The organism is Microbacterium luticocti DSM 19459, from assembly GCF_000422405.1.
GTDB lineage: Bacteria > Actinomycetota > Actinomycetes > Actinomycetales > Microbacteriaceae > Microbacterium > Microbacterium luticocti.
This window is the reverse complement of record NZ_AULS01000004.1, coordinates 57,672-114,034: the sequence shown is the minus strand read 5'-3', so window position 1 is coordinate 114,034 and position 56,363 is coordinate 57,672. Positions and strand designations below refer to the sequence as shown.

54 protein-coding genes and 1 tRNA gene (2 of these 55 cut by a window edge) are annotated in these 56,363 nt (G+C 70.0%); 21 read left to right on the top strand and 34 right to left on the bottom strand.

Annotated elements, in window-relative coordinates:
* The 5 genes from H577_RS0106690 to H577_RS0106670 form a co-directional block, all read right to left on the bottom strand.
* Window positions 1-909: the 5' portion of a hypothetical protein gene (locus tag H577_RS0106690; protein ID WP_029145305.1), read on the bottom strand. It extends 42 nt beyond the left edge of the window; 909 of the gene's 951 nt are visible here — the first part of the coding sequence; it begins with the start codon at window positions 907-909; the stop codon falls past the left edge of the window.
* 181 nt (window positions 910-1,090) lie between these two features.
* Window positions 1,091-2,725: a fucose isomerase gene (locus tag H577_RS0106685; protein WP_029145304.1), complete on the bottom strand. Its 1,635-nt coding sequence runs from the start codon at window positions 2,723-2,725 to the stop codon at window positions 1,091-1,093.
* A complete protein-coding gene (locus H577_RS15435) occupies window positions 2,722-5,295 on the bottom strand; it encodes a GH116 family glycosyl-hydrolase (protein ID WP_051191824.1) in 2,574 nt (857 codons plus the stop codon). Before H577_RS15435 ends, H577_RS0106685 begins: the two co-directional genes overlap by 4 nt.
* Window positions 5,292-6,791 (bottom strand): FGGY-family carbohydrate kinase, encoded by a 1,500-nt coding sequence (locus H577_RS0106675; RefSeq protein ID WP_029145303.1) that lies wholly within the window; start codon window positions 6,789-6,791, stop codon window positions 5,292-5,294. Before H577_RS0106675 ends, H577_RS15435 begins: the two co-directional genes overlap by 4 nt.
* 221 nt (window positions 6,792-7,012) lie before the next feature.
* Window positions 7,013-8,002, bottom strand: coding sequence for a LacI family DNA-binding transcriptional regulator (locus H577_RS0106670; RefSeq protein WP_029145302.1), 990 nt, complete (start codon window positions 8,000-8,002; stop codon window positions 7,013-7,015).
* A 123-nt stretch (window positions 8,003-8,125) separates the two neighbouring features.
* Between H577_RS0106670 and H577_RS0106665 the strand changes: the two genes are divergently transcribed.
* Both H577_RS0106665 and H577_RS15430 read left to right on the top strand, forming a co-directional pair.
* On the top strand, window positions 8,126-9,241 hold the full coding sequence (locus H577_RS0106665) for a glycoside hydrolase family 172 protein (RefSeq protein ID WP_029145301.1): 1,116 nt from the start codon (window positions 8,126-8,128) through the stop codon (window positions 9,239-9,241).
* Between the two features lie 265 nt (window positions 9,242-9,506).
* Window positions 9,507-11,111, top strand: a complete 1,605-nt coding sequence (locus H577_RS15430; protein WP_051191823.1) for a glycoside hydrolase family 183 protein — start codon at window positions 9,507-9,509, stop codon at window positions 11,109-11,111.
* Between the two features lie 174 nt (window positions 11,112-11,285).
* Here H577_RS15430 and H577_RS0106655 read toward each other — a convergent pair whose 3' ends face one another.
* The gene (locus tag H577_RS0106655) at window positions 11,286-11,873 is read right to left on the bottom strand and encodes a TetR/AcrR family transcriptional regulator C-terminal domain-containing protein (RefSeq protein ID WP_051191822.1); all 588 of its coding nucleotides are present in this window, start codon (window positions 11,871-11,873) and stop codon (window positions 11,286-11,288) included.
* 54 nt (window positions 11,874-11,927) lie between these two features.
* Here H577_RS0106655 and H577_RS0106650 point away from each other — a divergent pair, with 54 nt between their 5' ends.
* The 3 genes from H577_RS0106650 to H577_RS0106640 are packed head-to-tail and all read left to right on the top strand — an operon-like array spanning window position 11,928 to window position 13,827.
* Window positions 11,928-12,509, top strand: a complete 582-nt coding sequence (locus H577_RS0106650) for a biotin transporter BioY (protein ID WP_029145299.1) — start codon at window positions 11,928-11,930, stop codon at window positions 12,507-12,509.
* Window positions 12,503-13,231: an energy-coupling factor ABC transporter ATP-binding protein gene (locus H577_RS0106645; RefSeq protein ID WP_029145298.1), complete on the top strand. Its 729-nt coding sequence runs from the start codon at window positions 12,503-12,505 to the stop codon at window positions 13,229-13,231. The genes H577_RS0106650 and H577_RS0106645 overlap by 7 nt, the downstream gene beginning before the upstream one ends.
* Entirely contained in the window at window positions 13,225-13,827 is a 603-nt protein-coding gene (locus H577_RS0106640) for a CbiQ family ECF transporter T component (protein ID WP_029145297.1), read from the top strand. Before H577_RS0106645 ends, H577_RS0106640 begins: the two co-directional genes overlap by 7 nt.
* A 5-nt stretch (window positions 13,828-13,832) precedes the next feature.
* On the opposite strand, the gene H577_RS0106635 is transcribed toward H577_RS0106640, so the two are convergent.
* The 5 genes from H577_RS0106635 to H577_RS0106615 all read right to left on the bottom strand — a co-directional run bounded on the left by H577_RS0106635 (window position 13,833) and on the right by H577_RS0106615 (window position 17,698).
* Window positions 13,833-14,147, bottom strand: a complete 315-nt coding sequence (locus H577_RS0106635) for a type II toxin-antitoxin system PemK/MazF family toxin (RefSeq protein WP_029145296.1) — start codon at window positions 14,145-14,147, stop codon at window positions 13,833-13,835.
* A gap of 1 nt (window position 14,148) precedes the next feature.
* Window positions 14,149-14,382: a YlcI/YnfO family protein gene (locus H577_RS0106630; RefSeq protein WP_029145295.1), complete on the bottom strand. Its 234-nt coding sequence runs from the start codon at window positions 14,380-14,382 to the stop codon at window positions 14,149-14,151.
* Between the two features lie 60 nt (window positions 14,383-14,442).
* The gene (locus tag H577_RS0106625) at window positions 14,443-15,318 is read right to left on the bottom strand and encodes a carbohydrate ABC transporter permease (RefSeq protein WP_051191821.1); all 876 of its coding nucleotides are present in this window, start codon (window positions 15,316-15,318) and stop codon (window positions 14,443-14,445) included.
* A 1-nt stretch (window position 15,319) separates the two neighbouring features.
* On the bottom strand, window positions 15,320-16,255 hold the full coding sequence (locus tag H577_RS0106620; RefSeq protein WP_051191835.1) for a carbohydrate ABC transporter permease: 936 nt from the start codon (window positions 16,253-16,255) through the stop codon (window positions 15,320-15,322).
* Window positions 16,256-16,351: 96 nt separating this feature from the next.
* Window positions 16,352-17,698: an extracellular solute-binding protein gene (locus tag H577_RS0106615; RefSeq protein WP_029145292.1), complete on the bottom strand. Its 1,347-nt coding sequence runs from the start codon at window positions 17,696-17,698 to the stop codon at window positions 16,352-16,354.
* Window positions 17,699-18,051: 353 nt separating this feature from the next.
* On the opposite strand from H577_RS0106615, the gene H577_RS0106610 reads away from it, so the two are divergent.
* Both H577_RS0106610 and H577_RS0106605 read left to right on the top strand, forming a co-directional pair.
* Complete coding sequence (locus H577_RS0106610) at window positions 18,052-18,789, top strand: SDR family oxidoreductase (RefSeq protein WP_029145291.1); 738 nt, start codon at window positions 18,052-18,054, stop codon at window positions 18,787-18,789.
* 7 nt (window positions 18,790-18,796) lie between these two features.
* Window positions 18,797-19,405 carry a TetR/AcrR family transcriptional regulator gene (locus H577_RS0106605; protein WP_029145290.1) on the top strand — a complete coding sequence of 203 codons (609 nt, stop codon included), beginning with the start codon at window positions 18,797-18,799 and terminating at the stop codon, window positions 19,403-19,405.
* 168 nt (window positions 19,406-19,573) lie between these two features.
* On the opposite strand, the gene H577_RS0106600 is transcribed toward H577_RS0106605, so the two are convergent.
* The gene (locus H577_RS0106600; protein ID WP_029145289.1) at window positions 19,574-20,776 is read right to left on the bottom strand and encodes an acyl-CoA dehydrogenase family protein; all 1,203 of its coding nucleotides are present in this window, start codon (window positions 20,774-20,776) and stop codon (window positions 19,574-19,576) included.
* On the bottom strand, window positions 20,776-21,822 hold the full coding sequence (locus tag H577_RS0106595; protein WP_029145288.1) for a phosphotransferase family protein: 1,047 nt from the start codon (window positions 21,820-21,822) through the stop codon (window positions 20,776-20,778). Before H577_RS0106595 ends, H577_RS0106600 begins: the two co-directional genes overlap by 1 nt.
* Window positions 21,823-21,931: 109 nt before the next feature.
* On the opposite strand from H577_RS0106595, the gene cls reads away from it, so the two are divergent.
* Window positions 21,932-23,401 (top strand): cardiolipin synthase, encoded by a 1,470-nt coding sequence (gene cls, locus H577_RS0106590; protein ID WP_029145287.1) that lies wholly within the window; start codon window positions 21,932-21,934, stop codon window positions 23,399-23,401.
* Window positions 23,402-23,752: 351 nt separating this feature from the next.
* Here the strand turns inward: cls and H577_RS0106585 are convergent, their stop codons facing one another.
* The 6 genes from H577_RS0106585 to H577_RS0106560 all read right to left on the bottom strand — a co-directional run bounded on the left by H577_RS0106585 (window position 23,753) and on the right by H577_RS0106560 (window position 28,964).
* The gene (locus H577_RS0106585) at window positions 23,753-23,950 is read right to left on the bottom strand and encodes a hypothetical protein (RefSeq protein WP_029145286.1); all 198 of its coding nucleotides are present in this window, start codon (window positions 23,948-23,950) and stop codon (window positions 23,753-23,755) included.
* Window positions 23,947-24,390 carry a heat shock protein transcriptional repressor HspR gene (locus H577_RS0106580; protein ID WP_029145285.1) on the bottom strand — a complete coding sequence of 148 codons (444 nt, stop codon included), beginning with the start codon at window positions 24,388-24,390 and terminating at the stop codon, window positions 23,947-23,949. Before H577_RS0106580 ends, H577_RS0106585 begins: the two co-directional genes overlap by 4 nt.
* A 53-nt stretch (window positions 24,391-24,443) precedes the next feature.
* On the bottom strand, window positions 24,444-25,445 hold the full coding sequence (locus tag H577_RS0106575) for a DnaJ C-terminal domain-containing protein (protein ID WP_029145284.1): 1,002 nt from the start codon (window positions 25,443-25,445) through the stop codon (window positions 24,444-24,446).
* Between the two features lie 18 nt (window positions 25,446-25,463).
* Window positions 25,464-26,120, bottom strand: a complete 657-nt coding sequence (locus H577_RS0106570; protein ID WP_029145283.1) for a nucleotide exchange factor GrpE — start codon at window positions 26,118-26,120, stop codon at window positions 25,464-25,466.
* A gap of 3 nt (window positions 26,121-26,123) precedes the next feature.
* Window positions 26,124-27,992, bottom strand: a complete 1,869-nt coding sequence (dnaK, locus tag H577_RS0106565) for a molecular chaperone DnaK (protein WP_029145282.1) — start codon at window positions 27,990-27,992, stop codon at window positions 26,124-26,126.
* Between the two features lie 216 nt (window positions 27,993-28,208).
* Complete coding sequence (locus tag H577_RS0106560; RefSeq protein ID WP_156876573.1) at window positions 28,209-28,964, bottom strand: hypothetical protein; 756 nt, start codon at window positions 28,962-28,964, stop codon at window positions 28,209-28,211.
* 430 nt (window positions 28,965-29,394) lie between these two features.
* On the opposite strand from H577_RS0106560, the gene H577_RS0106550 reads away from it, so the two are divergent.
* The 6 genes from H577_RS0106550 (at window position 29,395) to H577_RS15425 (ending at window position 36,888) form a co-directional block, all read left to right on the top strand.
* A complete protein-coding gene (locus H577_RS0106550; RefSeq protein ID WP_029145280.1) occupies window positions 29,395-30,777 on the top strand; it encodes an MFS transporter in 1,383 nt (460 codons plus the stop codon).
* A gap of 153 nt (window positions 30,778-30,930) precedes the next feature.
* Window positions 30,931-31,908, top strand: coding sequence for a glycosyltransferase family 2 protein (locus H577_RS0106545; protein WP_029145279.1), 978 nt, complete (start codon window positions 30,931-30,933; stop codon window positions 31,906-31,908).
* On the top strand, window positions 31,905-33,251 hold the full coding sequence (locus H577_RS0106540; protein WP_029145278.1) for a polysialyltransferase family glycosyltransferase: 1,347 nt from the start codon (window positions 31,905-31,907) through the stop codon (window positions 33,249-33,251). The genes H577_RS0106545 and H577_RS0106540 overlap by 4 nt, the downstream gene beginning before the upstream one ends.
* Complete coding sequence (locus H577_RS0106535) at window positions 33,248-34,447, top strand: acylneuraminate cytidylyltransferase (protein ID WP_084515907.1); 1,200 nt, start codon at window positions 33,248-33,250, stop codon at window positions 34,445-34,447. Before H577_RS0106540 ends, H577_RS0106535 begins: the two co-directional genes overlap by 4 nt.
* Window positions 34,448-34,537: 90 nt before the next feature.
* Window positions 34,538-35,410 carry an N-acetylneuraminate synthase family protein gene (locus tag H577_RS0106530; RefSeq protein ID WP_029145276.1) on the top strand — a complete coding sequence of 291 codons (873 nt, stop codon included), beginning with the start codon at window positions 34,538-34,540 and terminating at the stop codon, window positions 35,408-35,410.
* Window positions 35,411-35,538: 128 nt separating this feature from the next.
* Window positions 35,539-36,888, top strand: a complete 1,350-nt coding sequence (locus H577_RS15425) for a DUF6716 putative glycosyltransferase (RefSeq protein WP_051191820.1) — start codon at window positions 35,539-35,541, stop codon at window positions 36,886-36,888.
* A 9-nt stretch (window positions 36,889-36,897) separates the two neighbouring features.
* Here H577_RS15425 and H577_RS18070 read toward each other — a convergent pair whose 3' ends face one another.
* Window positions 36,898-37,500: a MarR family winged helix-turn-helix transcriptional regulator gene (locus tag H577_RS18070; RefSeq protein WP_245570348.1), complete on the bottom strand. Its 603-nt coding sequence runs from the start codon at window positions 37,498-37,500 to the stop codon at window positions 36,898-36,900.
* Between the two features lie 131 nt (window positions 37,501-37,631).
* On the opposite strand from H577_RS18070, the gene H577_RS15415 reads away from it, so the two are divergent.
* Both H577_RS15415 and H577_RS0106510 read left to right on the top strand, forming a co-directional pair.
* On the top strand, window positions 37,632-38,084 hold the full coding sequence (locus tag H577_RS15415; RefSeq protein ID WP_029145274.1) for a hypothetical protein: 453 nt from the start codon (window positions 37,632-37,634) through the stop codon (window positions 38,082-38,084).
* 213 nt (window positions 38,085-38,297) lie between these two features.
* Window positions 38,298-39,719, top strand: coding sequence for an APC family permease (locus H577_RS0106510; RefSeq protein ID WP_156876572.1), 1,422 nt, complete (start codon window positions 38,298-38,300; stop codon window positions 39,717-39,719).
* 59 nt (window positions 39,720-39,778) lie between these two features.
* Here the strand turns inward: H577_RS0106510 and dcd are convergent, their stop codons facing one another.
* Complete coding sequence (gene dcd / locus H577_RS0106505) at window positions 39,779-40,384, bottom strand: dCTP deaminase (protein ID WP_029145272.1); 606 nt, start codon at window positions 40,382-40,384, stop codon at window positions 39,779-39,781.
* Between the two features lie 120 nt (window positions 40,385-40,504).
* On the opposite strand from dcd, the gene H577_RS0106500 reads away from it, so the two are divergent.
* Window positions 40,505-40,578 (top strand) — tRNA-Gly (locus H577_RS0106500).
* Between the two features lie 418 nt (window positions 40,579-40,996).
* Here the strand turns inward: H577_RS0106500 and ilvD are convergent.
* Window positions 40,997-42,916: a dihydroxy-acid dehydratase gene (ilvD, locus tag H577_RS15410; RefSeq protein WP_036284078.1), complete on the bottom strand. Its 1,920-nt coding sequence runs from the start codon at window positions 42,914-42,916 to the stop codon at window positions 40,997-40,999.
* 76 nt (window positions 42,917-42,992) lie between these two features.
* On the opposite strand from ilvD, the gene H577_RS0106490 reads away from it, so the two are divergent.
* The gene (locus tag H577_RS0106490; protein ID WP_029145271.1) at window positions 42,993-43,766 is read left to right on the top strand and encodes a helix-turn-helix transcriptional regulator; all 774 of its coding nucleotides are present in this window, start codon (window positions 42,993-42,995) and stop codon (window positions 43,764-43,766) included.
* A gap of 185 nt (window positions 43,767-43,951) precedes the next feature.
* Here the strand turns inward: H577_RS0106490 and H577_RS0106485 are convergent, their stop codons facing one another.
* The 5 genes from H577_RS0106485 to H577_RS0106465 all read right to left on the bottom strand — a co-directional run bounded on the left by H577_RS0106485 (window position 43,952) and on the right by H577_RS0106465 (window position 47,803).
* Window positions 43,952-44,335, bottom strand: a complete 384-nt coding sequence (locus H577_RS0106485; RefSeq protein ID WP_029145270.1) for a fluoride efflux transporter FluC — start codon at window positions 44,333-44,335, stop codon at window positions 43,952-43,954.
* On the bottom strand, window positions 44,332-44,745 hold the full coding sequence (locus H577_RS0106480; protein WP_425411314.1) for a fluoride efflux transporter FluC: 414 nt from the start codon (window positions 44,743-44,745) through the stop codon (window positions 44,332-44,334). Before H577_RS0106480 ends, H577_RS0106485 begins: the two co-directional genes overlap by 4 nt.
* Window positions 44,742-45,254 carry a universal stress protein gene (locus H577_RS0106475; RefSeq protein WP_029145268.1) on the bottom strand — a complete coding sequence of 171 codons (513 nt, stop codon included), beginning with the start codon at window positions 45,252-45,254 and terminating at the stop codon, window positions 44,742-44,744. Before H577_RS0106475 ends, H577_RS0106480 begins: the two co-directional genes overlap by 4 nt.
* 177 nt (window positions 45,255-45,431) lie before the next feature.
* A complete protein-coding gene (locus tag H577_RS15405; RefSeq protein ID WP_342664744.1) occupies window positions 45,432-46,532 on the bottom strand; it encodes an EamA family transporter in 1,101 nt (366 codons plus the stop codon).
* Window positions 46,514-47,803, bottom strand: coding sequence for a serine hydrolase domain-containing protein (locus tag H577_RS0106465; RefSeq protein WP_036284076.1), 1,290 nt, complete (start codon window positions 47,801-47,803; stop codon window positions 46,514-46,516). Before H577_RS0106465 ends, H577_RS15405 begins: the two co-directional genes overlap by 19 nt.
* A gap of 98 nt (window positions 47,804-47,901) precedes the next feature.
* Here H577_RS0106465 and H577_RS0106460 point away from each other — a divergent pair, with 98 nt between their 5' ends.
* Window positions 47,902-48,207 carry a DUF2470 domain-containing protein gene (locus H577_RS0106460; RefSeq protein WP_029145266.1) on the top strand — a complete coding sequence of 102 codons (306 nt, stop codon included), beginning with the start codon at window positions 47,902-47,904 and terminating at the stop codon, window positions 48,205-48,207.
* A gap of 108 nt (window positions 48,208-48,315) precedes the next feature.
* On the top strand, window positions 48,316-48,969 hold the full coding sequence (locus H577_RS0106455) for a biliverdin-producing heme oxygenase (protein WP_029145265.1): 654 nt from the start codon (window positions 48,316-48,318) through the stop codon (window positions 48,967-48,969).
* Window positions 48,970-49,005: 36 nt separating this feature from the next.
* Here the strand turns inward: H577_RS0106455 and H577_RS0106450 are convergent, their stop codons facing one another.
* On the bottom strand, window positions 49,006-50,364 hold the full coding sequence (locus tag H577_RS0106450) for an ATP-dependent DNA helicase (RefSeq protein ID WP_029145264.1): 1,359 nt from the start codon (window positions 50,362-50,364) through the stop codon (window positions 49,006-49,008).
* An 80-nt stretch (window positions 50,365-50,444) separates the two neighbouring features.
* On the opposite strand from H577_RS0106450, the gene H577_RS0106445 reads away from it, so the two are divergent.
* The gene (locus H577_RS0106445; RefSeq protein ID WP_245570346.1) at window positions 50,445-51,656 is read left to right on the top strand and encodes a hypothetical protein; all 1,212 of its coding nucleotides are present in this window, start codon (window positions 50,445-50,447) and stop codon (window positions 51,654-51,656) included.
* A gap of 30 nt (window positions 51,657-51,686) precedes the next feature.
* On the opposite strand, the gene H577_RS0106440 is transcribed toward H577_RS0106445, so the two are convergent.
* The 6 genes from H577_RS0106440 to H577_RS15400 all read right to left on the bottom strand — a co-directional run.
* Complete coding sequence (locus tag H577_RS0106440) at window positions 51,687-53,711, bottom strand: bifunctional copper resistance protein CopD/cytochrome c oxidase assembly protein (protein ID WP_029145262.1); 2,025 nt, start codon at window positions 53,709-53,711, stop codon at window positions 51,687-51,689.
* Between the two features lie 782 nt (window positions 53,712-54,493).
* Window positions 54,494-54,781: an HU family DNA-binding protein gene (locus H577_RS0106435; protein ID WP_029145261.1), complete on the bottom strand. Its 288-nt coding sequence runs from the start codon at window positions 54,779-54,781 to the stop codon at window positions 54,494-54,496.
* A 404-nt stretch (window positions 54,782-55,185) separates the two neighbouring features.
* Window positions 55,186-55,491, bottom strand: coding sequence for a 30S ribosomal protein S14 (rpsN, locus tag H577_RS0106430; RefSeq protein WP_029145260.1), 306 nt, complete (start codon window positions 55,489-55,491; stop codon window positions 55,186-55,188).
* Between the two features lie 4 nt (window positions 55,492-55,495).
* On the bottom strand, window positions 55,496-55,666 hold the full coding sequence (rpmG, locus tag H577_RS0106425; protein WP_029145259.1) for a 50S ribosomal protein L33: 171 nt from the start codon (window positions 55,664-55,666) through the stop codon (window positions 55,496-55,498).
* The gene (gene rpmB, locus H577_RS0106420) at window positions 55,666-55,902 is read right to left on the bottom strand and encodes a 50S ribosomal protein L28 (protein ID WP_029145258.1); all 237 of its coding nucleotides are present in this window, start codon (window positions 55,900-55,902) and stop codon (window positions 55,666-55,668) included. Before rpmB ends, rpmG begins: the two co-directional genes overlap by 1 nt.
* 422 nt (window positions 55,903-56,324) lie before the next feature.
* Window positions 56,325-56,363, bottom strand: partial view of a DNA-3-methyladenine glycosylase gene (locus tag H577_RS15400; protein WP_051191819.1) — the 3' portion only. Its footprint extends 690 nt past the window's final position; only the last 39 of its 729 coding nucleotides appear in the window; its start codon lies off the right edge, out of view; the stop codon is at window positions 56,325-56,327.

The following is a 56,363-nucleotide window of genomic DNA, read 5'->3' as shown; positions in this document are numbered from 1 at the left end:
GAACGGCTCGACCAGCTCGACGTTCTCGAACGCGATGCCGCCGGGCAGCGGATGCTCACTCATCCAGTAGGTGTGGCGGCCGTTGACCTGGCCGCGCAGCGCGGCATCGGGATCGGCCGCACGCCACTCCTGTGTTGCGCGGCGGCCGACGTAGTGCCAGTGCTCCGCCGTGCCATCCGCGTAGACGGCGCCGGCGGGGTCCTCCTCGTCCGGACGGACCCGGAACACGACCTCGTCGCCGTCGCGCGGCAGCTCGTCGGCCCCGAACGAGGCGTGTGGCGCGAAGTCGCTGCCGCGGTAATCGGGCCACAGCTCGGTGGCGCGCACGGTGCGCCCAGCGAGCTCGATCTCGCGCAGTCGCGCCCAGTTGCCCATCGTCGCGGTGAGGATGCAGGACTCCAGCGGCACCGAGGTCTCGCGCGCGAACGCCGCCAACCGCACCTCGTGCGGGCGGTCGCGGGTGAAGGTCACCGTCACCCACACGTCCGCGCCGTTCGCGAACGGCTCGCTCAGGATGCCGACGGTCAGGGTCTCTTCGTCGACCGCACCGCGCGCCAGGTCGTGGACCGCACCGCGCGCCGGGTCGTCGCCGGCACGCGGTGTGGGGTCGGTCGGGTCGTCCGCCGACCAGAACCGCAGCCCGGGCTCATCATCCAGGCGCGAGCGCTCGAGCTCGGAGTAACCGCGCTCTGTCTGACCGTACGGAATCGGCTCGATCGCGAAGAAGTTCACGAGCCGGTCGCGCGGATGGTCGAGGTACGGCGTGAACACGCGGATCAGCCCGCGCGGCCCGCCCAGCGGATGCAGGCCGATCTGCAGTCCCTCGGGGTGCCCCCACCGCGGCTCGCGCGGCCCGGTGCCCGCCGCGGGCCGCAGCCACCCCGTGTCGTCGACGGCTGCTTCGCGCATGTTCTGCTCCTTACTCTCCGTTCAGAACTCAGGTGATTTCGACGCCATCGCGCCGGAATCGGAGCGCAAGTGCCTTGGCGAGCACAGATTTCCTGAGCTCTGAACCGGATGCCGCGGCAGCCAGGTCGTTTCGACTCGCTCGCTCGCGCTCGCCCAACGACCGGGTGGCGCCCGACCCGCCCTACAGGTTCACTTCCCCGCACAGGTGCACGGTGATGCCCATCCCACCGAGCATCGCGGCCTTTGCGACGAGCGCCTTGTCGGCGGTGTCCGCGTCGGGCGCGTAGACGAGCTGGGCGTGGTTGGCCTTGTGCCGCGCCATGAACTGGTCGCGGCTCTGGCCGTGCAGCACGACGCTGGCGATCGGCCATTCCGGGTTCGTCAGATCCTTGCGGCGCTGCGACTCCTCCGCCGGCAGCTCGACCACCGTTCCGCGGAACAGGTCCGCGTGCAGTCCGCCGTCGGCGATGTAGATGCGCGAGAGCACGACCTCGCCCGGCTTGGACACCCCGTTGATGGTCGCCCCGCCCGCGGGGAAGAAGACGTGGCCCTGCCGGTTGCCGACGGCCTTGTCCCATCCGCCCAGGTGCGACGCCGGCACCGAGCCGGAGATCTCGTAGACCCACACGAACTGCCCGTCGTAGTCCTCACCCCAGCGCACATCGTGCAGGGTCGTGTCGGGGTTCAGGCCCATCGCCGTCCAGACCCGGTTGGTCACCAGCGCGTCGACAGCCACGCCCTCGTCGGCCTCGTTGAAGTGCGGGAACGCGCGGCCGGCGTGCAGCTCACGCTGTCCGTCGCGGGAGAACACCGGTGGCCGGTCGGTGGAGTTCAGGATGCCCTCGGCGAGGTCTGACGCCGGGACGAGGTCCTTCAGACCCTGCTGATACTGGATGCCCACGGCATCCAGTCCGAAATCGTCGGCGATGCGCAGTGCGGCGATGTACATCTTCAGCTGCCACTGCACCTGGTCACGGGTCAGCTCGGTCGCGGCATCCTGCCCGTACTCGAACGTCATGCCGCGGTCGATCAGCCAGTCGTAGGCGGCATCGGCCTCGGCGTCGGTGACCGTCAGCATCTCGGCGTACAGCGCCGATTGCGACAGCCGCTCCTTGTAGATGCCGGTGCCGTTGAGCAGCTCGTCGTCGAAGATCGCGTTGTACATGCCCATGCAGCCCTCGTCGAACACGCCGATGATGGCCTTGTCGGCGACCAGCTGCGCGGCCAGCGCCTGGCCGAGCTCGGTCTCGGGAGAAGAAGGCAGCGCCGGCAGATCGCGCACGTGCGAGGCGTCGTGGGTGATGTGCCCGGTCTCGATCCACTCCTTCAGGCCGGCCCGGAACCAGTCGTCGGTGAAGTCGACCGACCAGATGGTCGAGTATTCCTTGCCCATCTTGGTCAGGCCCGCGTTCAGGCCCAGCAGGCCGACCAGCCCCGGCCAGTCGGGGGCGAAGTTCGCGGTGGTCAGGATCGGTCCGCGGTGCGTGCGCAGCCCCGCGAGCACGTGGTGCGAGTACTGCCAGTTCGCGATGGCGACCACCAGCGGGGCGTCGTCGGGGATGTTCTTGAACACCTCCATGCCCATCCGCTGGCTGCGGATGTACCCGTGCCCGCGCTCTTCGTCGACGCCGAACGCCCGCACGACGTTCCAGCCGAGGTCCCGGAAGGCGGCCGTCACGGCGGCCTCGGTGGCTTCCTGTACCGGCCAGCCGGCCACGTTGGCCGACTCGCGCAGGTCGCCCGAGGTGATCAGGTATGCGGTCTTCGGCTGCGTCTCGGGCCGGGCGACGGGCGCGGGGAAGGTGTAGTCGGTCATGGTGCCTCCTTGAGGTCGGGGTCGGTGAGTGTCAGCACGACGTGCTCGCCGGCCGTGAGATGAAGGGGGGTGGACGCTTCGACTCGCTGACGCTCGCTCAGCGCACGTGCCGCGCGCCCGCGCACTCGCAGCAGATCGACGTCGAGCACGCCGCCGTCGACGTCGAGCCGCACGGTGTCGCCGTCGATCGACACGCGCCCCCACGCCGTGCCGGTGGTGAACAGGGCGCGCAGCGGTCCCGGTTCGGCCGGGTCGAACGAGAGGGTGCGGGATGCGGCATCCCACTGCGCTCCGGTGAAGGCGAGCAGCACGCCCCATGAGGAGAGCGATCGGGCGTAGTGGTTGCCGCATTCGATCTCGTTCCACGGGTTGCGCACGACGCCGTCGTACCGGGCGGCCCGCGTCCGTTCGATGTGCAGCGCATCGTCGGTGCGTCCGGCATAGGCGAGGGATGCCGCCACCTGGTGCTCGATGCCCGTCCACACTTCGTCGGAGTAGACGAAGGGGATCGCCGGCCGGCCACCGGTGGGCCAGGAAGCCAGCAGCAGTCCGCCCTCGTCGTTGAGCGCATAGATCCGCTGCGTGCTCTCATGGTCGCGCAGCGTGTCGCGGAAGTTGTGCTGCATGATCGCGCCCAGCGCGCTGCGCACGCGGTCGGCGGGCAGGATGTCACCCAGCCCGTTCAGCCGGGCGTGGAACTGTCCGAGCAGCTGGTCGGAGAGCACGCCTTCGCCGAACTGGTATCGGTGCGCATCGACGTCGTCGATGACCTGCCGGTACCATTGGCCGTTCCACAGCAGCTCGTCCATGCGGGCGGAGGCGCGGTCTGCCTGTTGGGTGAGCTCTGCGGCGCGCGTGTGTGCGCCGAGGTGTCGTGCCATCCGGGCTCCTGCGCGCAAGGCGGCCACGAGCATCCCGTTCGCGAGCGGCTCGACGCCGTGGAACTCGATGTCGTAGGTGTTGTGCAGCTCGCCGTCGACGAGCCCGTCGCCGTCGCGGTCCCATTCGCGCATCGCGTACGCGAGCGCGCGGTCGGCCGCAGGCCACAGCTCGCACAGGAAGTCGTCGTCGCCCGAGAACCGCCACTCGCGATGCAGTCGGATGACGGTGCCGAGCTGTCCGTCGACCGCGGGTCCCATGAACCAGCCAGGGCCGTCGAACACGCGGTTCGAGCGGAACTTCTGCGCGCCCGCCTCGTCGGTCTCGAGCAGGAACTCGTTGCGCCGCGCGCTGCGCTCCAGCTGCGGGAACAGCCAGGCCGCGGTCTGCGCGTACGACCACACATGCGTGCAGGTCCCCTCGCACGAGCCGCCGTGGTCGAACGAGCCCTCCCATGCGGCGAACACCGGCCCCTCACCGAGCACCGGGTTGGGCGTCTCGACGACGAAGCAGGTCGTCGAGCGCACCGCCGCGATGTTCGCGCCCGCAGTCTGTGCGATGACAGGGTCGAGCGACCCGCCGTACAGCGCCTCGACGAACGCGTCGGTCGCGCGTTCGAGGGCGGGCAGATGGGTGTGGAGATGGGATGCCGCGGCCCAGGCATCCGGCCAGAGCGTGGCGTAGTGGTTGCGCACGACCTCGTCGGCATGCGGGTCCTTCATGACGATGTGCCCGAGCCACCCGCGGTGCCGGTTCGGGAACGACCAGCTGAGCGCGAACTCGAAGTCGCGGCTCTCGCCCGGACCGAGCTCATGCACGATCCCCAGCGACCCGGTGCGGATGCGCGGCAGGGTCGCGAACAGCTCTTCCTCGCTCATCGGACGCCCGGTGTCGCCCTCGGCGAACAGTCCGCGCGGGCGGTCTTCGAGGGTCAGGCGGGGTTCGGGGTCGAGGCGGCCGTCGGCGACGAGGTCGTTCCAGAAGAGCCGCGCTCCGTCGGGCCAGAAGCCGGTGACCCACTGCGGCTTCGCCGTGGTCGCGGCATCCCGTGTCGTCAGCGCCAGCGTGCCGTAGCCGAAATCATCCTCGGGCAGGTCGATGCCGAAGTCGAGGCCACGCACTGCGCCGTCGTCACGCCACTGCACGCTCTGGGTGCCGCGCATGCCGAACGGTCCGTCGCCGCGGCCCGCGGTGTGACTGACCGAGCCGACGACGGTCACGTCGACCGGCGTGTCAGTGGGGTTCGTGACCGTGTACCGCAGCACCGCCGCCGGGATGCCCGACGCGTCGGGGTCGAGCGGCACCAGCGGCGTGAAGGCGTGCAACGACACCTTGACGGGCAGGGCTTCATCGGCGAAATCGATGTCGACGACGGGGTACTCGCCGTGCAGGGTCGCCGCATCGAGCCGCGGGAGCCCGGCGAGCGCGTCGAAGGGCGCACCGGCATCCCAGTCGTACGGTCCGTTCAGCCGCGCCTCGAGTACACGGGTGACCGGCTCGCCGCCGGCCGGTCGCGCGTGGATCGCGAAGAACGAGTTCGGGTTGCGCCGCCCCTTGTCCGGGAGATTCTCGAGTTCCCAGTCGCGCAGCTCGCCGCGCGCGCCGAGCGACACGGTGCCCGTGCCGATCCCGCCGAGCGGGAACGCAGCACGGGTGGCGGTGTGCGGGATGCCGCGGGCCCGGCGCGTCATGCGGCCACCTCTCTTCGCTGCGTCCGGGCCAGCTCGTGCACGACGTCCTTCGTGCCCACGTACAGCCGCAGATAGCGGTCGAACAGCTCGTCGTACACGGCGGCTACGGCAGGGTCGGGATCGATCGTCTGCACGATCGGGTTCCACTCCTCGATACGCGGAGCCTCACCCGAGTCGGCGACGGCCGTCGCGGCGAGAAACGCCGCGCCGTAGCTCGCGCCGATCGTCGTCTGCGGTAGGTGCTGGCTCAGTCCCGTGGCATCCGACACGATCTGCAGCCACAGCGCGCCCTGCGTGCCGCCGCCCACGGCGACGATCCGACGGATGTCCGCACCGGCGGCGCGCATGGTCTCGACATTGTGCCGCACGCCCAGCGCGGTGGCCTCGAGCGCGGCGCGGTAGAGGTCGCCGCGCGAGTGGTCGAGCGTGAGCCCGGCGATGACACCGCGTGCGTCGGCATCGAGGATCGGCGTGCGCTCGCCGGCGAAATACGGCAGCATGACGAGGCCGCGCGCCCCCGGGCCCGATACCTCGGCCTCGGCGAGGAGGGTCGGATAGTCGGCATCGGTCAGGTCCTTCAGCCACGCCGTGATCGCACCGCTGGTCGCAAGTCCCCCGGCGAGGTTGCGGCTGCCCTCGAACGCACCGACGGTCGTCCACATCGACGGCGTGCGCAAGGTGCGCTCCCCCGTTGCGATGAGGAACATCGTCGTGCCGTACATGAGCATCAGGTCACCGGGCTCGTGCGCGCCGACGCTCACGGCCTCGCTCCAGGCGTCGATGGTTCCGGTGATGACGGGAGTGCCGATCGGGATGCCGGTAGCCTCCGCCGCCTCGGCCGTCACCGTGCCGGCGATCTCGCCGGCCCACCGCAGCTCGGGGCGCTCGATGCCGGGCGCGAAGCGATCCCACCACGGCTCGTGCCACACATTGCGCTCGACATCGTAGAGCGGGGTGGTCTGGCTCGCCGACTGATGGTCGAGCACGTACGCTCCGGTGAGCTTGCGGGCCAGGAACGACGCCGGCATGAACAGTCGCCGCGCGCGCACGTACGCCTCGGGCTCCTCGTCGGCGACCCACGCGATCTTGGGCCCCGCCGCTTGGCTCGTCAGTCGCGATCCGCCCACACGCACGATCTCGTCGACGCCGAGCTCCGCGGTCATGCGGTCGATCTGTGCCGCGGCCCGGGTGTCGACGCCGTAGAGGATGGTGGGGCGGACCGGGTCGTCATGCTCATCGGTCAGGAGCACGCAGGGCCCCATGCCGCTCACGCCTACACCGATGAGATCGATATCATCGCCCGCACGCGAGAGTAGTTCGCGGGAGAGCTCGACGAACTCGCGCCACCACACCGCGGCATCCATCTCCACCCAGCCCACGTGCGGACGCTGTACGTCATGCGAGATCGCCGCCGTGGCGATGATCTCGCCGGCGCTCGTGACCAGCACACCCTTGGTGCTGGACGTCCCGACGTCGACGCCGAGCGTGCACTGCATCGTGTCCTCCCGAGACGGTTTCTGGCGCCCTTGCGACCGCGGCCCCACGCTACACGAAATCGATTTCATGCACAATGCGTGGCGCCCGCCCCTCGACACCCGCCCCGCCGAAACCACCCTCGTTGCGCCGAGATCACCCTCCGCGCGCGGGAGGCGGGAGGCGGGAAGCGGGAAGCGGGAGGCGGAGGGCGAGGAGGGAGGGGAGGGCGGGATGCCGCAGCTCAGACCGCGCGCAGGGCGGTTGCGGGCTGCACTTCGTGACGCAGCACCACCGTGCGGGCGGGCTGGTCGTCACCACCGATGCGTTCGAGCAGCAGCCTCGCCGCGGTGACGCCCATGTGCCGGGCAGGCAGGCGCACCAGCGTCACGGCACTCGGCGAGAGCGTGGTGAACGGCAGCGATCCGATGACGGCGACCCCGAGCTGAGGCGGGGTGAGTCCGTGCTCGGTGAGCACCTGGATCGCTCCCACGCCGATGAGGTTGTTGCCGGCGACGACGGCATCGGGCGGCTCGGGCAGCGCAAGCAGCTGCTCCATCGACGCACGCCCGCCATCGACCTGGAAGCTCGAGTACCGCAGCAATTCGCCGACCGGCGCGTCAGGGAGACGCTCAGCGATCACGGCACGCCACCCCTCGGCGCGCTCCTCCGCCGTCTCGATGTGCTCCGGCCCTGCGATGAACGCGATACGGCGGTACCCGGCATCCACCAGATTCTCCGTGGCGGCCATGCCGGCCGAGCGGTTCGCCATCACGACTCCGTCGATGTCGTATCCCGTTCCCCGGTCGACCGCCACAACGGGACGACCCGTCGCAAGAATGTCGTCGAGGCTCGTATGATCGGCGGCTGCAGCCAGGATCACCCCCGCCATATGCTCGGCGATCGCGATCTGCAGGTACCGGGCTTCCTTCTCGACCTGCGCGTCGGAGTTGCACAGCACGACCGAATACCCGGCCTTCTGCGCGACATCCTCAACCCCCCGAGCGAGCTCGGTGAAGTAAGGGTTCTCGATGTCCGGGATGACCAGCGCGATGACCTCGGACTCCTGTCGCCGAAGCGAGCGCGCGGTGCGGTTCGGGCTGAAGCGCAGCTGTCGCGCGGCATCCCTCACCGCTTGGGTCTTCGCCTCGGAGACGCCCAGCCCGTTGAAGACGCGCGAGACGGTCGCCGGCGAGACCCCGGCCAGCTTCGCCACCTCATAGATCGTGGCCATATCCCCCACCCGTCGCCGTCACTGCGCGTTGACAGCGCATTGCGACCACAATACAGTGATGAAATCGATTGCAAGAGGTGACGGCGAACGGCGCGCCGCTCCGACACGAGGAAGTGCACACCCATGACATTCCCGACATCCCTGAGCGCTCTCCGCACGGTGCAGACCCGCTCGATCTCTCCCGAGAACTTCGACGGCTCGGTCGGCGGAGGCGCCCAAGCGACCGAGGGCACAGGTGCCGAGTGCGCCCGTGACCTCGGTCCCGGGTGGAAGATCTCGCCGAGCGTCGACGTCACCGCGGGCGAGACGTTCGAGCTGGCGAACATCGCCGGTGCCGGCAAGATCACGCACATCTGGATCACGACACACACCGACAACTGGCGCACGCTCATCCTGCGCGCGTACTGGGATGGCGCGTCCGAGCCCGCCGTCGAGGTGCCCTACGGCGACTTCTTCTGCAACGGATGGGGCGTGTTCGCGCAGGTGAACTCGCAGATGATCGCCGCCAATCCGCACGGCGGTTTCAACTCGTACTGGCCGATGCCGTTCCGCGAAGGGGCGCGTCTGACGATCGAGAACACCTCGACCGTCGACGTGCGCATCTACTACCAGATCACCTACGAGACCGGCGGGGACTACGACGGTGAGGGCTACTTCCACGCCCAGTGGCGTCGTTCGAACCCGCTCGACGAACTCGTGCCCCACACGATCCTCGAGGGCATCGAGGGGCAGGGCCATTACGTCGGCACCTACATCGCCTGGGGCGTGAACTCGAACGGCTGGTGGGGCGAGGGCGAGATCAAGTTCTACATGGACGAAGACACCGACCACCCGACCATCTGCGGCACCGGCACCGAGGACTACTTCGGCGGCGCCTGGAACTTCGACGTGCCCGGGCAGGGATACACCGCTTTCTCGACGCCGTATCTCGGGATGCCGCAGGTCATCCGCCCCGACGGGCTCTACGTCTCGCAGCAGCGCTTCGGCATGTACCGGTGGCACGTCGCCGACCCGATCCATTTCCGCACCGGGCTGCCCAAGGTCGACATCCAGGCCCTCGGCTGGCGCAGCGGGTGGCGCTACCTGCCGTTGCGCGACGACATCGCCTCTACCGCGATGTTCTACCTGGACCGTCCCACCGCGCGGCGCCCAAAAACGCCCACCGCCGACGACATGGAGGTGCACCTAGGCAGCGCCCCGGTGCCTGACATCGGCGCGACCCCGCCGCGCGAGCCGTAGGGCCGGCGGCCGGCGCGGCCGGGCGCGGGGCTGCGCGCGACGGCACGGGCCGGACGCGGGGCACGGGCCGGGCGGCCGAGCGCGCCGCGACCCGCCGAGACAAGGGATTCTCGCCGAAACGCAGGGCGAGGCCCCCCTCGAGGAAAGTCCCCGGTCTCGCCACCCGCGCCCTGTCGCGGACATCCACCAGCTGATGGACCCGAACATCTCCTGACACCACCACGTACCCGCCGACGGGGCGGGGCACAACAGAAGGAGAGAGTCGATGAAGCCTCACAACAGAAAGGCCTTCGGGGTCGCCGCGGGGCTCGCAGTGGCGGCACTGTGCGCAGCGACCGCGATCGCGGCCGGCGGCGGTGACCGCGCCACTGCGGCGGCGGCCACCCCGCCGGCAGCGACACTGAAGACCGGAGCGGTCAGCATGGTGAACGAAGCTCACACCGCGGCATCCACCCCCGCCGTCGTGGTCGAGAAGCTGACCGGCCCCGACGCTCCGAACAACACGTGGGGCCGCTGGGACATCAAGGCAGCCGACCTCGGCATCCTCTGGGACGACGGTCAGGGCCAGGTGCTGGCGGCGTTCGGCGACACGTTCGGCAACGCGTGGGCCGGACCCGGCGGCGGTGCACCCGCCAACGGCAACTGGCGCAGCAACGTGCTCACGCGTTCCAGCGACAGGAACCTTGCCGACGGGATGCTGTTCAACAGCGCCCCGCAATCGCCACAGGGCATTGCGAAGCAACTCATCCCGTCGAAGAAGATCAATGGCGATGAGATCACGACGATCCCGACGGCGGCGATCTCGGTCGGCCGCCGCCAGTACATGGCGTTCATGTCGGTGAAGCAGTGGGGCGACCCAGGCAAGTGGGACACGAACTATGCGGGCATCGCATACTCCGACGACGACGGCGAGAATTGGACGGTCTCGAAGACCCGCTGGGAGAACAACGCCGCCGGTACCGACCCGTTCCAGATGCAGTCGTACGTGCGGCGTGGCGGGTACGTGTACGTGTTCGGCACCCAGAACGGACGCAACGGCCCGGCATCCGTCGCCCGCGTGCCGGCGCAGCGGCTGCTTGACATGAGCGCCTACAGGTACTGGGACGGCCGCGGCTGGAACCGCAGCGAATCGAAGGCGGAGCCGATCATCGAAGCGCCGGTCAGTGAACTCTCGGTGCAGTACGACGCGTACAGCCACCGCTACCTGCTGATGACGCTGTCGGGTCCTGACATCGTGCTGCGCACCGCGAAGAGCCCGCAGGGACCGTGGACCGCCCCGCAGACCATGGCGTACGCGGCTGACTATCCGGGGCTGTACGGGGGCTACTTCCACCCCTGGAATCGCGACGGCGAGCTCTACTTCACGATGTCGTCGTGGAGTCCGTACAACGTGTACCTGATGCGCCTGCAGATCAATCGGGACGGTACGATCGTCAACCCCAACCTCGTCGTGGATCCGAGCTTCGAGCGCGGCGTGGCGATGGGTGACGGCGCGTGGTCGTGCACGAACAACTGCGGCATCGACACCGCGCCGGCGAGCGCGTTCAGCGGCGACCACAATGCATTCGTGCGCTACAACTCCGGCTGGCGGAACATCTACCAGGATGTCGCCGTGCAGCCGCACACGAAATATCGGCTGACGGGGTTCATCCGCACGTCGACCAACAGCGACAACGGATACTTCGGCGCGCGGACCACCGCGGGCCAGGTGATCTCCGAGGCGCACTTCGTGTCGGTCGGCTCCTGGACGCGCTTCACCGTCGATGTCGACAGCGGCGCGAACAGCACCCTGCAGCTGTACGCCGGCGTCTGGACGAACAGCGGCGACATCTGGCTGCAGCTGGACGACGTGTCGCTGGTCAGACGCTGACGAGTGGATGCCGCGGCCCGGTGCCGCGGCATCCACTCACCGGCCCGTCCGGAGCCTGCCGCACCGCGTACAGGTTCGGAAGATCGCACCGACTTCGGAGCTTTGCCGCGAAATCATCCGAGCTTCGCGCAATGCTCCGAACCCTGTGAGCCGCGAGCGGCGACCTTCAACCTCTCAGCCCGCGACGCCGACCCGCGCGCGCAGCCCCTCGACCAGCAGGTCCACACCGAACGCGAAGGCAGAGGCCGAGGCATCCGGTCCGCCCTCCACCGTCACGCCGAGGCTGTCGTACTGCAACCGCTGCTGCTCGTGCGAGACGTGTCCGAGCACGAAGTGCAGCAGGGCGGTCGCCGCCTGCCGGGTCGTCGCGTCATCGAATCCCCCGCCGGCCATTGCCACCGCGAGCCGGCCGAGCGCGGCATCCGCCCCCAACCCCATCGACAGCGTGCTCGAGACGACCTCGGCGCCGTCGCGGTAGGCGAGCAGGCTGTCGCGCAGAGCCGAGGCCGACGCGCGTACGTCAGCGGCCCAATCGCCCGAAGACGACACCGGAGGCCGCCCCGCCACGATGCGGTCGGCGAGATCTGCCAGCAGCGCCTGCTTGTTCGGAAAGTGGTGGTACAGCGCACTCGGCTGCACATCGAGCGCGGCCGCCAGTCGGCGCATGGTCAGGTCGGGCAGCCCGACATCGTCGAGCAGATGCAGCGCGGTGCGGGCGACATCGTCGCGAGTGTGTCGTCGCGCAGTTTCGCTCGGAGCCATATCCTCACTATAGTGAACGGCGTTCAGGTGAACACCGTTCAGGTAAGGAAACCCATGACCGACTCCCCCACCGCCACCCGCGCGCGACTGAGCGCAGCCGACATCGCCCGCGTCGCCGTCTTCGCCGCGGTGATCGCCGTGCTCGGCCTGCCGGGCGGCTTCACGATCTTCGGTGCCGTGCCGATCACAGCGCAGACACTGGGCGTCATGCTGGCCGGTGCGATCCTCGGGCCGTGGCTCGGCGCGCTGTCGATGACGGTGTTCCTCGCGCTCGTCGCGCTCGGCCTGCCGCTGCTGTCGGGCGGACGCGGCGGCATCGCGGTGTTCGTCGGCCCCTCGGCGGGGTACCTCATCGGCTTCGTCGTCGGAGCGTTCGTGATCGGGCTCATCGTGCACGCCGGCAATCGCAAGCCCACGCTCTGGCGCACCTTCGCGGGCGTGGTCGTCGGCGGCATCCTCGTCGTGTACGCGTTCGGCATTCCGCTGCAGGCGCTGATCACGCGGATGCCGCTGGGCGAGACGTTCCTCACGAGCCTGGTGTTTATCCCCGGCGACCTCATCAAGGCGGTGCTGGCCACCGCGATCACGCTGACGCTCGTGCGCGCCTACCCGCGGGCGTTCCATCGCACATGGTGATCTCGCTGCGCGACGTCGTCGTGCGTCTCGGGGACGTCGATGCGCTGCGAGGTGTGACGCTCGACGTCGACGCCCGCACGGTCGCGGTGATCGGTGAGAACGGATCAGGCAAGTCCACCTTCGCCCGGTTGCTCGCGGGGCTCATACCCGCGGCGTCCGGCACCGTCCGCGTGCTGGGACTCGCTCCGGCACGGGATGTCGCCGAGCTGCGCCGCCGCGTCGCGGTGGTCTTCAGCAATCCCGACGCGCAGATCGTCATGCCGACGGTGGCCGAGGATGTCGCCTTCTCACTGCGGCCGCAGCGAGGTCGCGAACGACTGGCGAAGGATGCTTCGTCTCGCTCGCGCGCGCTCAGCACAAGTGCCGCGACCGCCCGCGTTGCGGCATCCCTCTCCCGCTTCGGGCTGACGGAGCTCGCCGAACGACCGGCGCATGACCTCTCCGGCGGGCAGAAGCAGCTGCTTGCCCTGGCCGGCGCGTTCGTGCGCGAACCGGATCTCGTGATCGCCGACGAGCCCACCGCCTACCTCGACGCCCGCAATGCGCGGCTGGTCGGCGACCACCTGCTCGCCGACACCGGACACCGGCTCGTGCTGGCCACCCACGACCTCGCGCTCGCGCGGCGGTGCGAGGTCGCGGTGCTGTTCGCCGACGGACGCGTGCGGTCGACGGGTGACCCCGCCGACGTCGTTGCCGAGTACGAGGCGCTGCTGACATGCTGAGCCTCTATCGCCCCGGCAGCAGCCCGCTGCACCGGATGCCCGCGGGCCCCAAGCTCGTGCTGCTGGTCGCGCTGGTGCTCGCCATCTCACTGCTCCCGACGGCACCGTGGGCGGCCGGGGCCGCCGTCGCCCTGTGCATCATCGCGTACCTGTTCGGGGGCGGGATGCCGTGGCTCGCTGTGCTCGCGCAGCAGTTCTGGGCCCTGAAGTGGGTCATCGCGTTCATGTTGGTCGGTCAGTTGATCTTCCTGGGTCCGGTGCCGGCCGTGCTCAACACCGTGCGCGTGACCGCTGCGGTGCTGCTGGCGGCGCTCCTCGCCCTTACGACGCGCGTGACCGCTCTGCTCGACGCCCTCGAGCGCGGGCTCGCGCCGCTGCGGCTGGTGCGCGTCGATCCTGCGCGCGTGGCGCTCATGCTCACCGTCACGCTGTCGACCCTGCCGGTCATGGGGCACATCGCCCACGACGTCCGCGAGGCGCAGCGCGCCCGTGGTGCCCGACCGGGCGTGCGCACGTTCGCGGTGCCGTATCTGGTCATGGCTCTGAAGCACGCCGACGAGCTGGGCGACGCCCTCGCCGCGCGCGGCGTGCGATGAGCCGCTCAGCCCATCAGCGGAATGTCGAGGTCGAACGCCAGCACCATCGCGCGCGCCAGAGCGACTTCCTGCTCCATCGAGAGGTAGCCGATCGTCCGACCGAGTGCCGCGACCGGGATGGTGACGATGTTGTCGAGAGATGCCACGCAGGGGTGGTCGAGCCCGTTGCGAATATCGAGGGGAACCTCGCTGCTCAGCCCCTTCACTGTCGAGGTGGTCGGGGCGATCGTGACCTTGGTCATCGCCGCGCGGGCGAGATCGCGCGTAAGAACCAGCGCCGGCCGGGTCTTGTCCAGTCGCGCGAGGCAGATCTCGCGCACGTCAGCCCTCGAGATCGATGTGCGTGACAGTCCAGTCCACGAGTGGATCGAGGTCGTCGGCAGTACCCACGCGTGCAAGTACGGCCGCGTCGCCTTCCGCCGCGCGACGTCGCATCTCGCGCTCGAGCGCCGAACTCACCAGCGCCGCGCGACTGGCGACTCGGCCACCGGCGACTTCGCGGTCGAGGAACTCGACGACGGGATCGGGAAGGCGTACGGCGATCTGCGTGGACATATATCCATGATACATCGATGCATCCCGTATTGGGATGCATCGGCGGGCGCGCCCGGATCCCTACTTCAGCCCGGCCATCTTGATGTTGCCGATGATCTGGCGCTGGAAGATGAGGAACAGGATGATCACCGGCGCCGCGGCAAGCACCGAGCCCGCCATCAGCAGCCCGAGTTCGGAGCTGCCCCGGCCGGTGCGGAACGTCGCAAGGAACTGCTGCACGACGAACTTGTCGGGGCTTGTGATGGTCAGGATCGGCCACACGTAGGAGTTCCAGTACGCCAGGAACGCGGTGATGCCCATGACCACGAACGGCGGCTTGGAGAGCGGGAGGAAGAGGAAGAAGAAGATGCGCAGTCGGCCGCAGCCGTCCAACATCGCGGCCTCTTCAAGGCTCGACGGGATGCTGAGATAGAACTGCCGGATGAAGAAGATCATCGCCGCGGTGGTGGCGCCCGGGATGACCAGGACGGCAAGGCTGTCGAGCATGCCGAGATCGGTCACGACGATGAAGCTCGTCAGCAGGATCGTCATGCCCGGGATGAACATGGTCGTGATGACGATGGTCCAGAGCGTCCTCTTGAAGCGGAAGTCGAGGCGCGCGAACGCGTAGGCGGCGAGCGAGTTGACGGTGAGGGCGAGCGCCGTGAACAGCACCGCACCGAGGAATGTCCACCCCATGGTCAGGAGGAAGGTGGGGTCGCCGAGGATCTGCGCGTAGTTCTCCCATTTCCACACCTCAGGGAAGAACTGGAAGGGAGTCGAGATGACCTCGGTCTTCGACTTGAATCCGGCGATCACCAGCCAGAGCAACGGAAAGAGCGAGGCGACAACAAAGATCACTCCGACGATCGTCTTGCTGATCGCGTAGAGCCACCACGAGGTGGTGTGTTGCGGGCGACGGCGGATCGCTGCGACTTCCTGTGCGACGACGGCCATGTCAGTCCACCAGCCTCTCGGAGTTGACGAAACGGAAGATGAGCGCCGACACTGTGCCGAGCACGACGAACAGCAGAAGCGCGGCGGCGATCGAGTACCCCACGTTCACATCGTTCGTGAAGTGGTTGAAGATGAAGAGGTTCGGCAGCGTGGTCGAGTCGAGAGGTCCGCCCTGTGTCATGACCAGCGGCAGGTCGAGCTGCTGGATCGCCGCGACGAACCCCGTGACGAGCAGGTACAGGATGATGTTCTTCATCTGCGGGATCGTGATGAAGAACGTCTTCTGCCACCAGTTCGCCCCTTCCATGGCGGCAGCCTCGTAGTACTCGGTGGGGATGTCGATCATGGCTGCGACCATGATGAGCGAGGTGAGCCCCATCCCGAGCCAGATGGCGGGGATGGCGATGGCCAACAGCGCCCACTTCGGGTCGCCGAGCCAGGCGACGGGGTCGATGCCGAAGAGCCCGAGGAAGGCGTTCAGCAGGCCGCCGGAGTAATCGTAGATGACGACGAAGATGATCGACGTGATCACGGTCGAGATGATCGTCGGAAGGTAGATCGAGACCTTCAGCGTGCTGGCGAAACGCCGTGAGACCGCGACGACCAGGCTCGAGAAGCCGAACGCCAGCAGCAGCATGGGCGGGACCGTCATCGCGACGAAGACGAAGCCGCGACCGATTGCCGCCCAGAACAGCGGGTCGGTCAGGACGTTGGTGTAGTTGCGCCAGCCGACGAACTCGGGGGACTTGTAGAAGCTCCAGTCATGGAATGAGAGGTAGGCCGCGTACAAGGCCGGCCAGATCACGAAGATCCCCAACAGGACCACGGCCGGCAGCAGCAGCCAGTACGCGATCTTGCCGTCGCGGTACAGGTAGCGGCGATGGCGCCGCCTCGTGCCGCGCGCGTCGGGCATTATCAGCGCTTCGGTCTCGGTCATCGTCGGATGCGTCACGGTCATCTCTCACCCCATCGTCACGGAGACGGCCGGTTCGGGGGCCGGTGATGCGCCGGCCCCCGAACCGCCCTCACGGCGTCAGTTCTTCGGCGCCTTGGCGGGCAGGTCGTTCTGCTGGATGACCTTCTGGATCGCCGCCTCGGCGGTCTTGATGGCGTCATCCGGCGACTTCGCGCCCTTCATGACCGACTCCATGGCCGTGCCCACGGCCAGCGAGACGTCCCAGGGGTACGTCGGCTCGGGGATCGCAGTCGGGGCGATCTTGTTGACGAGGATGTCGGACCACGGTGCATCGGCGGCACCCGCGTCCTTCGCCACCGCCTCCTGCACGCTCTGCCGCACCGGAATCTTGGTGAACTGCGTGTTCACGAAGAATGGCACCACATTCGCGGGATCGCCGGCGATCGCCCACTGTAGGAAGTCACCCGCTGCCTCGGCGTGCTTCGACTTCGCGTCGATGACCCACTTGAAGTTGCCGAGTGTCGTCGCGGTGCGACCATCGGCGGTCGGTGCGTTGGGGAATGCGCCGACGCCGGTCTTGGTGAGCAGATCCTTGTAGTCCGACCCGATCTCGGACATCATCCACGAGCCCGAGACCTTGAACGCCACCTTCTTCTGCCCGAAGTCCTTGCCCTCGACATAGGCGGCCAGAGCCTGCTTGGGCATGTAGCCGTTGTCCCAGAGCTGCTTGTACTCGTTCATCAGCGCGCGGTACCCGTCGTCGTCGATGTTCGGCTTCGTCCAGTCATCGGTCAGCGCCGTGTGCCCCGTGAAGTTGTACTGCTGACCGACGGTCGACCAGGCGAAGGTCGCCGCATCCATCGCCGGAGAGATGCAGTACTGCCCTGACTTCAGAGTGGGCTTGATCTTGGCGCAGGCGGCCATGAGCTCATCCCATGTGGTCGGGCCCTGCTCGGGGTCGAGGCCCGCGGCGCTGAGCATGTCCTTGTTCCAGAACAGCACCGTCTGTGCCTCGACCAGCAGCGGATACGCGTAGAACTTGCCGCCGATCTCCGACACCGACTGCGCGATCGGCAGGATCTCCTGCAGCGCCGACTTGTCGACCACCTTGTCGAGGTCGTACAGCTGTCCGGCGTTGACCGCATCCTGGATGGGCCCGGAGTGCGTGTAGATGTCGGGCGCCTTGCCCGCGGCCTGTGCGGCCTTCATCTTCTGGTCCCACGCGTCGGCCGGCACCTCGGTGTCGACCACCTTGATCTTGCTCTGCGACTCGTTGAACTTCTTGACGATGTCCTTGTACCAGGCGTTCTCGGGCGGTGTGAACGTCCGGTGCCAGAACGTGATCGTCTGAACGCCACCGCTGTCGCCGCTGTCGCCGGACCCGCCGGAGCATGCGGAGAGTGCCAGGCCCGCGGCGAGCATCGCGGCTCCCGCAGCGATGAGCTTGCCCTTGCTGTTGCGCATTCGTCCTCCTCAGGAACACGGCTCACCCGTGAGCCGTTGCTGTGGCCGGTGATCACCGGCATGTGGGCGCCGAGACGGTGACCGGGACTGCATCGCGAGTCACCCTTGACCTCGTCATCGGCCAGAGTAGACGAAATCGATTTCATGCGCAATGACCGCAATACAACAGTGATCTTCCGACGAAGTGTTTCGAGGAACGGGATGCTGTGGCCGCATGCCGGGAATCGATTTCACGTGAATGCACCTGGCGTGACGTGCGCCGAACCGCGGCATCCACCACGGCCACCACTGCCACGACTGCCACCCCGCGTGCTACCGTCATACCGACCAGACGGTATCTCCGAGGAGGCGTTATGGACAGGTTCACGGGGCGCACCGCGCTCGTCACGGGCGCGAGCCGCGGCATCGGGTTCGCCATCGCCCAGCGCATCGTGGCCGAAGGCGGCTCGGTCGTCATCACCGCGCGCAAACAGGACGAGCTCGACGCCGCCGTCACCGAACTGGGCCCGAACGCCTCGGCGGTGGCCGGCCGCGCCGACGACCCGGAGCATCGTGCGGCCGTCTTCGCCCACATCACCGAGCGCCACGGGCGCCTTGACCACCTCGTGAACAACGCCGGCATCAACCCTGCCTACGGGCCGCTGCTGACGGTCGACGACGATGCGGCGCGCAAGATCCTCGAGGTCAACGTGCTGGCGACCCTGGCCTGGACGCGCGAGGCCGTCGCCGCCGGCCTGCAGCGCTCGGTGGTCAACCTCGCGTCGATCGCCGGGGTCTCGGCCGCGCCCGGCATCGGGTTGTACGGCGTTTCGAAGGCCGCGGTGATGAATCTCACCATCCAGCTCGCGCACGAGCTCGCCCCGGGGCTGCGCGTGAACGCGGTCGCGCCGGCGGTCGTGAAGACCCGGTTCGCGCGCGCCCTGTACGAAGGGCACGAGGAACAAGCGGCATCCGTCTATCCCCTGGGTCGTCTCGGCGAACCGGCCGACGTCGCCGGCCCGGTTGCCTTCCTGCTCTCCGACGATGCGGCCTGGATCACCGGGCAGACCATCGTCATCGACGGCGGCGCGACGCTGCACGGGATCGGCTGAGCGGGCCATGGTCAAGGGCACCACCATCGCCGACGACATCACGCGAGCCGCCGTCGGGCTGTTCGCCGAAAACGGCTACGCCGGCACCAGCGTGCAGCAGATCGTCGAAGCGGCGGGCGTCACCAAGGGCGCGCTCTACCACTACTTCGGCTCGAAGGACGATCTGCTCTTCGGCATCTACGACCGGCTGCTGGGCACCCAGCAGGGGCACCTCGACGCCATCGTCTCCGCCGGCGGCGACATCGACGACGTGCTCACGGCCGTGTGCATGGACGTCGTCCAGACCACGGTTGCGCAGCTCGACGAGGCGGTCGTGTTCTTCCAGAGCGCACACATGCTGAGCGCCGTGCGTCGCGAGGAGGTCACACGTCGCCGCCGCCGCTACCATGATGCGTTCGGCGCGCTCATCACGCGTGGGCAGAAGGAGGGCCGCTACCGCACCGACATCCCGCTACCGGTGCTCATCGCACACTTCTTCGCCGACGTGCACTACCTCGGGCAGTGGTATTCGCCCACCGGCACGTCGAGCGCAGACACGCTCGCGCACCAGCTCACCGCTCTCTTCCTCGCCGGGATCCGGCGGGGGGATGCCGCAGCCGCCGGCACCGCCGGCTGACAGCGCGACCGCGGCCAGCGGGCGTGTCGCCGCGACCCCGCAGCCTCTCCCCGGACGTTCAAAACTCAGGACGTCTTGACCGATCGCCCGCGACACGCCGGGCGCCACGGTCGGGATCGCCGATATGTCCTGAGTTCTGAACACGCCGGGTCCGGGGCATCCGTGCCCTCACCGCCGCAGCTCGGCGCGGCCCAGCGAGTTCAGGTGCACCTCGTCGGGGCCGTCGGCCAGGCGCAGCGTGCGCACCCCCGCCCACAGTGCGGCCAGCGGCGTATCGCCCGAGACCCCGGCGCCGCCGAACAGCTGGATCGCCCGGTCGAGGATCTGCTGCACGGCCCGCGGCACGGCGATCTTTATCGCCTGGATCTCGGTCATCGCCTGCCGGTTGCCGACGGTGTCCATGAGCCACGCGGTCTTCAGCACGAGCAGCCGCAGCGCCTCCAGCTGGATGCGCGACTCGGCCGCCCACTCGCGCACGACGCCCTGCTCGGCGAGCGTCCGGCCGAACGCGACGCGCGAACCGGCCCGCTCACGCACGAGCGCCAAAGCCCGCTCGGCCATCCCCAGCGCCCGCATGCAGTGGTGGATGCGCCCGGGCCCGAGACGCGCCTGCGCGATCGCGAACCCCTCACCCTCGCCCTTCAGGATGTTGGATGCCGGTACCCGCGCGCCATCGAAGACGACCTCGGCATGCCCGCCGTGGTCGCGATCGTCGTAGCCGAACACGCTCAGCGGTCGCACCACATGCACGCCGGGGGTCTCGCGCGGCACGAGGATCATCGACTGCTGCCGATGCCGGTCCGCATCGGGGTCGGTCTTTCCCATGACGATGAAGATCGCGGCATCCGGGTTCATGGCTCCCGTCGACCACCACTTGCGTCCCGTGATGACGTAGTGGTCGCCGTCGCGCTTGATGCGCGTGCCGATGTTCGTGGCGTCCGACGAGGCCACATCGGGCTCGGTCATGCAGAACGCCGAGCGGATCTGGCCCGCCAGCAGCGGCTGAAGCCACTCGCGCTTCTGATCGGGCGTGCCGAAGTCGTGCAGCACCTCCATGTTGCCGGTGTCGGGTGCGTTGCAGTTGAACGCCACCGGTGCGAGCTTCGGGCTCCACCCGGTGATCTCGGCGATCGGCGCGTACTGCAGCTGGGTGAGGCCTGCGCCGTCCTCTCCTGGCAGGAACAGGTTCCACAGACCCTGCGCCCTCGCTTCCTGCTGCAGTTCGCGCACGATGGGCCGGAGCGACCACTCTCCGGGGGCGCCGGCCAGCTGCTGTTCGAGCACGGGTTCGGCCGGGATCACGCGCTCGTCGACGAACGCCCTCGCCTTCTCGCTCAGCTCGCGCGTGCGCGCGTCGGGTGCGAAGTCCATCAGGCCCACTCCATCCCTGCCGCGGCAAGCGGTTCCACCAGCTCGCCGATGCGATCGAATCCCGCGCCGACGGTCTCGCCGGCGCTGTGGCGGCGGAAGATCCCCTCCAGGATCACCGCGAGCTTGTACGCCGCGAAGGCGCGGTACCAGTGCAGATTCGGGATGCTGCGGCCCGATCTGCGCGCATAGGCCTCGACCAGACCGTCGAACGTCGGGTATCCGGCATCCACATCCACAGCGCTCGGCACGATGCGGGCCGCCCCCGGCAGCTCGGCCAGATCCCAGTACAGCCCGAGGATGCCGAGATCGATCAGCGGATCGCCGAGTGTCGCCATCTCCCAGTCGAGGATCGCCGAGATGCGCGGCTCGTCGCCGGTGCCGACCACGAGCGCGTTGTCGAGTCGGTAGTCACCGTGCACGATCGCCGCGGCGCCGGATGCCGGCACCTCGGCATGCAGCCGCTGCTGCAGACGGTCCAGTGTCGGTGTCTGGCGCGAGCGCGATGCGTCAAGCTGCCGTTGCCAGGTCTTCAACTGGCGATCGATGTAGCCGTCGGGGCGCCCGAAGTCGTCGAGCCCGACTGCGGACGGGTCGACCGCGTGCAGGTCGGCGAGGTGCTCGGCCAGGGCGGTGCTCATGCGCCGAATACCGGCCCGCGTGAACTCGGCATTCTGTGCGCGCCGGGTGATGGTGCGGCCGGGTGCGCGCTGCATGACGAAGAAGGTGGTTCCGGTCACCGCGCCGGACTCGGTGTCGTCGACCACGTCGACCGCGACCGGAACCGGGATGCCGCTGCCACCCAGGGCGGCGATGACGCGGTGCTCGCGACGCATGTCGTGCGCGCTGGCGAGCACATGACCCAGCGGTGGCCGACGCACGATCAACGGCACGGCGGCGCCGTCCACGGCGTAGGTGAGGTTGCTCTTGCCTCCGGCGATGACGGACGCTTCCAGCTCGCCAGCCGCCAGCTCCGGGTGGAAGCGCTCGAGCCAGGCGCGGAACCCCGCGATGTGCAGACCCGGCGGGTCGGTGGTCGGCGTCGTCATCGGGCCTCCTCGTCCCCACCATTATACCGACCGTTCGGTATGTTGCAGGCCCGCCCTGTGCGGGTGACCGGCAGCGCCGACGTCGGTCGCGTGCGCATAGAGTCAGCGCATGAGTGCACTCCTGGGTGCGAACCTGACCTGGCTGCTCGGTGTCATCGTCGTGCTCGTGATCGATGTGACGGCACTCATCGTGATCCCGCGCGGGCGCAAACCGACCGCGGCGATGGCCTGGCTGCTGCTCATCCTCCTCCTGCCGTTGGTAGGGTTGATCCTCTTCCTGCTGATCGGCAGTTCCCGGCTGCCTCGTCGCCGCCGTGACGAACAGGCCCGCATCGACGACGTGCTCCGCAAGCGGATGGGTGCCGCGGCCGCCAGCGACACCGCGGCCTGGCCACGCTGGTTGCAGCGCGTGGTCGCACAGAACCGCGCCCTCACCGCCCTGCCACCCGTCGACGGGAACGCAGCACTCCTGCTGTCCGACTACCAGAAGTCGATCGACGCGATGGCCGAAGAGATCGCTCGTGCCGAACGCTACGTGCACGTCGAGTTCTACATCGTCGCGTGGGACGACACCACTCGCGGATTCTTCGCGGCGATGGAGGCGGCCGTCGCGCGTGGTGTGACGGTGCGGCTGCTGGCCGACTACATCTCGTCGCGCAATATCCCCGACGCTGACAAGACGTTCGCCGAGCTCGACAGGATCGGCGTGGCATGGTCGTGGATGCTGCCGGTGCAGCCGTTCAAGGGCACATACCAGCGACCCGACCTGGGCAACCACCGCAAGCTCGTGGTGGTCGACGGACGTGTGGCGTTCATGGGCTCCCAGAACCTCATCGCCCGGCACTACAACTCGCCGAAGAACATCAAACGCGGCCTGCAATGGCAAGAGCTCGTCACACGCATCGAAGGACCGGCCGTTGCGCAGATCGACGCGGTGTTCCTCACCGATTGGCGGATCGAGACCGGTGAGGACCTCACCGCCGAGTCCGCGAAGGCTGCCCCGGTCGAGGTGCGGGATGCCGCGGCATCCCTTTCCTGTCAACTGGTGCCGAGCGGACCCGGCTACACGACGGAGAACAATCGGCGACTGTTCCTCTCGCTGATCCACGGCGCGACCGAGCGTGTGATCATCACGAGCCCGTACTTCGTGCCCGATGAGGCGATGGTCTACGCGATCACAACCGCGTGCGAGCGGAGCCTCGACGTGCAGCTGTTCGTCTCCGAGTTGGGCGATCAGGGGCTCGTGTACCACGCGCAGCGCTCGTACTACGAGACGCTGCTGCAGGCGGGCGTGCGGATCTTCCTCTATCCGGCGCCGTACATCCTGCACGCGAAGCACTTCTCGATCGACGACAACCTTGCCGTGATCGGGTCGAGCAACATGGACATCCGCTCGTTCAGCCTCAACATGGAGATCTCGCTCATGGTGCGCGGTGCCGCGTTCGTGAATGCGATGCGCGCCGTCGAGGACGGGTACCGGGATGCCGGGCGCGAACTGACGCTGGAGGAATGGCGCCGCGAGCCGAGACGGGCGACGTTCCTCGACGGGCTCGCGCGGCTCACCTCGGCGCTGAACTGATCCTCGGGACTGGCCGGTGGGCCCGTTCCGCGCTCGGGCGGGTTCGTTCGCACTCGGGCGGGGTCGTCCCGCGCTCGGGCGGTGTCGTCCCGCGCTCCGGCGGGGTCGTTCACGCGGGCGGGTTCGTCCTGCGCTCACCGTGAGTTGCCAGAAGTGGCGACTTCCCCCGCAGGAATAGCAACCACTTGTGGCAACTCACCAACTCACCGCGGCGTGAGGCGTGGGAGCGACACGCGGGAGCGACGCGCAGGAGCAACTCACGCGAGCGCCCGCGCGAGCCCGTGCCACCGGCGGGAGCGCCGCGCAGGAGCGACGCACGCGAGCCCATGCCACCGGCGGGAGCGCCGGCGCTCAGCGCTCGTTGCCGCGCCGGTAGTTGCCTGTGGCGCGCTGGAGGGCCGCCTGATCGGATGCCTCGCCCTGGCCGAGCCGGGACGCCAGCCGCGCGGCGGCTGCTCCCCGCACCGTCGTCACGGGGCGGCCGGACCGCGAGATCAGCACGTCACCGGACTTGGTCACCCGGTAGGTGAACGGCTCGTAGTCGCTCACGTGTCGGCATCGCCGCGCGGATGCGGGCGCCACAGCACGATGTCGGTCGACCGGCGCACCCGGCGGCCGTGGCGCAGCGTGACGACCGCCCCCGACTGCCCTGCGGCGAACACGCGGGCGCCGGGGCGGTTCTGCATCTCGGTGCGCACCCGCTCCTCGAGCAGCTGCACACGCATGTGCAGCTCGCGTACGTGCTCTTCGAGCTCGAGGATCCGCACGATCGCCGGCAGGCTCATGCCCGCCGCCGACATGCGCGCCACCTCGCGCAGCTGGTGGATGTGCCGCAGCGAGTACCGGCGCGACCCGCCCTGGGTGCGCGCCGGTACGACCAGACCCATCCGGTCGTACTGGCGCAGCGTCTGCGGATGCATGCCCGACAGCTCGGCGGCTGCGGCGATCGCGAAGACGGGCGCGTCTTCATCGGGCTGCTGCTCGGGCATGGGTTCCACCTCCTCGGTGATCAGGGTACGGGTCGGGCGCCGCGGCTGGCCGCTCAGTGGTGTGCAGCGGCCTTCGCCATCAGGTCGGCACGGGGGTTCTCCTTGGGTTCCAGCTCGTGAAAGCGCTCGAGCGCCTCGCGCGCCGCGTCGTCGAGGTGCGCCGGCACGGCCACCTGCACCTCGGCGAGCAGGTCGCCGGTGCCCTTCTTGCTCTGCACACCGCGTCCCTTGACCCGCAGCACGCGCCCCGACGGGGTGCCCGGCGCGACGCGCAGCCGCACCGGGTCGCCGCCCAGGGTCGGCACCTCGATGGTCGCGCCCAGCGTCGCCTCGGTGAAGGTCACCGGCACCGTCACCCGCAGGTTCAGGCCCTCTCGGGTGAACACCGGATGCGGCCGCACGGTCACGGTCACGACGATGTCGCCGTTCTCGCCTCCGTCCGGCGACGGCCGTCCGCGGCCGCGCAGCCGGATCTTCTGCCCGTCGGCGACCCCGGCGGGGATCTTCACCTTGAACGGCTTGCCGTCCTCACCGGCCAGCGTGATGGTCTCGCCCTTCACTGCGGTGACGAAGTCCAGCGTGGTGTGGGCCGTGACATCCGCCCCCTTGTGCGGGCCGCCGTAGCCGCGGTACCCGCCGGTGGGCTCACCGAACCGGCCCGAGCCGAAGCCGCCGGGCTGCCCGCCGAACATCGAGAAGATGTCTTCGAAGTTGCCGGAGGTCTGAAAGCGGGTGCCCCCGCCGCGGCCCTGCCCGAACATGCTGAACACGTCCTCGAAGCCGCCCTGACCGGGCCCGCCCGCCGTGAACCGGGCGCCCGAGCCCATCGCGCGGATCTGGTCGTACTCCTCGCGCTGCTCTTTGTCGGAGAGCACCGAGTACGCCTCGCTGATCTCCTTGAACTTCGCCTCGGCCGCGGCATCCCCTGGGTTCGAATCCGGGTGGTACTTGCGCGCGAGCTTGCGGTAGGTCTTCTTCAGCTCCGCGTCCGAGACGTCCTTGGACACCCCGAGCGTGGCATAGAAGTCCTTGTCGAACCAGTCTTGACTGGCCATGGATGCTCCTTCCCCGGCTCAGTCCGCCGGGACGGCCACGACGACCTTGGCCGGGCGCAGTTCGACCTCGCCCAGCCGGTAGCCGGTCTCCACGACCTCCAGGACGGTCGGCTCGGTGACACCCGGGGTCGGCTGCTGGAAGACGGCCTCGTGCTGCTGCGGGTCGAACGGGTCGCCCGCCGCGCCGTACGAGACCACGCCCAGCCGCTCCACGACCCCGCGGATCTTGTCGGCGATCACCGCGAACGCGCTGCCCTCCTCGAGGTCGCCGTGCTTGGCCGCCCGGTCGAGGTCGTCGAGCACCGGCAGCAGGCCCTTCGCGGCCTGCCCCTTCGCCCGGTCGATCTCGACCTGACGCTGCTCTTCGGTGCGCCGCCGGTAGTTGGCGTACTCGGCCTGCAACCGCTTCAGATCGTTCAGCAGCGTGCTCTCCAGATCCGCGAGCTTGGCGTCTTCGGCCGCGGCGTCGGAGTTCTGCGCCGTGCCGAGGATGTCGTCCACGGTGAGCTCGTCCGGGTCGAACGGCTCGTCGTCGCCCGCCTCGGCGCCGGTGGCACCGGTCGGGTTCTGCCCGCCGTCTTGAGCCCCGTCCTGCGCGTCGGGGCCGGAGGCGTGCGCCTCCGACCCCTCGCCCGGACGGACCTCGTCGTTGTCGTCGAAGTCCTTGTCGGTCATGTCCTACTTCTTCTCGTCCTCGTCGTCGACGACCTCGGCGTCGATCACGTCCTCCTCGGGGTTCGGCACCTCGCCGTTGCCCGGGTCGGCCACGGTCGGATCGCCCTGCTCGCCCTGGGCCTGCGCGGCCTGGTAGATCGCCTCGCCCAGCTTCTGCTGGCTGGCGTTGAGGGTGTCGAACGCGCGCTTCACGGCGTCGTCGTCCTCGCCCGCCAGCGCGGTCTTCAGCGCGTCGACGTCGGCCTGCACGCTGTCCTTGACGTCCTGCGGCAGCTTGTCGTCGTTGTCCTTGATCAGCTTCTCGATCGAGTACGACAGGGTCTCGGCCTGGTTGCGGGTCTCGGCCGACTCGCGGCGCTTCTTGTCCTCGGCGGCGTGCTCTTCGGCCTCGCGCACCATGCGCTCGATGTCCTCCTTCGGCAGGCTCGACCCGCCGGTGATGGTCATCGACTGCTCCTTGCCGGTGCCCTTGTCCTTGGCCGACACGTGCACGATGCCGTTGGCGTCGATGTCGAACGTGACCTCGACCTGCGGGATGCCACGGGGCGCCGGAGCGATGCCGGTGAGCTCGAACGTTCCCAGCGGCTTGTTGTCGCGGGTGAACTCGCGCTCGCCCTGGAACACCTGGATCGCCACCGACGGCTGGTTGTCGTCGGCGGTGGTGAAGGTCTCGCTGCGCTTGGTGGGAATGGCCGTGTTGCGCTCGATGAGCTTGGTCATGATCCCGCCCTTGGTCTCGATACCGAGGCTCAGCGGGGTCACGTCGATCAGCAGCACGTCCTTGCGCTCGCCCTTGAGGACGCCGGCCTGCAGGGCGGCGCCGACGGCGACGACCTCGTCCGGGTTCACGCCCTTGTTGGGCTCCTTGCCGGTCTCCTTCTTCACCAGCTCGCTCACGGCCGGCATGCGGGTGGAACCACCCACGAGCACGACGTGGTCGATGTCGCTCACCTTGATGCCGGCTTCGCGGATGACGTCCTCGAACGGCTTCTTGGTGCGGTCGAGCAGGTCCTTGGTGAGGTCCTCGAACTTCGCACGGGTCAGGTTCTCCTGCAGGTTCGCCGGGCCCTGGTCGGTCAGCGACAGGTACGGCAGCGAGATCGAGGTCGAGGTCGAGCTCGACAGCTCCTTCTTCGCCTGCTCGGCGGCCTCCTTCAGGCGCTGCAGCGCGATCTTGTCGCCCGAGACGTCGACACCGGTGGTGTCTTTGAACTGCTTGATCAGCCAGTCCACGATGCGCTGGTCCCAGTCGTCGCCGCCGAGCCGGTTGTCACCGGCGGTGGCACGCACCTGGATGGTGGAGAAGTCGTCGTCCTTGCCCACCTCGAGCAGCGACACGTCGAATGTGCCGCCACCGAGGTCGAAGACCAGGATGAGCTCGTCCTCCTTGCCCTTGTCCAGGCCGTAGGCCAGGGCTGCGGCGGTCGGCTCGTTGATGATGCGCAGCACGTTCAGGCCCGCGATCTCGCCGGCCTCCTTGGTGGCCTGGCGCTCGGCGTCGTTGAAGTACGCGGGCACGGTGATCACGGCGTCGGTGACGCTGTCGCCCAGGTACTGCTCGGCGTCGCGCTTGAGCTTCTGCAGGATGCGCGCCGAGATCTCCTGCGGCGTGTAGGCCTTGCCGTCGATCGCCTGCGTCTTCCAGTCGGTGCCCATGTGGCGCTTGACCGAGGTGATGGTGCGGTCGACGTTCGTGACGGCCTGGCGCTTCGCGGTCTCGCCGACCAGCACCTCGCCGTCCTTGGTGAACGCCACGACCGAGGGGGTGGTGCGGAAGCCCTCGGCGTTGGCGATGACCTTGGGCTCGCCGCCTTCGAGGACGCTCACGACCGAGTTGGTGGTACCGAGGTCGATACCCACTGCACGTGCCATATGTGTTTTCTCTTCCTTTTCGCAGGGTCGAAGCGGATGCCACGACCCGGGTTGCCTGTGAAGCCTGAGTGCGGCCGACCAGAGGTTGAGCCGCGATGACTCAAGTGTATGCCGCCGGCGGCGCCCTGTCAACAAAATTGATACCGCCCGGCTCAACTTTGACTTCCCACGCCGCCAATCCACGCGCTCACCCCCGAGCCGCGACCGCGGCCGCGATCAGTGCTGCGCGCGCGGGCGAAACGAGGCGAGCCAGTCCGTCCCCAGCTCTGCGGGCACCGAGCCGACGGCGAGGTCGGCGTCGAAGAGCCGCGCCGGCGGCCGACCGCCGGCGACTTCCGCACGGGCGGATGGCACGAGCCAGTACAACTGCAGCGCCATCATCACCAGGAGAGGATCGAGACCGAGCGACGGCAGCTCGACGTCGATCGTCTCGCGGCGCTGCGCGAAGGGGTGCCGCCAGTGCTCGACGTACGACGCGGCGCCGGGTTTCAGCTCGATCCGCGCGACCATGAGGCCGTCCGGCCCCTGGGTCCAGCGGAGGGCCGCCATGTCGTCCCATGCGACCTCGGCATCGGTACGGAACGACGTCGCACGCACGCCGTTCCGCGTCAACACGAGACGTCGGACGTGCCCGATCGACAGGAGGTGATCGATCACCACGACCAGCAGCAACACGGCCACGACGATCCAGAACAGCCGCCACGCGGCATCCACCGCCCCGGCGACGATGCACGAGCCGACGAGCCACGTCAGCGCCGTTGCGAGGGTCCAGCCGGCGAAGCGCCGGCTGCCGAGGATCTCGACCTCCGTCACCGAGGCGCGCACCGTCGCGGGATCGCGGCGCGGCCGGTACAGCACGAGCACGAAGAGATCCGCCGGGACGATCCAGAACATGCCGGCGACGGCGGCGACCACGAGCGCCCAACGCCGTGCTTCCGCGTCTGCACCGACCGCCAGGCCGGCGGCGGCCACCGTGAGGAACGCGGCGAACAGCGCGACGACCACGCACGCGATCCCCCATGCGCCCCGCGGCAGCAGCATCTCCGCGGTCGCACTCGGCATCGGGCGAGGGCGGCGCGCGACCGGCCCCTCAGCCGAAGATGGCATGCCACTCCTCGCTCGCCAGATCGCCGATCGCCTCGCCGGTATCGGCCACCCGCATCGGCGGGCAGTCCTCGGGCAGGGCACCTGCACGCTCCCTCGCGGACCTGACGGGAGCGGGGGGCGTGCGCTCTGTCTCACGAGGCATTCTGATCACCGCTTCCAGGGGTGTCGGAGTGAGACCAACCCTACCGAGTGGGCCCGAAAAAACACCGGCTGCACCGTCGACGCGGCGGGCCGTGGCATCCGTCGACGCGGCGGGCCGTGGCATCCGTCGCCGCTGTGCCGGTAGCGTGAGCGTGTGACCGGCACCGACGCCCCCGACCCGCGCTTCTCGACGGCTGCGATGGCCGCCTCGCCCGACCCGGCCCCGGTGCCGCGGCGACGCGTCTACTCGTGGGCGCTGTGGGACTGGGCGACGCAGCCGTTCAACTCCGTCATCCTCACCTTCGTCTTCGTCTCGCTGTATCTGGTGTCGTCACAGTTCCTGCCCGACGACATCGCGGCGCTGGATGCCACCGACCCGCTCAAGGAGCGTGCCCTGGCGGGGCTGAGCAGCGGCTACGGGTTCGTCACGTTCTGGGCGGGGATCGCGATCCTGCTGCTGGCGCCGGTGCTCGGCCAGACCGCCGACCGCGCGGGCCGCAAGAAGCGCTGGCTGCTGGTGTTCACCGCGCTGCTCGCGCTGGTGCAGTTCGCGCTGTTGTTCGTGCAGGCCGACCCCGTCTATTTCTGGTTCGGCGCGATCACCGTCGCGGTGGGGTCGGTGTTCAGCGAGATCGCCGGTGTGAACTACAACGCGCTGCTGGTGAGCGTGTCGACGCCGCGCACGGTGGGCCGGGTCAGCGGCCTGGGCTGGGGTATGGGCTACATCGGCGGCATCCTCGCCCTGGGCATCGTGGTCACGCTCACGTTCGCCGACTGGTTCGGCATGGACACCTCGAACGGCCTGGCCTACCGGCTGATCGCCGTCGGCTGCGCCGTGTGGACCGTGGTGTTCTCGATCCCGCTGTTTCTGAACGTGCCCGAGCCGCCGCCGGCTGCCGGCCTGAAACGGGTCGGGTTCTTCGCCGGGTACGTGGAACTGGTGCGCGATGTCGTCCGCCTGTTCCGCGAACACCGCTCCACGTTCTGGTTTCTGCTGGCCAGCGCCGTCTACCGCGACGGACTGGCCGGGGTGTTCGCGTTCGGCGGCGTGCTTGCCGCGGTGGTGTACGGGTTCTCGACCACCGAGGTGATGGTGTTCGGCATCGCCGCGAACGTGGTCGCCGGCATCGCGACCATCCTCGCCGGACGCCTCGACGACCGCTTCGGCCCGCGCGCCGTGATCATCGGCGCCCTCGGCCTGCTGATCGCGATGGGGCTCGTCGTGTTCTTTCTGCACGGCGCCGGGAAGATGCCGTTCTGGATCGCCGGGCTGGTGCTGTCGGCCTGCGTCGGACCCGCGCAGGCGGCATCCCGATCGCTGCTGGCCCGGGTCACCCCGGCCGGCATGCAGGGCGAGATCTTCGGCCTGTACGCCACCACCGGCCGGGTCGCGAGTTTTCTCGCGCCGGGCCTGTGGGCGCTGTTCATCGCGTGGTTCGGGGCCACCTACTGGGGCATCCTCGGCATCATGGTGGTGCTGCTGGCCGGGCTGATCCTGCTGCTGCTGGTGCGGCTGCCGCGGTACGTGCGCCAGTAGCGGGCCGCGGGCCCTGGCGGCGCGCGCGGACGGTGGCACGCGGATGCCGCACCCAGCGGCCGTCGCCTGGAAACCCCGTGTTCACCGGTGCGTCGCCGTTTCGCCACCGGCGCCTGTGATGATCGGCATCCCACACCTCGAGACGGGAGTGCCGTGCGCAGACCGATCGCGACCGTCATCCTGCCCGCGAAGGACGCGGGCCCCTATGTCGGCACCACGCTGCAGACCCTGCTTCGGCAGTTCGACGACCCCGATGCGCTCAAGCTCGTCGCCGTCGACGACGGGTCCAGCGACGACACCGGGCAGAGCATGCGCGAGTACGCCGAACGGTTCGGCACCGCCGAGGTGATCGCCAACCCCGAGCCGGTGGGGCTGGCCAGCGCCCGCAACCAGGGCCTGGCGCATGTCGAGGGTGACCTGTTCTGCTTCATCGACGGCGACGACTGGATGCAACCGCTGCGGCTGCAGACCCTCGCCGCAGCGCTGCACGATCTGGACTGCGACTTCGTGCGCACCGATCACGTCACCGTCACCGGCCGCCGCCGCGCCCTGGTGACCGCACCGTTCCCGTGGCGCGGCAGGGCGGTGCCGCCGCGCGAGGCGATCCTGCCGGTCGACGACTCGAGCATGGTCGACTACCCGTACGCGTGGGCCGGGATGTTCCACCGGCGGGTGTTGGATGCCGGTCTCGCCGACTTCTGCGACGGCTTGTTCACCGCCGAGGATCGACCGTGGATCTGGCGGCTGCATCTGCACGCGGCATCCTTCGCCGTCGTCGACGCCCCGCACCTGCTCTACCGGCGCGGCGTGCCGACCTCGCTCACGCAGATCGCCGACCGCCGTCAGCTGGATTTCGCGCGCGCGTTCGAGCAGGTGCTCGACCTGGTCGAGCACGACGCACAGAGCGATCGGTTCCTGCCGAAGGCGACGATGACGGTGCTGGCGATCAGCGCGCACCACCTGATCCGGTCCCGGCGCATGCCGACCGCGGTGCGGGCCGAGCTGGTCACCGGCGTGCGATCGCTGCTCGGCCGGCTCGACCCGGCGCTGATGGCGCGCTGCCTGCCGCTGCTGAGTGATCCGCGCCGCCGGGTGCTGGCGCGCCACCTGAGAAAGGCCGTCCACGGGTGATCCAGCTGTTCGCGCTCCACTCCGGGTACGGACTGACCACGGCGGTGGCGGCGATCGACGCCGGCCTGCTGCCGCACGCCGAGCGCGTGCTCGTACCGGTCAACTCGGCGCTCGTGCCCGAGACGCACGTCGGCATCTGCGAAGACCCCGCGCTGCGCCCGCTGCTGGACCGGTTCGACCGCATCGAGCCGCTGAATGCCCTGCTCGACCCGCTGCCGCCGACCGCGTGGAACCCGCCCGAGATCGAACAACCCGCGTGGCGCCGGCTGCTGTCGCGCTCGTGGGGCGTGGCCGGCGAGGTCGAGCTGTTCGTGCAGTCGCCGCAGGTGGCACCGGCCCGCACGCTGCTGTCGGTGTTCCGCGACGCGACGCTCGGTGTGGTCGGCGACGGGCTGATGACCTACTCGCCGCTGCGCAGCGGCATGCCGCCGGCTGTGACCGACCGCATCCGCACCCTCGTGCACGCCGATGTGGTGCCGGGCGTGCGGCCGTTGCTGTTCCCGCAGGCCCGGCGCGTGCCGGTGCCCGCCGACGCCCTCGCCGGCACCGTGGCCGAGATCGACCGCGCCACCGTGGACGCACACCTGAACGCGCTGTGCGCCGATCGCGTGCCCACCGGGCTCGTGCTCGGCCAGTACCTGGCCGCGCTCGGGATCGTCACCGCCGAGGCCGAGCAGCAGATGCTGGCCGACATGGTGGACCGTGCCGCCGACGCCGGTGCGCACCGGGTCGTGTTCAAACCGCATCCGGCGGCGCCCCCGGCCCTGGCCGACGCCGTGCGCGGGCGGGCGCGTGAGCGCGGCGTGCGGTTCGTCGAGTACCGCGGTGCCGCGTCGGCCGAGGTGCTCGCCGCCCGGCTCGGGGTCGGTGTCGCCGTCGCGGGCTTCTCGACCGCACTGCCCACCCTGCACACGCTGTTCGGCACGCCGATCGCGGCGGCCGGAACTGCGGACGTGCTCGCCGGGCTCACCCCCTTCGAGAACAGCAACCGCATCCCGGCGACGATCGTCGATGCCCTCACCCGACCCGCCTCGCCGTACGCCGATCCTGCCCGTCTGCAGCACCTGATCGACGCGGTCGGGTACGCCATGCAACCGCGCATCGCCGCCTGCCTGCGCGGCCGCGCCGAGTCGCTGCTGCGCGAGCTCGACCCCACAGAGCGCGCCCGCTACTTCGCCGGGCAACGCCTGGCACAGCTGCATCTGCCCGGAGCGCCGCGGGGCCCGATCGCCCGGCTGGTCCACGGCGCCGGCGGGTTCGGGCGGATCGAGCAGGCCCGGCTCACCGCGCGCGGTGCCGGGCGCCGACTGCAGCGCGCATGGAAGGCGGTACGTGCGTCATGAGCGCATCCGAGAAGAACCTGAGCACACCGGCACAGGCAGGGCAGACCACCGGCCTGGTCGCGGCGATCATCCCCGCCCGGGGCGGGTCGAAGGGCGTGCCGCGCAAGAACGTGCGCCCGGTGGGCGGGGTGCCGCTGGTCACCCGGGCCGTGCACGCCGCGGCCGCCGCGCGAGGCGTGGACATGGTCGTCGTCTCGACCGACGACGACGAGATCGCCGCGGCCGCCGCGGCCGCCGGCGCCCGGATCGTGCGCCGGCCCGCCGAGCTGGCCGGAGACACCGCGTCGAGCGAGAGCGCTCTGCTGCACGCGATGGACGAGCTGGAGCGGGACGGCACCCGCCTCGACGTGGTGGTGTTCGTGCAGGCCACCTCGCCGTTCCTGCCCACCGCGGGCGTCGCGGATGCCGTGGCCGCCGTGGCCTCGGGAAGCTACGACAGCGTCTTCTCGGCACACGAGTCGTACGCCTTCGTCTGGCGGCGCGCGGCGGACGGCACCGCCGAGGCCGTCGGGCACGAGGCATCCCGGCGCCCGCGACGGCAGGACCGCGAGCCGCACTACGTCGAGACCGGGGCGTTCTACGCGTTCACGGCCGCGGGGTTCCGCGCGGCCAGGCACCGGTTCTTCGGCCGGACCGGCATCATCGTGGTTCCCGAGTGCACCGCGATCGAGATCGACGACGAGGATCAGCTGGCCGCGGCATCCGCCCTCGCGCCGCTGCTGGATGCGCCCGGGCCGGTGGCGGCACGCGCGGTGGTGACCGACTTCGACGGGGTGCACACCAACGACACCGTGTACGTCGACCAGGACGGCCGCGAACAGGTGCGGGTCAGCCGCTCCGACGGCATGGGCGTCGCGCTGCTGCGGGCGGCGGGCATCCCGGTGCTGATCCTGTCGACCGAGACCAACCCGGTGGTGCGGGCCCGTGCCGACAAGCTGCAGGTGCCGGTGATCCACGGCTGCACCGACAAGGCTCAGGCGCTGCGCGCGTGGGCGACGGATGCCGGCATCCCGCTCGATGCCGTGGCGTATCTCGGCAACGACGTCAACGACCTGCCCGCGATGGCCCTGGTCGGCTGGCCGGTCGCCGTGGCCGACGCCCACCCGGCGGTGCGGGCCGCGGCCCGCGTGGTGCTCGGCCGCCGCGGCGGTGACGGCGCCGTTCGCGAACTGGTCACCCGCGTGTTGGCAGGCTGACGGCATCCGGTCGCCGCCGGGTCACTGCGATGTCTCTGTGCGTTCACTTCGGCCGCGGACGCTGATCTGGAGCACACGAAAGGGAGCATCATGACCGTCAGCATCGGCACGCACGTGGTCGGAGGCGGCAACCCCGTCTACGTCATCGCAGAGATCGGCCTCAACCACAACGGCGACGTCGAGATCGCCAAGCGGCTCATCGACGTCGCCGCCCGCAGCGGCGCGAACGCGGTGAAGTTCCAGAAGCGCACGCCCGAGATCTCCACCCCCGAGCACATGCGGGACACGCCGCGCGAGACGCCGTGGGGCACCATGACCTACCTCGAGTACCGGCATCGCGTCGAGTTCGGCCGCGACGAGTACGTCGAGATCGGCGACTACGCCACCATGGCGGGCCTGGACTGGTTCGCCTCGCCGTGGGACGTGCCGTCGGTGGCGTTCCTCGAAGACCTGAATGTGGTGGCGCACAAGGTGGCGTCGGCGTCGCTGACCGACCTCGAGCTGCTGAGCGCGCTGCGCGAGACCGGCAAGCCGGTGATCCTGTCGACGGGCATGTCGACGATCGAGCAGATCGACGCGGCGCTTCAGACCCTCGGCACAGACCGGGTGGTGCTCATGCACGCGACCTCGACCTACCCGATGGAGCCTGAAGAGGCCAACCTCAAGGCCATCGCGACGCTGCGCGACCGGTACGCGGGCATCCCGGTCGGATACTCGGGCCACGAGCGCGGGCTGCAGATCTCGCTCGCCGCCGTCGCGCTGGGCGCGGTCGCGGTCGAGCGGCACATCACGCTCGACCGCACCATGTGGGGGTCGGACCACTCCGCCTCGCTGGAGCCGGCGGGTCTGGAGCACCTGGTGCGCGACATCCGCGTGATCGAGACGGCGCTCGGCGACGGCGTCAAGCGGGTGTTCCCGGGCGAGCTGGCGCCGATGGCGAAGCTGCGTCGCGTCCCGGCATGAGCACGTCCGCTCTCTCGCGCGGCGGCGGCTCGAGCGGGGCACGTGGCATCCGTGTCTTTGAAGATGCGACCTGGGCAGTCGATACCCCGCCGCAACCCGCAACTTCTGAGACACACCCCGGTGGCGGGATGCCGCCGGGCCCGGCATCGACCCTGCGGGTCGTCGCGATCGCCGATGCCGACTCGTACGTGAAGTGGGCCGGCGCGCTGCTGGATGCGGTACCGGGCATCGACCGACGGATGCTGATCGTGCGCACACCGCTCACGGTGAGCGTCGAGCAGCAGCACGCAGCCCTGTCGGGTACCGCGTTCGCCCACGCCACGGACGCCGGGGCGGGCGAGAGGTCGGGGCGCCGCGTGCAGCGGCTGTCGCACCGGGTGCTCGCACCCACGCTGGCCCGGCTGCGGCCCGACGTCGTGCTGATCGGGGGACGTGGCCCGTTCGTGCGGCTGGTGCAACGGGCGATCGACGAGCTGGCGCGCCGACCCGTCGTGGTCACGGGGCTTCCCGGCATCTCGATCCCGGCGCAGCGCGGGGCGGTGCAGTACCGCCGGCACAGTGATCTGGTCGTGGTGCACTCGCTGCGCGAGCGCCGGGCGTTCGCCGATCTGGCCGCGCGACTGGGCATCGAGCTGAACCTGGGTCTGGCCACGCTGCCGTTCGCGCGGCAGGCGGATCCGGTGCCGGCCGGCACCGATCTGGTGTTCGCGGCGCAGGCGATCGTGCCGCGTGAGCCGGCCGAGCGGCAGGTGATCGCCGACATGCTGCGCGCCGCCGCGGCGGCCGATCCGTCACGGCGGGTGGTGCTCAAGCTGCGCTCGCGGCCCGAACAGGGCGAGACCGAGACCCACTATGAGCGGCTGCGGCTGATCGACCTGCTCGCCGACCGTCCCGCGAACCTCGTCATCTCGCACGAGCCGATGCATCAGGCCCTGGCCCGGGCGCAGGGCCTGGTGACGGTGAGCTCGACCGCCGCGATCGAGGCGATCGTCCGCGGCATCCCGGTCATCGCGCTGGACACCTTCGGTGTGCGCAAGACGCTGCTGAACACGGTGTTCCGCTCCAGCGGCCTGCTCGGCGATGTCGACGACGTGATCGCGCGGCGGTTCCGGCATCCACACCCCACCTGGTTGCGCGACAACTATTTTCACGATGCGGCCGAGTCGACCTGGTGGCAGCAGGTGTGCGAGCTCGTCGAGCTGCGCCGCCGGGGGCTGCTGCCCGCGCGCCGGGTGCCTGCGCCGCGCGGCGGTGCGCTGCATGCGGCGTTCGAGCGCAAGAGCGTGCTCGGTTACGAGGACCGTTCGCTGTCGGGGGCGCTGGCGCTGGCGATCGGGGTGCCGGCGGTCGGGGTGATCCTGCGGCTGCGGCGCCTGCGCGGCCACGGGCGCGCGCTGTCGTGGACCGACGACGCATCGGACATCACCGTCACACCGGCGCTGTACCAAGACCCGATCCGGCGCCCGCTGCCGGTCTGATCGGCGGTCTCAGCGCGGCCAGGCGTCGGCGAGTTTGGTGAGCAACCGCGCCAACTCGGCGCGTTCGGCGTCGCTGAACCCGGCGAGCGCCTCGTCGACGGCCGCCCGCCGGTAGCCACGGAAGCCGCGCAGCAGCCTCGCACCCTCGTCGGTCAGCACGACGCGGGTGCGCCGGGCGTCGTCGGGATCGGCCTCGCGACGCACGAGCCCCAGCTTCACCGACTGCTGCACCAGCCGCGATGCACGGGGCTGGTCGACGCCGATGCGCTCGGCGATCTCGCCGACCGACAGAGGGGTGGATGCTGCCGCCAGCGCCTCGAGCAGACGCAGGCGCGCGGGCCCTGCGAAGCGGCCGTGCGCCCACGGGGAAAAGCCGTCCGCACCGGGGCGGGCCCCGCCCGGGAACCCGGCGCGCTCGAAGAACTCGGCGCGGTGCTCGTCCCAGCCGTGTCCGCCGCGGTGACCGTGCTCGCCGTGCGGATGATGCGGGCCTGGGCGGCCGTGCACACCGAACTCGGCCTCGGGTGCGCCGGGGCGGCGCGGGCCGCGTCCGCGCAGGCGCGCCAGCGCGGCGGCGATGGCGTCTGCGGAGTCGTCGGAGGTCGGGGTCACGCATCCAATTTACATGCGACTTGACATATACCTGGATTGCATGTCACACTACATGTACATGTCATCTGACATGCAGCTGCGGATTCGACGAGCGCCTTCGCGCGCCGACCGCCCGAAACAAAGGACCTCACATGAACACCGAAGAGAACACCACCACCCCGCCCGAGGGCGGATCCCACCCCACCGACCGTGAGCACCGATTCTGCCCGCGCCACGGATTCGAGTCCGAGCACGGGTTCGAGTCCGAGCACGGATTCGGCCCGCGTCACGGGTTCGACCGTGGGCCCGAGCGCGGGTTCGGCCCCCGGCACGGGTTCGACCGTGCACCCGAGCACGGGTTCGGCCCGCGGCACGGGTTCGACCGTGCACCCGAGCGCGGGTTCGGGCCCGAGCACGGGTTCACACGCCACGGCTTCGGTCCCGGCCCGCGCGACCACGCGTGCGGTCGGGCCGAACACCGGCACGGCGGACGCCACGAGCGCCGGCGCGCCGAGCGCGCCTACGAGCGCGGCTTCGCGGCCGGGTTCGCCGCAGCCCGACGCTCCGGCGACGGGCCGGGCGAGGCATCCACCCCCGCCGCCTGAGCGGCACCGACAACGAGCGGGTCCGGCACACGCCGGGCCCGCTCGCGGCATGCACCGGCCCGAGTGCGTGCGACGTGAGCCACGCGAAGCGATTTCCCACGGCCGTAGGGCTGTACGTCGGCTGCGGATCACGGCATAATCACCTGCATTCGTGTGCGGATTCAGTCGCACACGCAGTGATTCGCAACGCTATCCGTTTTCAAAGGGGAGAACATGGCACCCAAATCGCAGCTGTTCGCCAATCAGGGCACCCTCAAGCGCAGTCTCGGCCTGTGGGCGATCGTCGGACTCGGACTCGGGTACATGACCCCGACGGTCGTGTTCGACACGTTCGGCATGGTGGCCCGAGATACGAACAACGTCGTGCCCGCCGCCTACCTGGTGGCTCTGATCGTCATGATGTTCACGGCGATCAGCTACGGCAAGATGGCCGGCGCGATCCCCAGCGCCGGGTCGGCGTACACGTACGTGCGCGAGTCCGTGCATCCGAATCTGGGCTTCATGGTGGGCTGGACGTCGCTGATCGACTACGTGCTGCTGCCGATGGTGAACTGCCTGATCATCCGCAGCTACCTCGAGGCGGTGTTCCCCGACGTGCCCGGCTGGATCTGGGTCGTCGCCTACTGCGTGCTGGTGACGACGATCATCTACCTGACCATGCGCGGCACCTCGAACGTGAACATGCTGCTACTGGTGTTCTCGATCGTCGTGATGGCCGTGTTCGTGATCATGGTCATCGCCCAGCTGGCCCAGGGTGCCGGCGCTGGCACGGCGGTCTCGATCGCACCGTTCGCCCACGACGGCGTGACGCTGGGCGCGGTGCTGATGGGGGCCACGATCGTCTGCTTCTCGTTCATCGGGTTCGACGCGGTCACGATGTATGCCGAAGAGGCCAAGCACCCGCGCATCGTCCCCCGCGCGATCCTGTTCACGGTGGTGCTGGGCGGCGCGATCTTCTTGGTGGCCGCGTACTTCACGCAGCTGCGCTTTCCGGACTGGAACGAATTCGCGCCCGGCGGCGACATGCAGTTCGTCGAAGACAGCACGCTTCCGCTGATCGGCGACTTCGTCGGCGGCACCTGGCTGCAGGTGGTGCTCACCGCCGCCGGGTTCGCGGCGACACTGGCCTCGGGGCTGGCCTCGCACGCGTCGGTGTCACGGATGCTGCTGGTCATGGGCCGCAACAACGTGCTGCCCCGGCGGGTGTTCGGCTACGTCAGCGCGAAGACCCGCACCCCCACGTTCAACATCGTGCTGGTCGGGGCGATCTGCCTGCTCGCGATGGCGTTCTCGCTCGAGATCATCGCCGCGTTCATCAACTTCGGCGCGCTCATCGCGTTCACATTCGTGAACGTGTCGGTCATCGCCTGGTTCGCGGTGCGCCGCGGCCGCCGCCGCACCCTGAAAGACATCGTCAGCTACATCGTGCTTCCGGGCATCGGCATGGTGCTCACCGGCATCCTGTGGGCGAACCTGCACGCCGACGCGCTCATCGGCGGCATCGTGTGGACGGTGATCGGCTTCGTCTACCTGGTCGTACTGACCCGCGGCTTCCGCCGTCGGGTGGCCTCGTTCGACGAGAGCCAGCCGGTGACCGGGTTCAACAAGGTGCCGGTACCGGTCGACGAGGACTGATGCCGCCGTGCCCGGGTCGGGATGCCACGACCCGGGCACGACCGCAGACCCACGCCGGTTCAGCGCCCGAGCGAGCCGGCGTCACTGGTGCCGACATCCGTCACATGGAAGTTCTGGAACGAACGGGATGCCGTCGGCCCGCGCTGTCCCTGATACCGGTTGCCGTACGCCCCGGCGCCGTAGGGGGTCTCGGCGGCGGAGGAGAGCCGGAAGAAGCAGAGCTGGCCGATCTTCATGCCGGGCCAGAGCTTGATGGGAAGGGTGGCGACGTTCGACAGCTCGAGCGTGACGTGCCCCGAGAAACCCGGATCGATGAAGCCGGCCGTGGAGTGGGTGAGCAGCCCGAGCCGGCCGAGCGAGGATTTGCCCTCGAGGCGCGCGGCGATGTCATCGGGCAGCGTGACGCGCTCGAACGTGGACCCGAGCGCGAACTCACCCGGGTGCAGCACGAACGGCTCGTCGGGCGCGACATCGATGAGGTGGGTGAGGTCGGGCTGGTCTTCGGCGGGGTCGATGAACGGGTACTTGTGGTTGTCGAACAGCCGGAAGTAGCGGTCCAGGCGCACGTCGACGCTCGACGGCTGCACCATCTCGGCATCCCACGGGTCGAGCGCGATGCGCCCGTCGGCGATCTGAAGGCGGATGTCGCGGTCGCTCAGCAGCACGGGGCCAGCCTACCGGCGGTGCGGCGCCGGCCCCTACCCCGGCCGGTTTGACGCGGCAGCAGGTCAGAGAAGGACCGCTCGCCTCGCCCTGGTATGCTGGCCGGGCACGCATGCGTGCGCGGGGCTGTAGTTCAATGGTAGAACTTCTGCTTCCCAAGCAGACAGCGCGGGTTCGATTCCCGTCAGCCCCTCCACCCACGTCACAGCACGCCTCCAGCCGAAACCGGTACGCTGGAGACAGTTGCATATCGTCGACGCACCGTGTCCCCAGCGCGGGTCGTGCCCATTCCCCAGATGGTGCCGCGTCATTGCTGAGTTGCAACTCCCGGTGGGTGTCGCGAGATGTGCTTTCCAAATCGCGTTCGCGGCACCCACCCACGTTGATCGCTACGCAAGTGACTGTTGTCAGGAGCCGGCCGGTGCGCCCCCCAGAGGCATCACCGGCTCGGGCACCTGAGTCCTCGCGTCCCCAGTGCGTCGAGCAGTTTCACTCTAGCGAATCCATGTCCCCCATTTGGGGGACATGGCGAATTCTTCAGCAGATCTTGAGCTTCGGCCGCGTCGGCGGACGACCGGGCTGCGCCGTACGAGGCGGCCGGGCGGGGTGACCGCTCAGACGACGGATGCCGCGTCCTGCGCCGCGAGCGCATCGTCGGCCGCGACCCGTGCCATCGCCCGCTCCACAGCATCCACGTCGCGCACCGCGCCCTTGTCGGCGGACTGCGCCATCACCGCATACGCGCGCAGCGCCGCCGAGACCTGCCGCTCGCGGGTGCGCGGCCGGTAGCCGCCCGCCGCCAGCAGCGCGCGGCGCCGCTCGGCCAGCACCTGATCGGGCACGTCGAGGCTCAGCGTGCGGGTCGGGATGTCGATCGAGACGATGTCGCCGTCCTCGACCAGGGCGATCACGCCGCCTGACGCCGCCTCGGGCGAGATGTGCCCGATCGACAGGCCGCTGGTGCCGCCCGAGAACCGCCCGTCGGTGATGAGCGCGCACTTCTTGCCGAGGCCGCGGCCCTTCAGGAACGAGGTCGGGTAGAGCATCTCCTGCATCCCAGGGCCGCCCTTCGGGCCCTCGTACCGGATGACGACCACGTCACCGGCCGCCACCTGCTTGTTCAGGATCTTCTCGACGGCCTCCTCCTGCGACTCGCACACCACGGCCGGGCCCGAGAACGTCCAGATCGAGGGGTCGACGCCCGCGGTCTTCACGACGGCGCCGTCCACCGCGATGTTGCCGCGCAGCACGGCCAGCCCGCCGTCGGCCGAGTAGGCGTGGGCGGTGTCGCGGATGCAGCCGGCCGCGGCATCCTCATCCAACGCCAACCAGCGCTCGGACTGGCTGAACGCCGACGACGACCGCACCCCGCCGGGCGCGGCGAGAAACAGCTCGCGCGCCTGGTCCGACGCCCGACCGCCGCGGATGTCCCACGCGTCCAGCCAGTCGGCCAGCGACGCGGAGTGCACGGCGTGCACGCCCTCGTCGAGCAGACCGCCGCGTCGCAGCTCGCCGAGGATCGCGGGGATGCCGCCGGCGCGATGCACGTCCTCCATGTAATAGATGCGGTCGCCGGCGACGTTGGGCGCGACCTTCGCCAGGCACGGCACGCGGCGCGAGACCGCATCGATGTCGTCGAGGCCGTAGTCGACGCCGGCCTCGTGCGCGGCGGCCAGCAGGTGCAGGATCGTGTTCGTCGACCCGCCCATCGCGATGTCGAGCGCCATCGCGTTGTCGAACGCGGCGGGCGTGGCGACGTTGCGCGGCAGCACCGAGGCGTCATCGTCGTCGTAGTACCGATGCGCGATGTCGACCACCAGGGCGCCGGCCCGCTCGTACAGCGCGCGGCGGGCGGTGTGGGTGGCCAGCACCGAGCCGTTGCCGGGAAGCGCCAGGCCGATGGCCTCGGTGAGGCAGTTCATCGAGTTGGCGGTGAACATGCCCGAACACGAGCCGCACGTGGGGCACGCCGACTCCTCGATGCGCAGCATGTCGGCATCCGAGATGCTCTCGTTCACCGCGTCGCTGATCGCGTCGACGAGGTCGAGGGTGCGCACCGTGCCGTCCTGCAGCACCGCGCGTCCGGACTCCATGGGCCCGCCCGACACGAACACCGTCGGGATGTTCAGCCGGAGCGCGGCCATCAGCATCCCGGGCGTGATCTTGTCGCAGTTCGAGATGCACACCAGCGCGTCGGCCTGGTGCGCATTGGTCATGTACTCCACCGAATCGGCGATGATGTCGCGGCTGGGCAGCGAGTACAGCATGCCGGAGTGGCCCATCGCGATGCCGTCGTCGACGGCGATCGTGTTGAACTCGCGGGCGATGCCCCCGGCGGCGTGGATGGCCTCGCTCACGATGCGGCCGACCGGCTGCAGGTGGGTGTGGCCGGGCACGAACTCGGTGAAGCTGTTGGCGACCGCGACGATCGGCTTGCCGAAGTCGGCGGCATCGACGCCCGAGGCGCGCATCAGCGCGCGGGCGCCGGCCATGTTGCGGCCGTGGGTGACGGTACGAGAGCGCAGGACGGGCATGGTCCGATTCTGGGTGGTAGTGGGATGCTGCGCCAGACGCCGCTGGTACTGGTAGTACGAGTACTACCCTGAGTGCATGTTCGATCCGCGGCGTCAGGAGCTGGGCGCGTTCCTGCGCTCACGGCGTGAGCGGCTGGACCGCGCGGCGCTCGGGCTGCCGCCCGGCGCACGCGGCCGGACGCAGGGGCTGCGCCGCGAGGAGGTCGCCGTCGCGTCGGGGGTGAGCATCACCTGGTACACGTGGCTCGAGCAGGCCCGCGACATCCACCCCTCGCGCCAGGTGTTGTCGGCGGTGGCCGACGCGCTGGCGCTGACCGAGGCCGAACGGGCGTACGTGCTGTCACTGGCCGGATATGCGCCGCCGCGGCCCGCGCACGTGGAGCCGGCGCCGGCGCACGTGCAGCGGCTGATGGACGCGCTGCCGCATCCCGCCTATGCCCTGGCGCCGGACTGGGGGCTGGCCGGGTGGAACGCCGCGTACCAGCGGCTGTACCCGCGGGTCGCCGACGTGCCGCCGGCGGAGCGCAACCTGCTGTGGCTGGTGTTCACCGACCCGTACGTACGCACGCTGCTCGACGACTGGGATGTCACGAGCCGGCGCTTTCTCGCCCAGTTCCGCGCCGAGGCGGGACCCCGCCTGGCCGATCCGTCGACGGCGCAGCTGGTGCAGGCGCTGACCGAGGCGAGCAGCGAGTTCCGCGCCGGGTGGGAGTCGTTCGACGTCGGCGGGTTCCAGTCGCGCGAGCGCGTGTTCCACCTGCCGGACGGGTCGACCGTCACCCTGGAGCACCACCAGCTGCGCCCGTCCGACCGGCCCGACCTGCAGCTCGTGCTCTACACCCCGGTGTGAGCGGGCCCTCGGATCAGGGGGCCCTCACCAGATCAGGAGATATCACGGGCTCAGGAGGATCTGGGCGTGATCGTCCTGATCCGGTGTGATCTCCTGAGCCGGTGATGGAGCGACGGATGACGCCATGGAGCGACGCAGGCACCTCAGCGCGCGCAGGGCGAGTCGCCCTGGCCGCGCCGACTGCGTCAGCCGCCGAGCCCGACGAGCCCGCCGAGCCACAGCCCGAACCAGGCCGCGAGCAGCGCGAGCACGAGCATCCCGAACCCGTTCATCGCGGCGGCGCGCCAGCGCCCCTGCTGGGCGAGCCGCACGGTCTCGTAGCTCGCCGTCGAGAACGTCGTGTACCCGCCGAGCAGCCCGGTGCCCAGCACCACCGCCCACGGGCCGAGACCCGCCGCGAGCCCGGTCACGACGCCGAGCAGGAACGACCCGGTCACGTTGATCACCGTCGTGCCGAGCGGATACGGCATTCGGGTGCGGTCCTTGACCACACCGTCGAGCACCATGCGGCATGCGGCCCCGATGCCTCCGGCGAGTGCGACGGTCAGGGCCAGCAGCACGCCGGTCATGCGCGCGCCCGCCCTGCGAGGGCGATGCCGGCGACGGATGCCGCGGCCCCGACGACGACCGTCAGCAGCGCGTAGCCGATGCCGAGCAGGGGGCGATCGGTCGCGAACAGACCGTCAGCGCCCACGGCGAACGTCGAGTACGTGGTGAACCCGCCGAGGATCCCGGTGCCGGCGAACAGCCGCACGGCGCGCCGCCGGCCGGTGTCGGGCCCGCGGCGGGCGAGGGCGGCGAGCAGCCAGCCGAGCACGAGCGCGCCGACGACGTTGACGAGCAGGATGGTCACCGGCACGCCGCCGCCGTCGGGCAGGGCGAGCGTGATCAGGTAGCGCGCGAGCGTGCCGATCGCGCCGCCGGCGATGACGAGCCCGATCGTCGACCAGCGCAGATGCACCGGCCGGTCGGGACTCACTCCCACGGCAGCGGCCCGCCGTCGGTGACCGGGTTCAGCGGCACAACCAGCACCGGCCGGTGTTGCCGGTGCGCGAGGTGGCCGGCGACCGAGCCCTGGAAGAACTCGCGCAGCGTCTCGCGCACTCCAGCCCGGCGGGTGCCGACGACGATGTAGCGGGCGTTCACCGACTCGGCGAGCCGGCCGAGCGCCAGGCCGGGGTCGCCGGCGAGTTCGCGACCGGTCCAGCCGATGTCCGAACCGGCAAGTACCTCGTCGATGTGGGCGGCCAGCGCCGGGTCGAAGGCGCCCTCGCGCTCGTCGGGCAGATCGGGGTCGATCGAACGGCTGAGCACCGATCCGTCCAGGTGCTCGCCGACGGTGTAGCGCTCGAGGTCGACGTGCGCGCAGACAAGGTCGCACCTGAGGTCCCGGGCCAGTCGTGCGGCTTCGCGTAGCACGGCGTCGGGCAGGCCGGGTTGCACTCCGACCAGGATCACGTCGCGTGTCGCGCCGGCTGAGTCATCCATCTGGTCCTCCTTCGCCCGTCGGTGCCATTGTTCCACCGGCGGGCGGTCGGGCGCGGGGCGGGCTCCGGCTTGAACTCCGCGAGAATCGCGATTCCGGTCGAGAATCGCCGCAGCGCACGGATTCTCGGCCGGGATGCCGATTCTCGACGTCATGTTCTCGACGTCATGTCCGCCGTGTCAGGCGAGCGGTTCGGCGAACGGCTCCTCGAGGTCGGTCATCGGGAGGGTCTGGATCGGGCCGGTGAGCGGCCCGTTCAGCACGGCCAGCGGCCCGGTCGGGTCGGCGACCATGGTTCCGGGCACGGTGACCGACCCGGTGGCCGGGCCGGGTGGGGCGGATGCCGCAGACCCGGCCACGCCCGGACGCACCCGCCGTGCCGCGCCGGCGCGGCGGGGGCGGGATGCCGCGGCCTGCGCGACCCCGGAGCGCACCGCCCCGATCCCCGCGACGACGACCAGCGCGATCCCGGCCAGCTGCAGCGGCACCAGCCGCTGTCCGAGCAGCACGAACCCGGCCACCGCCGCGGTGGCCGGCGACATGCTCATCAGGATCGCGAACGCGGGCGCCGGGATGCGGCGCAGCGCGATCAGCTCGAGCGCGTACGGGATCGTGCTCGACAGCAGCGCCACCGCCGCTCCCAGGCCCAGCACCTCGGGCCGGATCAGGGTCGCACCGGCCGAGATGATCCCGAACGGCAGCGAGAGCACCGCGCCGAACGCCATCGCCAGGGCCAGTCCATCGAGCTTCGGGAACGTGCGCCCCACGCGTGCTGCCGCCAGGATGTAGAACGCCCAGCTGGCCGCCGCGCCCAGCGCGAACGCCGCCCCGAGCGGGTCGAGCCGGTCCCAGCCTCCACCGCCCAGGCACAGCACGCCCGCGAAGGCGAGCACCGCCCACAGCCAGGCCGAGGCGCGACGGCTCGCCACGATCGAGAGCACCAGCGGCCCCAGAACCTCGATCGTGACGGTCACCCCGAGCGGCAACCGGTCCAGCGCGAGGTAGAACAGCGCGTTCATGGTCGCCAGCACGGTGCCGTAGCCGATCACCGCGCCCCAGTCGCCGCGCGCGTAGCCGCGCACCCGTGGCCGGGTGAGCACCAGCAACACCAGGGCCGAGAACACCAACCGCATCATGACCATGGCCACGGGCCCCACCGTGGGGAACACCAGCACGGCGAGGGCAGCACCGGCATCCATGCAGATCTCACCGGCGACGACCAGCCCGGTGGCCCAGACCGCCCCGCCGCGCGCGGCGCGGGTCACTTCGCCGCCGCGCACACGGCGGCCTTGGCGATGCTGTCGTGGTACTGCTCGGCGGTCCACGGCAGACCCACCGCAGGAACCTCGTGCCCCGACGCCGCGGGGGCCTTGGCCGCGATCGCCGCGAGCTCGCGGGCGAGGTCCACGATCGGCCCGCGCCCGGCGGTCGAGTCGTTGAGCACGACCGCGACGGTCAGCCCGCTGGCCGGGTCCGAGAACGCCGCCGCCAGATAGCCGGGCGTCGCGCCGTACTGGCCGATCAACGGGCCCATCTGCACGGCGCCGCCGGCGGCGGTGAACCACGACGGCGAGCTCGCCGTGACCGGGAGCGGATTCGAGAACCGTGCCTTCGTCGGCACGAGCGCACCGGTGGCCAGCGCGCGGGCGTAGGCAGCGGCATCCCGGATGTCGGAGACCACGCCCGCATCGGTCGACGAGAAGCTCGCCGACTGCTCGGTGATGTCGGTGGGCTTGTCGCACGCGTAGGCGCCGGTCGCGGTGCGGGTGCCGAGGTAGAAGCCGCGCAACGGCTGGGACGAGCCGACCACCGGGTCGGCGGGCGCGTCACCGGGCAGTGTGGTGTGGGCGAGCCCCAGCGGGTCGAACACATACGTCGTCAGCAGCTCGGCCGCGGTCTTGCCGGTGGCACGCTCGAGGGCGAGTCCGAGCAGCAGGTATCCGGCGTCGGAGTCGCCGTAGGCCACCCCGGGTCGCACCTCACCCTCGATCTGCCCCACACCGTAGCCGACGAGCTCGCGCGGATCCCACTGGCGGTCGGGGTTGGCGAGCATCTGCTGGCCCAGCAGCGTGCGATACGAGCCGATGCCGCTGGTGCCGTCACACAGGTCGCCGAGCGTGACCGCTGAGAACTTGGGCATGCCGCCCACGTACTCGGTGATGCTGTCGTCGACGTGCACGACGCCAGTCGCGTCGAGCCGGTACAGCACGTCGCACACCATCGGCCGGGTGATCGCACCGGCCCGGAACGTCATGTCGTCGGTGACCTTGGCATCGTCGCCGGGTGCCACCGTGCCCAGGCCGGTGACCCACGACCCGCTCCACGGCGCCCACACCCCGACGATCGCGCCCGACGAGCCGGTGGCGGCCATCGCATCGGTGACCGCCGTGCGCAGTTGGTCCTGCACCTCGCCGGGCAGCGGCCGGTCGGGGCCGAGCGTGACGGCGGCCGGCGACCCGGGGTCGGCGGAGCATCCGGCCACCGCCACGGTGAGCGCCAGCACCGCCGCGGCCGCCGCGATCGCGCGCGCGATTCCGGTGCGGACGTGCATCTGACCCCCCGATGATCCTGCACAGCATTCAAACACACCCACCTGTGGGGCACGGATGCCACCGGCTCGCGCCGGCGTCGGATCCGTAAGGTGGAGTCATGCCCCACACCTTCGACGCGGATGCCGTCACCGGCGTCCTGACCCACATGAACGGCGATCACACCGACGACAATCTGCTCATCGTCCGCGCGTTCGGCGCCACCGACGCCGTGAGCGCACAGATGACCGGGCTGGACGGCGACGCCGGCGTGTGGGAGGCGATCGCGGCAGACGGCGCGCGCACCGACGTGCGGGTGCCCTGGCCGGACGGGCCGATCTCGGAACGCCCCGCCGTGCGCCGGTCGGTGGTGCTGGTGTACCGCGAGGCGTGCCGCCGACTGGGCGTCGAGCCCCGCACCCACTGAGCCCTCACTCGCACCGAGGCCCTCACTCGCACCGAGGCCCTGCTCGCGCCGGAGCCGTGCCGCAAGAAATAAGTTTAGGCAAGCCTTACCTTGAGCTATAGTGAAGGTATGAGCGACCCGATCCCCTTCTCCACCGCCCTGCGCGAGCGCTCCAGCACCGCCCACTCCGGCAGCGAGCACGCGGGCTTCATGGCCGACCTGCTGCGCGGCAACGGCACGCGCGAGGACTACGTGAACCTCGTGATCCAGCACTGGTTCATCTACGCCGCGCTCGAGGCCGCCGCCGAGCGCATGCGCACCGATCCGGTCGCGGCGCCGTTCATCAGCGACAAGCTCACCCGGCTGCCCGCCCTTGAGGCCGACCTCGAGTTCCTGGTCGGAGACGACTGGCGCGAGCGCATCGAGCCGCTGCCCACCACGCAGCGGTACGTCGACCGCATCAACCAGGTCGGTGCGGTGTGGGCGGGTGGGTTCGTCGCGCACCACTACACCCGCTACCTCGGCGATCTGTCGGGCGGGCTGTACATCGGCAAGGTCATGAAGCGGCAGTTCGGCTTCGAGACCAACGGCATCGGCTTCTACATCTTCGACGAGGTCGCCGACCCGGCCGAGTTCAAGAACGTGTACCGCGAGCAGCTCGACGCCGCCCCCTGGGATGCCGCGGAGCGCGAGCGCGTCATCGACGAGGTGCTGCTGGCGTACCGGTTCAACACCGAGCTGTTCGAGGACCTCGCCCGGGCGAAGGAGTCTTCGGCCGCCTGAGCCGCCGGCTGAGCCGCCTCCCGAGCCGCCGACGGTTCAGGATGCCGCGGCCCGCACGCCGGCCATGAACCGTTGCACGTCGGGGTCGACCTGGATGTCGCGGGGCCGCAGCGGGCGGGTCAGGTACAGCCCGTCGAGCGAGGTCAACCGCGACAGCGCGACGTACGTCTGCCCGGGCGCGAACGCGCCGGAGCCGAGATCGATGACCGCCCGGTCGTACGTCTTGCCCTGCGACTTGTGGATGGTGACCGCCCAGGCCAGCCGCAGCGGGAACTGGGTGAACTCCGCCACGATCTCGCGGGTGAGCGCCTTGGTCGAGGGCTCGTACGCGTACCGGAACTTCTCCCACACGGTCGGCTCGACGTCGTGCTCCTCGCCGTCGACGTCGACCCGCACGGTGCCGCCGGCGATGCGCGTGACGGTGCCGATCGTGCCGTTCACCCAGCGCGGGGGCTCGCCGAACGACGCGGTGTCGTTGCGCAGGAACATCACCTGCGCCCCCACCTTCAGCTGCAGTTCGACGTCGGCCGGGTACGCGTCGCCGCGTCCGAAGTCGCCTTCGATCTCTGCCCGGGCGGTCTGCGCGCGCCCGGGCAGCGCGTTCAGGTGCCGCTGGTTGATGGCGTTGACCCGGTCGTTGCGGGTGGCGAGCGTGATGATCGGGGTCTCGCCGTCGCTCGGGCGGGGCGGGGTGCGCGCACCGGTGTCGTTGAGCACCTGCGCGATGTCGGCGGTCACGCGCCCGTGCCGCACCGCGTTGAGCATCGCCTTGAATCCCGGGTCCGACTGGCGATGGACCTCGCGCAGCTCGCGGATGTTGAGGTCGGCACCGTACGTGCCGAGCTCGAGCAGGCCGTCGGCATCCGCCCCCGAGCCCGCCCACACGTGGGCGTCGAAGAACCAGAACGAGCGGTAGTGGTCGCTGACGTAGCGGGCCTCGTCGCCGCGCGGCGGCACCGGCGCCAGCTGGTACGGGTCGCCGAACATGACCACCTGCACGCCCCCGAACGGCTCGGCGCGACGCCCGCGGGCCTGCCGCAGCGCCCGGTCGACGGCGTCCATCAGGTCGGCGTTGACCATCGAGATCTCGTCGATCACGAGCGTGTCGATCACGTTCAGCAGCTTGCGGGTGGCGTCGGACTGCGGCTCGTCCTTGCCGCCGATCAGTCCGATCGGCAGCTTGAACAGCGAGTGGATGGTCTGCCCCTGAACGTTCAGCGCCGCCACGCCGGTGGGCGCGCACACCGCGATCTGCTTGTCGGTGTGCCACGCGAGATGGTTCAGCAGCGTGGACTTGCCGGTGCCGGCACGGCCGGTGACGAACACGTGCTCGCGGGTGTCTTCGATCAGGCGGAACAGCGCCTCCTGCTCGGCGGACAGGGCGGGCGTGCTCACCCGTCCATCGTAGGCGCGGGTTCACGCCGCGATGCGCCTTTCCACAGCATCCGGGCGCGGCGGTTTCCTAGACTGGGCGGGTGGAGCAGCAGGCGACGGATGCGTCGGCGCAGGCGACGCAGGGTCCGCACCCGCAGGGGGCGACGGATGCCACGGCCGCGCCGGCCGGCACCGTCCCCGCCGCCGGGACCGCTCCCATGCCTGAGCCCGCGCCGGTGGGGCCTGCGACGGCGGCCGCAGGCCCCGGCATCCCGCCCCGCCGCCGTCACCTGGCGCGGGATCTGACCCTGATCGTCGTCGTGGTGGTGGCACTGCTGGCCGGGATGGCGGCCGGCGGCGTCGCCGTGTACCGGGCGCTGTACGGGCCGTCGGCGTTCGTGCAGCACTATCTGTCGCTGCTGGCGTCGGGGCACGCCGCCGACGCGCTCAAGGTGCCGGGGGTCGCCGTCGACCGTTCGGTGCTGCAGGCGGCCGGGCTGCCCAAGAACGCGTCCGAGGCGCTGCTGCGGCAGGCGTCGCTGGCCCAGCTGACCGACATCCGCATCGACGGTGAGAAGGTCACAGGCGAGGTGACCGAGGTGACCGCGTCATACCGCGCCGGCGGGTATGCCGGGTCGACGACGTTCGCGATCGAGCGCAACGGACAGATCGGGGTGATCCCGACCTGGCGGTTCGCGCGCAGCCCGCTCGCCGTGATCGACCTGACCGTGCACGGGTCGATGTCGTTCCAGGTCAACGGGTTCCACCTCGACAAGCGGCAGGTCGCACTGGCGGGGGCCGAGGTCGACCCGGCCGACCCGGTGCCGCTGCTGGTGTTCAGCCCCGGACTGTACGCGGTGCGCGTGGACACCGCGATCTCGTACGCAGCCGGGGTCGCCGTGCTCTCGGACGCCCCGCTGAAGAACGTGCCGGTGCAGCTGCAGACGCAGCCGACGAGCAAGTTCGTGGACGTCGTGCAAGACCGGGTGAACGAGTTCCTCACGCAGTGCGCGACCCAGCAGGTGCTGCAGCCCACCGGCTGCCCGTTCGGGTACGTCGTCGACAATCGCATCATCCCGCCGCCGCGGTGGTCGTTGCCGCAGCCTCCCAAGATCACGGTCGTGCCGAAGGGCGAAGGGTGGGCGGTGCCGCCGACCGAGGGCGTGGCGCACATCGTCGTGGACGTCGTCTCGATCTACGACGGCTCGATCCGACACGTCGACCAGGACGTGCCGTTCACGATGGTCGCCACGATCGACATCTCACCCAGCGGCACCGCGTCGATCCGGGTCAGCTCGCCCGACGGCGGGTGACCGGCCGGACATCGGCCGACGGGGCCGGGCTCAGATGCGCGCGCCGCGCTCGGCGTCGCGGGCGTCTTTGGCGGCCAGGGACGCGAGGCGCTCGTTGTAGGCGACGAGCTCGGCGTCACCGGTGCGGTCGGCGTGCCGGTCGCGGCGGCGCTCGGCGCGGGCGTCGCTCTGGCTCCACTGGATGCCGACGACCACCGCGAGGATGAGCGTGGGGATCTCGCCGATCGACCAGGCTGCGCCGCCGCCGACGTACTGGTCGGTCAACGGGTCGGCACCCCAGGTGCGCCCCATCGCGCCGAACCAGTCGGCGAGCATGAGCCCGGACTGCATCATGATCGTGATGCCGAAGAACGCGTGGGTGGCCATCACCAGGATCAGCACCACCAGCCGCAGCGGGTAGGGCAGCCGCGAAGGTACCGGGTCGATGCCGACCAGCGACTGCACGAACAGGTACCCGGCGATCAAGAAGTGCACGATCATCCACTCGTGCCCGAGGTGGTCGAACATCGCCCACCGGAACAGGTCGGTGAAATAGAACGCCCACAGCGACACGCCGAAGATGACCGCCGCGACGATCGGGTTGGTGATCACGCGCGCGTACGGGCTGTGCACGGCCCACATGATCCATTCCCGCGCGCCGCGGGTGCCGTCGTTCCGCTTGGCGATCGCCCGCAGCGCCAGGGTCACCGGCGCACCGGGGACCAGCAGCACCGGGATCGCCATGTTCAGCAGCATGTGCCCCACCATGTGCACGCTGAACAGGTAGTCCTGGTAGGCGTTGATCGGGCCGCAGGTCACCCAGAACAGCAACAGGATGCCGAGCGTCCACGACACCGTGCGCAGGATCGGCCACCGGTCGCCGCGACGGTGCAGCCGCCACACCGCGGCGATGTAGAAGAACAGCGCGAAGCCGCATACCAGCAGCCAGAGCAGGTCGATGTCCCATTCGGCGAACCAGCGTGCGATGGTCAACTCGGGCGGCAGCGGCGCGCCGGTGAGGATCTCGGCCGGGGTCTCGGACAGCGGCACCTGCGCGCCGGTGGGCGGGGGCGTGCGCGCGAGCGCGGCCGCGGCACCACTGGCGATGCCCATCACGACCAGCTCGCCGGTGACGAACGCCCAGAACCGGCCGGCGGCGGCCCTGCCTGCGCCGGCACGCGGCGCGGCATCCGTCCCGGCGGTGAAGGCCGTGGCATCCGCTCGCAACCCGGCGAGCAGTCGGGTGCGGTACAGGGCGCCGAACATGCCGAGCACGACGAGGGATGCCGCCTTGACGAGCACGAGGGTGCCGTATCCGCTGTTCAGCCCGGCCCAGCCGCCCAGGCCGATCGCGGCGCGGGCGACGCCCGAGACGGCGACGACCACGAAGGCGACCAGCGCGATGCTCGAGTAACGGGCGAGCACGTCGGCCATCTCGGCGCGGCCGATCACCGGGCGGATCAGCACCATCAGCACCAGCCCGCCCAGCCACACGGCGGCACCGAGCATGTGCAGGATCATCGCGGTGACCGCGATGTTGTGCGAGGCGAGGTCGCCGGAGTGGCCCTGCGTGCCCATCGGCACGATGGCGGCCAGGGCCAGCACCGTCACGATCAGGGTCGAGGTCCAGCCGCGCACGGCGAAGGTGAGCACGGTCAGCGCCGCGCCGGCGAGCGTGGTGATCAGCCAGGTGCGGCCGGCCTCGGTCGTGGTCAGCCAGCTACCCAGTTGGGAGCCGAAGGTGTTGTCGATGCCGATCGTGGGGTTGAAGGTCACCACGAACGTGAGAAAGCCCGTGACGCCGGCGGCGATCGTGAAGACCGCAGCAGAGACGGATGCCGCGTTCAGGGCGATGTCGAAGGGCTTGGAGCCGGCACGCAGCGTGAACAGGGCGGTGACCAGCGTGCCGCACATGCCCGCGGCCGACAGGTTCACCCCCATGGTGACAAGCGGCAGCCCCCAGCGCACGGCGGGGCCGGGGTCGCCCAGTTGCAGCGGGGCCGCGCCGCCGCCGTACGCGAGCGCCCAGACCGCGGTGACGAACGCCGCGAGCACGAGCAGCGCGGGGCCGGCCAGGCGCAGCGCCCGGGCGCGGGGGTCGCCGGAGGCGCCGGGGGCGCCTGTGCGGGCGGGTGTGCCGGCGGGTGTGCCGGCGGGTGTGCCGGACACCTGCGCGCGTTGCGCCCGATCGGGCGTGCGTGCGCGCGGCGCACGGGAGCCCGTCGGGGCGGAGGTCGGGGTCACCCCTCCAGCCTAGGCGCGTGCGCGACGCACGGAGCCCGCGGGGTGTGGGGCGAGTGCTGGGCGCGCGCGGCCGGGCCCGGTCGATGGTCGGTCGGAGGTCGTCGGGTGAACGGTCGATTGAGGCCGGCGGGTGGACGGTCGACCCGAGGCCGGGTCGGCGGACGGTCGGTCCGAGGCCGAGTCGGTGGACGATCGGCCTGGGCCGGCGGGAGGACGATCGGCCGGAGGCCAGCGGGTGTACACAAGCGCGGGGATTCTCGGCGACACGCCGTCCTAGAGGCCCGCATCGCGGCGTGTCGGAGAAGATCCCCGCAGTTGTGCACGGCCCGGAGCCGGCGGGTGGACGGTTGGGCCGAGGTCGGTGGGTGGACGGGCGGCCCGGGGTCGGTGGGTGAACGGCGGTCCGAGGCCGGCGCGTGGACGGGCGGCCGGGGCCCGGCGGGTGTACACAAGAGCGGGGATTTTCGGCGACACGCCGTCCACGGGGCCCGCTCCGCGGCGTGTCGGAAAAGATCCCCGCAGTTGTGCACGCTCCGAGGCGTCACGGGCAGGCCGTTCGGAGAACGACAGAGGGGGGATGCCGCGGCTGCGGCATCCCCCCTCGTGACGTCGTCTTACTTGACGGCGGCCTTCAGCTTCGAGCCGGCGGTGACCTTCACGCGCTTGCCGGCCGGGATCTTGATCTCGGCGCCGGTCTGCGGGTTGCGGCCGGTGCGGGCCGCGGTGGCGACCTGCTCGAACGCGATCCACCCGGGGATCGAGACCTTGCTGCCCTTGGCGACGGCCTCGGAGACGGTCGAGAAGAGCGAGTCGAGGACGCCCGAGACGACGGACTGGCTCTGGCCGGTCGCGCTGGCGATGCTCGCAACGAGTTCGGTCTTGGTGATGGACTTGTCGGCCATGTGGGTGTGTCCTCCAGACGGCGGACCGCCGTCGTTCTCTACGGGACCGAAGGACGGTGTTGCCCCCCGGCTGGTCAGTTCGACCGCGTTGAATGTACCAAGAAACCGCGGAATCATGCGGATTTCGAGGCATCCTGTGCCATCTTCGTCGGCGTGTCGCGGCATGTCGTGTGACGGATGTGACGCATGTGACACCGCGGAGTCGACGGGCTCGCCCCGCGCCCCGGCCGCGAGAGTGCTTCTGACGGACGAGGATGCGGGTATTACCCACCATCTCGTCGGTCAGAAGCACCCTCGGCGCGGTGGCGGCGAGCGAGGGCCCGGCGAGCTCGAGGGGCCGGGTACGCGAGCCGGGTACGCGAAAGGCCGGAACCCCGAGGGGCTCCGGCCTTCGACGGCGAGGCTTACCAGCTCGACTTGGTGACACCGGGCAGCTCGCCACGGTGCGCCATGTCGCGGAATCGCACGCGCGAGATGCCGAACTTCGACAGGTGACCGCGCGGGCGACCGTCGATGACGTCGCGGTTGCGCAGCCGCACCGGCGACGCGTCGCGCGGCAGCTTCTGCAGGCCGACGCGGGCGGCTTCGCGCTCCTCGTCGGTCGCGTTCGGGTCGATGAGCTGCTTCTTCAGCTGGGCGCGCTTCTCGGCGTAACGGGCGACGACCTCGGCACGCTGGTTGTTGCGCGCGATCTTGCTCTTCTTGGCCATGAGATCAGCGCTCCTCTCGGAATTCGACGTGCTTGCGCACCACCGGGTCGTACTTCTTCAGCACGATGCGGTCGGGGTTGTTGCGGCGGTTCTTGCGCGTCACGTAGGTGTACCCCGTGCCGGCGGTCGAGCGCAGCTTGATGATGGGACGGACGTCCTGGGCCTTCTTCGCCATCAGAGCTTCACACCCTTCGCGATCAGGTCCTTGACGACCGAGTCGATGCCACGGACGTCGATCACCTTGATGCCCTTGGCGGACACGTTCAGGGTGACCTTACGGCCCAGTGACGGAACGTAGTAGGTCTTCTTCTGCACGTTCGGGTCGAAGCGGCGCTTCGTCCGGCGGTGCGAGTGCGAGATGTTGTGACCGAAGCCGGGAACCGCTCCGGTCACCTGGCACACTGCGGCCATGGTGATGTCTCCTTCTGTACCGTGACGCCGGACGGCGCCACCCAAGATCCCTTGTCTGCACCCAGCCGCAAGCCCCGGCCGTTTCCGGCCGACGATCGTGGGGAGGGCGCGAACTGCGCGCTGGAGTGCACGCAGACAAAGAGGCAGTCTAGCACGTCCGGGCGTGTCGCCTTGACGCGGGATGCCTCGGCCTGCGGTTGGGCCCGTACCTGCGCTTGGGTGGGTGTGCGCTTGAGTGGGTCGGTGTGCGTGAGTCTGCGGGGGAGCAGGTCTGCGCGGGGAGCAGGTCTGCGCGGGAACGGTCGTCGATGGAACACGTGTGATCTCGGATGAGAATCAGCATCCCGGTCGAGAATCCGTGCACCGCGGCGATTCTCGGCCGGGATCGCGATTCTCGCTCGCGTGAACGCGGCCGTCGGGCGTCACGCCGGGCCGGCAGGACCGCCGGTCAGCGCGGCGGC

Coding starts and splice junctions, on each gene's coding strand:
- H577_RS0106685 (WP_029145304.1), bottom strand. CDS start 2,725: ATGACCGACTACACCTTCCCCGCGCCCGTCGCCCGGCCCGAGACGCAG.
- H577_RS15435 (WP_051191824.1), bottom strand. CDS start 5,295: ATGACGCGCCGGGCCCGCGGCATCCCGCACACCGCCACCCGTGCTGCG.
- H577_RS0106675 (WP_029145303.1), bottom strand. CDS start 6,791: ATGCAGTGCACGCTCGGCGTCGACGTCGGGACGTCCAGCACCAAGGGT.
- H577_RS0106670 (WP_029145302.1), bottom strand. CDS start 8,002: ATGGCCACGATCTATGAGGTGGCGAAGCTGGCCGGGGTCTCGCCGGCG.
- H577_RS0106665 (WP_029145301.1), top strand. CDS start 8,126: ATGACATTCCCGACATCCCTGAGCGCTCTCCGCACGGTGCAGACCCGC.
- H577_RS15430 (WP_051191823.1), top strand. CDS start 9,507: ATGAAGCCTCACAACAGAAAGGCCTTCGGGGTCGCCGCGGGGCTCGCA.
- H577_RS0106655 (WP_051191822.1), bottom strand. CDS start 11,873: ATGGCTCCGAGCGAAACTGCGCGACGACACACTCGCGACGATGTCGCC.
- H577_RS0106650 (WP_029145299.1), top strand. CDS start 11,928: ATGACCGACTCCCCCACCGCCACCCGCGCGCGACTGAGCGCAGCCGAC.
- H577_RS0106645 (WP_029145298.1), top strand. CDS start 12,503: ATGGTGATCTCGCTGCGCGACGTCGTCGTGCGTCTCGGGGACGTCGAT.
- H577_RS0106640 (WP_029145297.1), top strand. CDS start 13,225: ATGCTGAGCCTCTATCGCCCCGGCAGCAGCCCGCTGCACCGGATGCCC.
- H577_RS0106630 (WP_029145295.1), bottom strand. CDS start 14,382: ATGTCCACGCAGATCGCCGTACGCCTTCCCGATCCCGTCGTCGAGTTC.
- H577_RS0106625 (WP_051191821.1), bottom strand. CDS start 15,318: ATGGCCGTCGTCGCACAGGAAGTCGCAGCGATCCGCCGTCGCCCGCAA.
- H577_RS0106620 (WP_051191835.1), bottom strand. CDS start 16,255: ATGACCGAGACCGAAGCGCTGATAATGCCCGACGCGCGCGGCACGAGG.
- H577_RS0106615 (WP_029145292.1), bottom strand. CDS start 17,698: ATGCGCAACAGCAAGGGCAAGCTCATCGCTGCGGGAGCCGCGATGCTC.
- H577_RS0106610 (WP_029145291.1), top strand. CDS start 18,052: ATGGACAGGTTCACGGGGCGCACCGCGCTCGTCACGGGCGCGAGCCGC.
- H577_RS0106605 (WP_029145290.1), top strand. CDS start 18,797: ATGGTCAAGGGCACCACCATCGCCGACGACATCACGCGAGCCGCCGTC.
- H577_RS0106600 (WP_029145289.1), bottom strand. CDS start 20,776: ATGGACTTCGCACCCGACGCGCGCACGCGCGAGCTGAGCGAGAAGGCG.
- H577_RS0106595 (WP_029145288.1), bottom strand. CDS start 21,822: ATGACGACGCCGACCACCGACCCGCCGGGTCTGCACATCGCGGGGTTC.
- cls (WP_029145287.1), top strand. CDS start 21,932: ATGAGTGCACTCCTGGGTGCGAACCTGACCTGGCTGCTCGGTGTCATC.
- H577_RS0106580 (WP_029145285.1), bottom strand. CDS start 24,390: ATGCCCGAGCAGCAGCCCGATGAAGACGCGCCCGTCTTCGCGATCGCC.
- H577_RS0106575 (WP_029145284.1), bottom strand. CDS start 25,445: ATGGCCAGTCAAGACTGGTTCGACAAGGACTTCTATGCCACGCTCGGG.
- H577_RS0106570 (WP_029145283.1), bottom strand. CDS start 26,120: ATGACCGACAAGGACTTCGACGACAACGACGAGGTCCGTCCGGGCGAG.
- dnaK (WP_029145282.1), bottom strand. CDS start 27,992: ATGGCACGTGCAGTGGGTATCGACCTCGGTACCACCAACTCGGTCGTG.
- H577_RS0106535 (WP_084515907.1), top strand. CDS start 33,248: ATGAGCGCATCCGAGAAGAACCTGAGCACACCGGCACAGGCAGGGCAG.
- H577_RS0106530 (WP_029145276.1), top strand. CDS start 34,538: ATGACCGTCAGCATCGGCACGCACGTGGTCGGAGGCGGCAACCCCGTC.
- H577_RS15425 (WP_051191820.1), top strand. CDS start 35,539: ATGCCGCCGGGCCCGGCATCGACCCTGCGGGTCGTCGCGATCGCCGAT.
- H577_RS15415 (WP_029145274.1), top strand. CDS start 37,632: ATGAACACCGAAGAGAACACCACCACCCCGCCCGAGGGCGGATCCCAC.
- H577_RS0106510 (WP_156876572.1), top strand. CDS start 38,298: ATGGCACCCAAATCGCAGCTGTTCGCCAATCAGGGCACCCTCAAGCGC.
- ilvD (WP_036284078.1), bottom strand. CDS start 42,916: ATGCCCGTCCTGCGCTCTCGTACCGTCACCCACGGCCGCAACATGGCC.
- H577_RS0106490 (WP_029145271.1), top strand. CDS start 42,993: ATGTTCGATCCGCGGCGTCAGGAGCTGGGCGCGTTCCTGCGCTCACGG.
- H577_RS0106485 (WP_029145270.1), bottom strand. CDS start 44,335: ATGACCGGCGTGCTGCTGGCCCTGACCGTCGCACTCGCCGGAGGCATC.
- H577_RS0106475 (WP_029145268.1), bottom strand. CDS start 45,254: ATGGATGACTCAGCCGGCGCGACACGCGACGTGATCCTGGTCGGAGTG.
- H577_RS0106465 (WP_036284076.1), bottom strand. CDS start 47,803: ATGCACGTCCGCACCGGAATCGCGCGCGCGATCGCGGCGGCCGCGGCG.
- H577_RS0106460 (WP_029145266.1), top strand. CDS start 47,902: ATGCCCCACACCTTCGACGCGGATGCCGTCACCGGCGTCCTGACCCAC.
- H577_RS0106455 (WP_029145265.1), top strand. CDS start 48,316: ATGAGCGACCCGATCCCCTTCTCCACCGCCCTGCGCGAGCGCTCCAGC.
- H577_RS0106435 (WP_029145261.1), bottom strand. CDS start 54,781: ATGGCCGACAAGTCCATCACCAAGACCGAACTCGTTGCGAGCATCGCC.
- rpsN (WP_029145260.1), bottom strand. CDS start 55,491: ATGGCCAAGAAGAGCAAGATCGCGCGCAACAACCAGCGTGCCGAGGTC.
- rpmG (WP_029145259.1), bottom strand. CDS start 55,666: ATGGCGAAGAAGGCCCAGGACGTCCGTCCCATCATCAAGCTGCGCTCG.
- rpmB (WP_029145258.1), bottom strand. CDS start 55,902: ATGGCCGCAGTGTGCCAGGTGACCGGAGCGGTTCCCGGCTTCGGTCAC.